General features: G+C 68.4%; 47 protein-coding genes and 2 tRNA genes. 30 read left to right on the top strand and 19 right to left on the bottom strand.

Translation table 11 applies throughout. The features are described from left to right. Positions 1 to 249 precede the first annotated feature (249 nt). Positions 250 to 323, bottom strand: a tRNA-Ile gene (locus AWB94_RS26250). Between the two features lie 281 nt (positions 324 to 604). On the opposite strand from AWB94_RS26250, the gene AWB94_RS26255 reads away from it, so the two are divergent. Continuing rightward, entirely contained in the window at positions 605 to 1297 is a 693-nt protein-coding gene (locus AWB94_RS26255) for a GntR family transcriptional regulator (protein ID WP_084395026.1), read from the top strand. Between the two features lie 27 nt (positions 1298 to 1324). Beyond that, positions 1325 to 1549, top strand: a complete 225-nt coding sequence (locus AWB94_RS26260; protein WP_131805215.1) for a sigma factor-like helix-turn-helix DNA-binding protein — start codon at positions 1325 to 1327, stop codon at positions 1547 to 1549. On the opposite strand, the gene AWB94_RS26265 is transcribed toward AWB94_RS26260, so the two are convergent. Then, entirely contained in the window at positions 1541 to 2041 is a 501-nt protein-coding gene (locus AWB94_RS26265) for a DinB family protein (RefSeq protein WP_062655315.1), read from the bottom strand. The genes AWB94_RS26260 and AWB94_RS26265 overlap by 9 nt on opposite strands. Positions 2042 to 2222: 181 nt before the next feature. Beyond that, the gene (locus AWB94_RS26270; protein WP_062655316.1) at positions 2223 to 3167 is read right to left on the bottom strand and encodes an alpha/beta hydrolase; all 945 of its coding nucleotides are present in this window, start codon (positions 3165 to 3167) and stop codon (positions 2223 to 2225) included. Positions 3168 to 3274: 107 nt separating this feature from the next. Between AWB94_RS26270 and AWB94_RS26275 the strand changes: the two genes are divergently transcribed. The 18 genes from AWB94_RS26275 to AWB94_RS26360 all read left to right on the top strand — a co-directional run bounded on the left by AWB94_RS26275 (position 3275) and on the right by AWB94_RS26360 (position 18159). Then, positions 3275 to 3691: a DUF732 domain-containing protein gene (locus AWB94_RS26275; protein ID WP_062655317.1), complete on the top strand. Its 417-nt coding sequence runs from the start codon at positions 3275 to 3277 to the stop codon at positions 3689 to 3691. Between the two features lie 130 nt (positions 3692 to 3821). Next, positions 3822 to 4655, top strand: coding sequence for an SDR family oxidoreductase (locus AWB94_RS26280; RefSeq protein ID WP_062655436.1), 834 nt, complete (start codon positions 3822 to 3824; stop codon positions 4653 to 4655). 81 nt (positions 4656 to 4736) lie between these two features. Then, positions 4737 to 5627: a helix-turn-helix transcriptional regulator gene (locus AWB94_RS26285; RefSeq protein WP_062655318.1), complete on the top strand. Its 891-nt coding sequence runs from the start codon at positions 4737 to 4739 to the stop codon at positions 5625 to 5627. Between the two features lie 146 nt (positions 5628 to 5773). Beyond that, positions 5774 to 6448 carry a cupin domain-containing protein gene (locus AWB94_RS26290; protein WP_062655437.1) on the top strand — a complete coding sequence of 225 codons (675 nt, stop codon included), beginning with the start codon at positions 5774 to 5776 and terminating at the stop codon, positions 6446 to 6448. 115 nt (positions 6449 to 6563) lie between these two features. Then, entirely contained in the window at positions 6564 to 7163 is a 600-nt protein-coding gene (locus tag AWB94_RS26295; RefSeq protein WP_131805216.1) for an Rv1733c family protein, read from the top strand. A 264-nt stretch (positions 7164 to 7427) separates the two neighbouring features. Next, on the top strand, positions 7428 to 8411 hold the full coding sequence (locus AWB94_RS26300) for a sugar-binding transcriptional regulator (protein WP_062655438.1): 984 nt from the start codon (positions 7428 to 7430) through the stop codon (positions 8409 to 8411). A 7-nt stretch (positions 8412 to 8418) separates the two neighbouring features. Next, positions 8419 to 8802: a transcriptional regulator GutM gene (locus AWB94_RS26305; RefSeq protein ID WP_062655320.1), complete on the top strand. Its 384-nt coding sequence runs from the start codon at positions 8419 to 8421 to the stop codon at positions 8800 to 8802. Positions 8803 to 8853: 51 nt separating this feature from the next. After that, the gene (srlA, locus tag AWB94_RS26310) at positions 8854 to 9489 is read left to right on the top strand and encodes a PTS glucitol/sorbitol transporter subunit IIC (RefSeq protein WP_084395027.1); all 636 of its coding nucleotides are present in this window, start codon (positions 8854 to 8856) and stop codon (positions 9487 to 9489) included. Between the two features lie 12 nt (positions 9490 to 9501). Next, positions 9502 to 10110, top strand: a complete 609-nt coding sequence (locus AWB94_RS26315; protein ID WP_084395028.1) for a PTS glucitol/sorbitol transporter subunit IIB — start codon at positions 9502 to 9504, stop codon at positions 10108 to 10110. A gap of 27 nt (positions 10111 to 10137) precedes the next feature. Then, positions 10138 to 10515: a PTS glucitol/sorbitol transporter subunit IIB gene (locus AWB94_RS26320; RefSeq protein WP_062655321.1), complete on the top strand. Its 378-nt coding sequence runs from the start codon at positions 10138 to 10140 to the stop codon at positions 10513 to 10515. Next, positions 10512 to 10907, top strand: coding sequence for a PTS glucitol/sorbitol transporter subunit IIA (locus AWB94_RS26325; protein WP_062655322.1), 396 nt, complete (start codon positions 10512 to 10514; stop codon positions 10905 to 10907). The genes AWB94_RS26320 and AWB94_RS26325 overlap by 4 nt, the downstream gene beginning before the upstream one ends. Positions 10908 to 10928: 21 nt before the next feature. After that, positions 10929 to 12251 carry an NAD(P)H-dependent oxidoreductase gene (locus AWB94_RS26330; protein WP_062655323.1) on the top strand — a complete coding sequence of 441 codons (1323 nt, stop codon included), beginning with the start codon at positions 10929 to 10931 and terminating at the stop codon, positions 12249 to 12251. 31 nt (positions 12252 to 12282) lie between these two features. Further along, entirely contained in the window at positions 12283 to 13293 is a 1011-nt protein-coding gene (locus AWB94_RS26335) for a thiamine pyrophosphate-dependent dehydrogenase E1 component subunit alpha (protein WP_062655440.1), read from the top strand. After that, complete coding sequence (locus tag AWB94_RS26340; protein WP_234811891.1) at positions 13290 to 14321, top strand: alpha-ketoacid dehydrogenase subunit beta; 1032 nt, start codon at positions 13290 to 13292, stop codon at positions 14319 to 14321. The genes AWB94_RS26335 and AWB94_RS26340 overlap by 4 nt, the downstream gene beginning before the upstream one ends. After that, positions 14321 to 15586: a 2-oxo acid dehydrogenase subunit E2 gene (locus AWB94_RS26345; protein ID WP_062655324.1), complete on the top strand. Its 1266-nt coding sequence runs from the start codon at positions 14321 to 14323 to the stop codon at positions 15584 to 15586. Before AWB94_RS26340 ends, AWB94_RS26345 begins: the two co-directional genes overlap by 1 nt. Positions 15587 to 15627: 41 nt before the next feature. After that, a complete protein-coding gene (lpdA, locus tag AWB94_RS26350; RefSeq protein ID WP_234811892.1) occupies positions 15628 to 17028 on the top strand; it encodes a dihydrolipoyl dehydrogenase in 1401 nt (466 codons plus the stop codon). A 23-nt stretch (positions 17029 to 17051) separates the two neighbouring features. Then, positions 17052 to 17309 carry an HPr family phosphocarrier protein gene (locus AWB94_RS26355; RefSeq protein ID WP_062655326.1) on the top strand — a complete coding sequence of 86 codons (258 nt, stop codon included), beginning with the start codon at positions 17052 to 17054 and terminating at the stop codon, positions 17307 to 17309. A gap of 64 nt (positions 17310 to 17373) precedes the next feature. Beyond that, on the top strand, positions 17374 to 18159 hold the full coding sequence (locus AWB94_RS26360; protein ID WP_062655327.1) for an IspD/TarI family cytidylyltransferase: 786 nt from the start codon (positions 17374 to 17376) through the stop codon (positions 18157 to 18159). A gap of 10 nt (positions 18160 to 18169) precedes the next feature. Here AWB94_RS26360 and AWB94_RS26365 read toward each other — a convergent pair whose 3' ends face one another. From AWB94_RS26365 to AWB94_RS26390, 6 genes are all read right to left on the bottom strand, one after another. Further along, entirely contained in the window at positions 18170 to 18436 is a 267-nt protein-coding gene (locus AWB94_RS26365; RefSeq protein WP_062655328.1) for a hypothetical protein, read from the bottom strand. Positions 18437 to 18499: 63 nt separating this feature from the next. Continuing rightward, positions 18500 to 19228 carry an IspD/TarI family cytidylyltransferase gene (locus AWB94_RS26370; protein ID WP_264022614.1) on the bottom strand — a complete coding sequence of 243 codons (729 nt, stop codon included), beginning with the start codon at positions 19226 to 19228 and terminating at the stop codon, positions 18500 to 18502. A 43-nt stretch (positions 19229 to 19271) separates the two neighbouring features. Next, a complete protein-coding gene (locus AWB94_RS26375; RefSeq protein ID WP_084395029.1) occupies positions 19272 to 20642 on the bottom strand; it encodes a metallopeptidase TldD-related protein in 1371 nt (456 codons plus the stop codon). Continuing rightward, on the bottom strand, positions 20639 to 22168 hold the full coding sequence (locus AWB94_RS26380; protein ID WP_062655329.1) for a TldD/PmbA family protein: 1530 nt from the start codon (positions 22166 to 22168) through the stop codon (positions 20639 to 20641). The genes AWB94_RS26375 and AWB94_RS26380 overlap by 4 nt, the downstream gene beginning before the upstream one ends. 26 nt (positions 22169 to 22194) lie before the next feature. After that, entirely contained in the window at positions 22195 to 22662 is a 468-nt protein-coding gene (locus tag AWB94_RS26385; protein WP_062655330.1) for a GreA/GreB family elongation factor, read from the bottom strand. A gap of 175 nt (positions 22663 to 22837) precedes the next feature. After that, positions 22838 to 24343: a PucR family transcriptional regulator gene (locus AWB94_RS26390; protein WP_062655331.1), complete on the bottom strand. Its 1506-nt coding sequence runs from the start codon at positions 24341 to 24343 to the stop codon at positions 22838 to 22840. Positions 24344 to 24365: 22 nt separating this feature from the next. Between AWB94_RS26390 and AWB94_RS26395 the strand changes: the two genes are divergently transcribed. The 3 genes from AWB94_RS26395 to AWB94_RS26405 are packed head-to-tail and all read left to right on the top strand — an operon-like array spanning position 24366 to position 27356. Then, the gene (locus AWB94_RS26395; protein ID WP_062655332.1) at positions 24366 to 25250 is read left to right on the top strand and encodes a carbohydrate ABC transporter permease; all 885 of its coding nucleotides are present in this window, start codon (positions 24366 to 24368) and stop codon (positions 25248 to 25250) included. Beyond that, positions 25237 to 26049, top strand: a complete 813-nt coding sequence (locus AWB94_RS26400; RefSeq protein ID WP_062655333.1) for a carbohydrate ABC transporter permease — start codon at positions 25237 to 25239, stop codon at positions 26047 to 26049. The genes AWB94_RS26395 and AWB94_RS26400 overlap by 14 nt, the downstream gene beginning before the upstream one ends. Continuing rightward, positions 26046 to 27356, top strand: coding sequence for an extracellular solute-binding protein (locus AWB94_RS26405; RefSeq protein ID WP_062655334.1), 1311 nt, complete (start codon positions 26046 to 26048; stop codon positions 27354 to 27356). Before AWB94_RS26400 ends, AWB94_RS26405 begins: the two co-directional genes overlap by 4 nt. Here AWB94_RS26405 and AWB94_RS26410 read toward each other — a convergent pair. Together AWB94_RS26410 and AWB94_RS26415 are read right to left on the bottom strand one after the other, a co-directional pair. Continuing rightward, on the bottom strand, positions 27353 to 28174 hold the full coding sequence (locus AWB94_RS26410; RefSeq protein ID WP_062655335.1) for a CbiQ family ECF transporter T component: 822 nt from the start codon (positions 28172 to 28174) through the stop codon (positions 27353 to 27355). The two genes, AWB94_RS26405 and AWB94_RS26410, sit on opposite strands and share 4 nt — an antisense overlap. Continuing rightward, positions 28171 to 30195: a DUF2232 domain-containing protein gene (locus AWB94_RS26415; RefSeq protein WP_062655336.1), complete on the bottom strand. Its 2025-nt coding sequence runs from the start codon at positions 30193 to 30195 to the stop codon at positions 28171 to 28173. Before AWB94_RS26415 ends, AWB94_RS26410 begins: the two co-directional genes overlap by 4 nt. Positions 30196 to 30300: 105 nt before the next feature. Here AWB94_RS26415 and AWB94_RS26420 point away from each other — a divergent pair, with 105 nt between their 5' ends. Then, complete coding sequence (locus tag AWB94_RS26420; RefSeq protein WP_062655337.1) at positions 30301 to 30750, top strand: MarR family winged helix-turn-helix transcriptional regulator; 450 nt, start codon at positions 30301 to 30303, stop codon at positions 30748 to 30750. A gap of 14 nt (positions 30751 to 30764) precedes the next feature. After that, positions 30765 to 32000 (top strand): MFS transporter, encoded by a 1236-nt coding sequence (locus tag AWB94_RS26425; RefSeq protein WP_062655338.1) that lies wholly within the window; start codon positions 30765 to 30767, stop codon positions 31998 to 32000. Positions 32001 to 32003: 3 nt separating this feature from the next. Here the strand turns inward: AWB94_RS26425 and AWB94_RS26430 are convergent, their stop codons facing one another. Both AWB94_RS26430 and AWB94_RS26435 read right to left on the bottom strand, forming a co-directional pair. Next, positions 32004 to 33095 (bottom strand): esterase-like activity of phytase family protein, encoded by a 1092-nt coding sequence (locus AWB94_RS26430; RefSeq protein WP_234811893.1) that lies wholly within the window; start codon positions 33093 to 33095, stop codon positions 32004 to 32006. Then, positions 33092 to 33802: a VIT1/CCC1 transporter family protein gene (locus tag AWB94_RS26435; RefSeq protein WP_062655339.1), complete on the bottom strand. Its 711-nt coding sequence runs from the start codon at positions 33800 to 33802 to the stop codon at positions 33092 to 33094. The genes AWB94_RS26430 and AWB94_RS26435 overlap by 4 nt, the downstream gene beginning before the upstream one ends. A 100-nt stretch (positions 33803 to 33902) precedes the next feature. Here AWB94_RS26435 and AWB94_RS26440 point away from each other — a divergent pair, with 100 nt between their 5' ends. Next, positions 33903 to 35873 carry an acyl-CoA dehydrogenase family protein gene (locus AWB94_RS26440; protein ID WP_062655340.1) on the top strand — a complete coding sequence of 657 codons (1971 nt, stop codon included), beginning with the start codon at positions 33903 to 33905 and terminating at the stop codon, positions 35871 to 35873. On the opposite strand, the gene AWB94_RS26445 is transcribed toward AWB94_RS26440, so the two are convergent. Next, complete coding sequence (locus tag AWB94_RS26445) at positions 35874 to 38924, bottom strand: MMPL family transporter (RefSeq protein ID WP_062655341.1); 3051 nt, start codon at positions 38922 to 38924, stop codon at positions 35874 to 35876. Positions 38925 to 39027: 103 nt separating this feature from the next. Here AWB94_RS26445 and AWB94_RS26450 point away from each other — a divergent pair, with 103 nt between their 5' ends. Next, complete coding sequence (locus AWB94_RS26450) at positions 39028 to 39600, top strand: TetR/AcrR family transcriptional regulator (RefSeq protein WP_062655342.1); 573 nt, start codon at positions 39028 to 39030, stop codon at positions 39598 to 39600. A 68-nt stretch (positions 39601 to 39668) separates the two neighbouring features. Here the strand turns inward: AWB94_RS26450 and AWB94_RS26455 are convergent, their stop codons facing one another. After that, entirely contained in the window at positions 39669 to 40148 is a 480-nt protein-coding gene (locus AWB94_RS26455; RefSeq protein WP_062655343.1) for an LppP/LprE family lipoprotein, read from the bottom strand. 79 nt (positions 40149 to 40227) lie between these two features. Between AWB94_RS26455 and AWB94_RS26460 the strand changes: the two genes are divergently transcribed. Continuing rightward, positions 40228 to 40899, top strand: coding sequence for a cutinase family protein (locus AWB94_RS26460; protein WP_062655344.1), 672 nt, complete (start codon positions 40228 to 40230; stop codon positions 40897 to 40899). A gap of 55 nt (positions 40900 to 40954) precedes the next feature. Here the strand turns inward: AWB94_RS26460 and AWB94_RS26465 are convergent. After that, a tRNA-Asn gene (locus AWB94_RS26465) sits at positions 40955 to 41030 on the bottom strand. Positions 41031 to 41176: 146 nt separating this feature from the next. On the opposite strand from AWB94_RS26465, the gene AWB94_RS26470 reads away from it, so the two are divergent. Further along, complete coding sequence (locus tag AWB94_RS26470) at positions 41177 to 41428, top strand: hypothetical protein (RefSeq protein WP_036396134.1); 252 nt, start codon at positions 41177 to 41179, stop codon at positions 41426 to 41428. Here AWB94_RS26470 and AWB94_RS26475 read toward each other — a convergent pair. Genes AWB94_RS26475 through AWB94_RS26485 form a run of 3 tightly spaced genes read right to left on the bottom strand, consistent with a single transcriptional unit; the run spans position 41425 to position 44968 of the window. Continuing rightward, positions 41425 to 41718 carry a DUF7155 family protein gene (locus AWB94_RS26475; protein WP_062655345.1) on the bottom strand — a complete coding sequence of 98 codons (294 nt, stop codon included), beginning with the start codon at positions 41716 to 41718 and terminating at the stop codon, positions 41425 to 41427. The genes AWB94_RS26470 and AWB94_RS26475 overlap by 4 nt on opposite strands. Positions 41719 to 41768: 50 nt before the next feature. Beyond that, positions 41769 to 43679: a DNA primase gene (gene dnaG, locus AWB94_RS26480; RefSeq protein WP_062655346.1), complete on the bottom strand. Its 1911-nt coding sequence runs from the start codon at positions 43677 to 43679 to the stop codon at positions 41769 to 41771. A gap of 20 nt (positions 43680 to 43699) precedes the next feature. Further along, positions 43700 to 44968, bottom strand: a complete 1269-nt coding sequence (locus AWB94_RS26485; protein WP_062655347.1) for a deoxyguanosinetriphosphate triphosphohydrolase — start codon at positions 44966 to 44968, stop codon at positions 43700 to 43702. 32 nt (positions 44969 to 45000) lie between these two features. On the opposite strand from AWB94_RS26485, the gene AWB94_RS26490 reads away from it, so the two are divergent. Continuing rightward, positions 45001 to 46934: TPM domain-containing protein (locus AWB94_RS26490; protein WP_085122531.1), on the top strand; the 1934-nt coding region annotated here is incomplete at its 3' end.

A 46934-nucleotide genomic window follows, 5' to 3' on the forward strand; every position in this document is an offset into this window, starting at 1 on the left:
CTACGCTCAACGACAGAGACCAGCCGCCGGCTGAGTTCTCACATCAGGAAGTCTCCGGACTCGCCGGGGCGACTCAGTCACCGACCACCGCCAACACAGCCTGATACCGCTGCTCAGCCACGCTCAACTCCCTCATCTAGGGAGTGTCAAGGATCAACCGAAGCAACTGACAAGCATCAGCCGAAACAACGTCAACCATCAGCCGGAATAGAAATGTCACCCATCAACCGGGGTAATACACAGATCAAGTGGGGCGGGCGGGGCTCGAACCCGCGACCAAGGGATTATGAGTCCCCGGCTCTAACCAACTGAGCTACCGCCCCTGTCGCGCATCGGCGCGACAGGCATCTTCGCACGTGCCAAGGCCACGAGCGATGGGCGGGTTACACACCCGGACGGTCGGTCAGTACATCGCGGCGCTTCCGCTCACGCCGTGCTACGACACCGCGCTGTTCCAGCGCTGAATCCCCTTGATTCTGGCGAATACAGCACATTCCCAACATAGCTGCTCAAGAGCATCAAACCGATGGAACAGCAATCAATGCGGCGTTCGGCGACAAGTTTGCTGTATACAATTTTTGTAGATCGTATCCAGGGAGCAGCTATGGGAAATGAGAACGCCGCAGGCCGCGTGGCGTCGGTGCTGCGGGCCGAAATTTTGCAGGGGGACGTTGCGCCGGGCGCGCGGCTGTCCCAGCAGGGCACGGCCGAGCGATTCGGGGTCAGCCGCATTCCGGTGCGTGATGCCCTCGCCATCCTCGCCGGGGAGGGACTCATACGTCCCAGTGCCAACGCCACCGCCGTCGTAACCGGAATGTCGGTCACGGAGCTACAAGAACTCTACGAACTGCGCCAGGCGATCGAGCCTCTGGCCACCCAGCTCGCGGTCCCGAATGTCGGCCGGGCAGACATTCTTTCGATGCAGCACCAGCTCGATGTCATGCGCATACAAACCGACGCCCGCCGGTGGCTGGCGGCTAATGCCGCCTTTCATGCGGCCGTCTATCGACGAGCCAACCGGCCCCGCATGATCGAACTCGTCGAACAACTGCGGCGCCTGACCGACCGGTACATGTACGTCCACCTGGAAGTCATCGGCCAGACCGAGCACCTCGATGCCGAGCACCTGAGCATCCTGGATGCCGTGGAACGGGGCGACGCCGTGGCAGCAGGGCAGCTCACACGCGACCACCTCGCGTCGTCACACGACTTCATCCTGACCTACATGCTCGAAATGCAGGGCGCCGCCAACGGTGACGGCGCCGAACCAGCGAGCGGCCGTGGCCGCCTGAGCTAGACGGTGATCACCATTCACGTCGTTGGCGTGCCCACTGACAACGCCGCGTCGCAACCGGACCGGGCAACGATTGTCGCCGCCTTGCGGTCACTGCCACCCTTGCATCGTGACCTGATCCGCCGAGCCCATTTCGGCGGCTACACCACCCACGACATCGCCGCCGACCTCGGCCTGCCGGAACCCGTGGTCAAGTGCGAGCTGCAATGTGCACTACGCATCATGAACCGATTCGTTCGATCGGCCTCACACTGAACCCAAAGTGGTTGCCGCATCCAACTGTTCGCGAAGGATGTCACCGTGACCGGCGTGCCGGGCGAACTCCTCGACCATCGCGAGCAACGTCCATCGCATGCTCACCGTGCCCTCGCGCGGATTGTCCCTGGTGTCGTCGAGCCCGAACCGTGAGGCGATCTCCCGCGATCGCCGGCTGGCACGTTCGAATTCTGCGATGACGTCGGACAGCGATTCGTGGTCGGCCACGGCGAAGGTGCCTTCGTCGCGTTCGGAGTAGCCGTCGCAGTCCTGGGCTTCCAGACCCGCCCAGAACCGCTGGAACCAGATCCGTTCCGCCGCCGCGGCATGCTTGATCAACGAAATCGGCGTCGTCAGCGACGGCACCAAGCGCCTGTGGGCGTCACGGTCGGATAAGCCCCGCACCGTCTCGATCAGGGCCCGCCGATTGCGGTCGAGCAGGCACTCGATCACAGCGCGCTCGGTACCACTGGTGATTCCGTGTTCGGACATGAGGAATTCCTTCTGTCAGTTGGTGTTTGACGAGCCGAGGATCCACAGAGTCGTCCACACGACTCGGCAGGATTTTCAGAGAACGGGTGAATGAGTTCCACCCATAGACCGGGGATGCGACGCATCTACCCGGCTCGTCAACTATGCCACGCTATCCCGCCGCGGCACCACCACTATGACGTCAGAGGCTGCTCAGCCTGTGCAAACGGTCGGCGATGACTCGCTGCGATACCGCCGCCTCCGCCGCGAACGCCTCGAAGGCGTGCGGGCAGCCAGGCAGTACGCGCAGTTCGGTGGGAACACCGGCATCGATCAGGCGGCGCGCGTACTCGATGTTCTCGTTGCGGAAGATGTCCAGATCGCCGACGTCGATATAGGTGTCGGGCAATCCCGCGAGATCGGCTGCGCGCGCCGGCGCGGCGTACGGCGACACGTCGAGACCGCCGGCCGCATCACCGAGCAGGGCGCCCCACCCGGTGCGGTTGTCGTCGTAGTTCCACACCAGATACTCCGGCGCCAGTTGCGGATCCGGCTCCACGGTCCGGTCATCGAGCATCGGATAGATGAGGATCTGCTGGGCCAGTGCCGGTCCGCCCCGATCGCGAGCCAGCAGGGCGACCCCGGCGGCCAGACCACCACCGGCACTGTCACCCATCACCGCGATCCGCGCCGGGTCGATGCCCAGTTCCGCGCTGTGCTCGGCCAGCCACACCAAACCGGTGTAGCAGTCCTCGACCGGTGTGGGGTGCGGATATTCCGGAGCGACCCGGTAATCGACCAGCAGCATCGACACACCGCTGCCCGCCGCATACGCCCGCATCGCCTGGTCGTAGACGGGCAGCATCGGCAGGATCATGCCGCCGCCGTGCAGGTACACCACGGCGGCTCCGGACGGCGACGCACCGGCGAACCAGGCCAGGCCGATCTCGGCGCCGTCATGCGCGGTCACGGTGTAGTCAGTGCGCTCGATCCCCGGCGTGGGTGTCTGGGTTTCGGCGAGCAGCGCGAACAGTTCGGCGCTGTTGGCTCTGCGGGTGGCGACGTCGCCCACCGGGGGCGTCACCGCATCTGCACTGGCGAATCGGCTGAGACCGTCGAGAACCTGCGGATCGATCTTCAACGCCATGTGGCCATCCTAGACGGTCGCCCGCACGATGCTTCGGCGGCCCGGCAACGGCAACTCGAAGCGAAGCATCAACGACACCAATCGATTTCCGAATACACTGCGGTCTCATGAGCGCGCCCCGCGGTGACAAGCCTGCCCGCAAACGAGTCATCGCAGTGGCCGTCGCCGTGAGCCTGGCGGTGATCGCCGCGGCGGTGGTGCTCGGCGTCCGTTGGATGCAGGATCGTCCCACCGTCGCGCCGGCGCCGCCCACCACGGCAGAAGTGACTCCGTCCGGCGAGCTCTCCCCCGCCCAACTCGCCGAGTACGACCAACGCCTGATCACCACGCTTCGATCCAAGGGCCTGGCGATCGAGAATCCGCGCATGACGGCCCGCGACGCGCACCTGCTCTGCGCACGTCTGCAGGGCGGGCAATCGGTCGAGCAGGCCAAGCGCGATTACGCCCAGGTGATCCAGGGCGACGTGACCGTCGCGGAGGTGTTCGTGTCGACGGTGATGGCGATCTACCCCAGCTGTCCTTGACGGTCCACGGTTCCACCAGGGCCATCAGCGGTCTCGCGGCATCGCGCCACAGGAATTCGAGGGTGGCTCTCGCAGTACCTGTACCGTCAGGGTCTGCCCGATGTCCAACACGCCTGTCAGCCTGGACACGATGAGAGACAACGAATCCACCGCCCATACCGACCTTTTCGGTCTGCGCGGGAAATACGCACTGGTCACGGGTGGCACCAGGGGCATCGGCCTGATGATTGCGCGTGGACTAACTCAGGCAGGTGCCCGCGTCGTGATCAGTTCACGCGACACGCACGCATGTACACAAGCACAGCAACACCTGTCAGCATTCGGCGAAGTTCGCGCGATCCCCGCTGACCTATCCCGTCATGACGAATGTCAGCGTCTTTCCGACCTCGTGACCTCCAAATCGAAGCGACTGGACATCCTTGTCAACAATGCAGGAGTGATGTGGCGCGAGCCGTTGGCGACATTCCCGGACGAGGCGTGGGACACGGTGATCGACCTCAACCTCAAGTCGCCGTTCTGGCTAATTCAAGCGCTGCTGCCCGCTCTTCGCGAGGCCGGCACCGCCGATGATCCCGCGCGGATCATCAACGTCGGCAGCATCGCCGCCATCCACGTCGCCCAAGCTCCCAACTACTCGTACGCCAGTAGCAAGGCGGCGCTCCATCAACTCACCAGGGTGCTTGCCAGAGAACTGGGACCGCAGCACATCACGGTGAACGCGGTCGCGCCCGGAGTGTTCCCATCGCAGATGATGTCATCCACCCTCGATGCCATCGGTGACACGATCGCGGCAGCCGCACCGCTGCGCCGGCTCGGCCGTGATGACGACATGGCAGGTACCGCCGTCTTTCTCGCCAGCCGAGCCGGGTCATATCTGACCGGCGCCATCATCCCGGTCGACGGCGGCGTAGCGACGACCGCAACGGGCACACCCGGGGTTCTGTCGGCGTCCGCTGGGCAGTGAACCCTGCGTGCCAGTTCTCGACAGGTGTCGGGGTACCCGCAGTGCCTCCCTCGAACAGCGGGACGGGCCTACGGTGAAGGCATGGCCACAATGGATCTGCGCACCGAGATCCGCAACTTTCTCAACTCACGTCGCGCCCGCATCACACCGGAGCAGGCGGGCTTGAACGCTTACGGAGGCCACCGTCGGGTGAAGGGCCTGCGGCGCGAAGAGGTGGCGCTGCTGGCAGGAATATCGGTCGACTACTACGTGCGCATGGAGCGTGGCAGCCTCGCCGGTGCCTCCGACAGTGTGCTCGACGCGTTGGCCTCTGCCCTACAACTCGACGAAGCCGAGCGCGAGCACCTCTTCCAGCTGGCACGCCGATCCCGAGGGCCGACCCGTCGACACCGGCACGAACCAGCCGTGACGGTGCGCCCTCCGTTACAACAGGTACTCGACGCCATCACCGATGCGCCGGCGTGGATTCGTAACAGCCGATACGACGTGCTCGCGATGAATCGTTTGGCCCGCGCGCTGTACGCACCGATGCTGGCCGACCCGCGACGGCCCGCAAACACAGCTCGGTTCGTCTATCTACGTCCTGAGACGGCCCAGAAATTCCTGGTCGACTACCACCAGATCGCCAGGGACGCGGCCGCCAAGCTCCGGATGGAAGCTGGCCGCAACCCGAACGACAAGGACCTGATTGCCCTGATCGGCGAATTATCGACGTGCAGTGAGCTATTCCGGCAGACATGGGCATCGCAGGACGTCCGGCTGCTTCGGTCCGGACGTAAGCGATTACACCATCCGGTCGTGGGTCAGCTCGATCTGGACGTCGAGTCCTTACAGCTGACCGACCCCAATCTGCACCTCAACGTGTACACCGCGGCCGCGGGCACGCCGACCGCGGACGGTCTCGCACTACTGGCGTCGTGGGCGGCTACCCAACAGATGTCGTCGACGGAATCTCACGCGCTCAGCGAGTAACTCCGACCGCTTCGTTAATCGTGCGAACGGCCACTCCCACGTCGACGGCGACGCTGTCCCTGACCCCCACAGGTTCCCGTTAGCCGGTAACCAAGTTGGCCGCTGGCCGGGACGCGGTGGGATTCGCCGGACTGTTTCATCGTGTCATGACATTCAACCGGCGACTCTTCCTCGGTGGCGCGGGTGCCGTCGGCGCCGCAGCCGCGGGCGGGTTCGGGCTGGACCGAGCGCTGTCTCCCGAGACGACCACGGAGGATCATTCGATGACCATGAGCGACAACCGTTTCGGCGATCCGCGTATCCCTGCTGAGACGATCACCAACCAGTCGCACCTGTTCCGTCTCGGCGCCATGGCGCCGCTGACCTTCGACGGCGGCAGCCTGCGCCAAGCCAGTGAGGACAACTTCCCGATCCTGGCCGGCCAGCAGGCCAGCGCCGCGCTGGTCACCTTGGTTCCGGGCGCCATCCGGGAACCACATTGGCATCCCAGCGCCTGGGAGATCAACGTCGTCACCGCCGGCACCGCGACGTGGACGGTGCTGGATCCACAAGGCAACACCCAGGACTTCGAGGCACACACCGGCGATCTGGTGTTCGCCCCGCAAGGATCGCTGCACTACTTCGAAAACCGGGGTTCCGAGGACCTGCAGGTGGTGATCGTGTTCAACGCCAGCACCGCCGAAGGCAAGGACGACATCGGCATCGGTGCCGCGCTGACCAAGCTGCCGGCTCGCGTTCTGGGCGCGGTGTTCGGCGTGGACGCCACGACCTTCGACGGCTTCAAGAAGATCGACAGTTCACTGACCATCCTGCGGCCGTGATGGCACCGGCACCGCGATGTGAGATTGCCCGCAGGGACCGATTTTGATGCCGCTGTCCAAGTTGGGCGGTGCCAGACTGTTTTACATGGCCGTTACATGGGAATGGTCCTGAGCAGTGACCACACGACACCGCCCGCTCTCGACATGGCTGCGATGCCTTGCCGGCCGCCACCCGCTGTCGCGGCGGACCGACCGCGTCCAGGCTCGCGTGTTGGCACTGGCCATCGTGGTCGCCGTCATCGCCATACCGATGTGCGTCGTCCCCGCCCGCGCCCATCAAGCTGCGGTGCTCAGCCGGGCCGAGGCGCAGCTTCGCACCCTGCGGCCCGTTGATGCCGTGGTGCTTCCGCCCGCGACGACGGCCTCGCCGTCCCGCATGCCGAGCGCCTCACGCACGGTGCGCGTGCAGTGGAAGGCCGCCTTCGCGGACCGAACGGCCGATGTGCAGACCCGCGCCATCGCACGGCCCGGTGATCACATCCGCATCTGGCTCGACGAAAAGGGCGACCCCACCGCCGCGCCGTTGTCGCACACCGATGCCGCGAGCCAGGCCGTCGCCTACGGCGTCGCGATCTGGGTTTCGATCACCGCCGTCTGCGCCGCGCTCTATCTGCTGGTGCGCCACCTCCTCGACCGTCGTCGTCTCGCCGCCTGGGAGCACGAATGGCGACGGGTCAGCACCAGCGACGGCGGTTGGGCTAACCGCGACCGCTGATGCGGGTTGCCGTTGGGCGATCAACGGCAGAGCCTGAGCAGCTCCTGGCGCCATGCCGCCACACACACCGCACCGGACTCGGCAAACGCCGCCGACGGCACGCCGAAGCAATGCGCGTTGTCAAACGTGAACCTTTGTGCACGCCTGTGCCTTGATTGATGCCACTCACGCAAAGATCCAGTTCACTTCGACCCTTGTTTATGGCGTGGGTCACATGATAGAACCATGTCTGTCAGATGTGACAGTGATGGAACGGATGTGACGATGGTTGCAGAGCGGGTCCGGGAGGACCTCGTGAAAGCGGCTCGGATGTACTTCCTCGACGGGGCCTCGCAGCAGGAGATCGCCTCGGTGCTGGGGACCAGCCGGTCCAACGTGTCACGGATGCTGGCCGCCGCCCGGGAACAGGGCATCGTCGAGATCCGCATCATCGACGGCACCGAGCGCCGCGACACCCTGGAGGCCGAACTCAAACAGCGATTCGGCCTGCACGACTGCCAGGTGGCCGCCCACACCCCCGGTTCCACACCCGCCCAAACGGTTTCGAAGCTGTCCTCGCAATGGCTGTTGGACAACATCCAGGACGGCCAGCGCCTGGCGCTGTCATGGGGCACCGCGCTGCAGGCGATGGTGTGGTCGGTGACCGCCAGTCGGCAGTACGACGTGGAGGTTGTCCAACTCGTCGGCGGCCTGTCCGCGGTCGACGCGGGAGTCACCGGTCAGGAACTGGTGCGGGAGTTGGCAACCCGGCTCGGCGCCCGGTATCGCTACCTGCACGCTCCGGCACTGGTAGCCAACCTCGGTGCGGTCGAGGCATTCCTCAGCGAACGCTCCGTGTCCAGCGCCCTGGATGCCGCGAAGTCCGCCGACATCGCCTTCGTCGGCGTCGGCACCTACGGCGACAGTTCCTCGGCGGCGATCATCGACGCGATGGCGCTCAGCCCGGCCGACCGCGCCGAACTGGACGCCATGTCCCCCGCCGGCGATATCTGCGCCCGCTACTACGACATCAACGGTGCGCCGGTGGCCTCACGCGCGGTGCACGACCACGTCATCGCCGTCGACCTCGACGACCTACGCCGCGTGCCGATGGTGGTGGGCGTGACGTCGGGCCGGGTGAAGGCCCCCGGCCTGGTCGGCGCATTACGCGGCGGCCACCTCGATGTCTTGATCTGCGACGAGGCCGCCGCCCGCGCGGCGCTGGCCCTCGACGCCGCCACCCCTCGACTCGGTACGGAAGGAATGTGAGACCTCGATGATGACTTTCACCCTGGTGTTCGCCGGCCTGTGGGCCACCCAGATGCTGATGAGCTGGTGGCAGTCCAAGCGATTCCTCACCGACATCGCCACCCTCCGCAACCGGGGTGTGGTGTTCATCGGTCGCGGCAAGCGGCGCGGGCTGCGCGCCTACGTCGCCCTGGCGCTGCGCGACGGCGTGGTGACCGATTCGCGAATCCTCAACGGCTATACCGTATTTTCCCGTGCCAAGGCATGCCCCGAGTTGATCGGGAGGACGGTCGGCGAGCTGACCGAAGGAGCCGTCGGCGGGCTCGATCACCGGACCGCCCAGGCCGTGACGCACGCGGCCACGCTCTATGTCCAGCACAACGCCCGAAAGCGGAACGTTGCGGCGGCCTGACGCTAGCCGGCCTTCGAATCCCCCTACCCATCACTCTCAGACAGGAACGACATGTCCATTGCCTTTGGGCTGACTCTGCTCGCAGAGGAGGCACCGGCGCCACCCAGTGGTTTCAACGGAGTGCTGGCGGGTTGGGCCGAAGCATTCATCGGCATCTTCAAAGCGGGAGCCGAAACGTTCGTCGGCCTGGTCACCGGCATCATCCCGCTGCTGATCGTCCTGCTCACCGCCGTCAACGCCCTCATCCGGTTGATCGGCACCGAACGGATCGAGAAGGTGGGTGTCATCGCCGGGCGGCCAGGGATCCAGTACCTCCCGTTGCGTTATCTGGTGCTGCCCGTGCTGTCGATGTTCTTCCTGACCAACCCGATGGCCTACACGATGGGCCGGTTCCTGCCGGAGCGCCGCAAAGCCGCCTTCTACGACGCGGCGGTGAGCTTCTGCCATCCGATCACCGCGATCTTCCCGCACGCCAACGCCGGTGAGTACTTCGTGTATGCCGGAATCGCCGCGGGCATCACCAAATTGAACCTGCCGGTGGCCGATCTCGCGGTCCGCTACTTCTACGTCGGCCTGATCGTCATCCTGCTGCGCGGCATCGTGACCGACCTCATGGTCGGCATCTTGACCCGACGTAAGGAACGCCAACAAGGCTCCCCCACCACCGCCGCCCCTTCCCCGGCATAAGGACCAACGACCATGAGCGAAATCACCGCTGACGCCACACATCAGGGCAAAGCCTCGCCCTCCGCGAAGACCCGGGGAGCCTTCGACAAGATCGCGGGCGGACTGACCGGGCTGGGCCGGGCGGTCGGCAACGTCGTCAACGTCTTCTACCAGTCCGGCCGCGAGACGATCGACACCGTCATCAAGAACGTGTTGCCGTTCATCGCCTTCATCGCCTTCTTGATCGGCTTCATCCAAGCCACCGGGATCGGTGACTTCATCGCCGAACACCTGGCACCGCTGGCGTCGGGCCTTCCTGGCCTGCTGCTGATCTCCGTCATCGTGTGTCTGCCCTTCCTGTCGCCGGTGCTCGGCCCCGGCGCGGTGATCGCCCAGGTGATCGGCACCCTGCTGGGTGTCCAAATCGGCCTCGGCAACATCCCGCCGCAGTACGCGCTGCCCGCGCTGTTCGCCATCGACGGCCAGGTGGGCTGCGACTTCATCCCGGTCGGCCTCTCGCTGGGCGAGGCTGAACCCGAAACCGTCGAGATCGGGGTGCCGGCCGTGCTGTTCTCCCGCATGATCACCGGCCCCGCCGCCGTCGTCATCGCGTACTTCGCCAGCTTCGGCCTGTACTCGTAACCCCCACCGCCAGAAAGGAAACGACCCATGACCGACTACAAAGCAGTAAAGGTCACCAAAGGCCGCAATGGATGGGGAGGCCCGCTGGTCATCAAACCCACCGACGACCGGCCACTGATCTACTCGGTGACCGGCGGCGGCATCCACCCCGTGGCGCAGCGCATCGCCGAGCTCACCGGCGGTGAGGCGTTCGACGGATTCCGCAGTTCAGCCCCCTTCGACAAGGTGGCTGTCGCCGTGATCGACTGCGGCGGGACCGCCCGCATCGGGGTCTACCCGATGAAGAACGTGCTGACCATCGACATCAATGCCGCCACCCCGTCGGGGCCGCTGGCCAACTTCATCAAGGAGACCAACTTCGTCTCGCATGTGGGTACCGGCGAGATCGAAGCGATCGATCAGTGACCGACGTGCAGGCGCAGATCGTGCGCTACTCCACCACCGTCACCCAGGTCGGTTCCCTGGTAGCCGATTTCGCCGAGAAGGGCATGCTCATCTTCTTCGGCGAGAACGCGCCGGTCGAACTGCACGATATGAGTGTCCTGCACCGGCCCGAGGTCGCGGACGGCGGACTCACCGTCGGGGACGTGCTCGTCCTCGACGACCAGGAGTTCCCCATCCTCGCCGTCGGCCATGTCGCCAACCAGAATCTGGTGAACCTCGGCCACATCGACCTGAAGTTCAACGGTGAAACATCGCCACCGTTGGGCGGCGACGTCTGCCTACCGAACATCACTCCACCGATGCTGTTACCCGGCAGCACATTCCGTGTGGTGACCCGAACACCCACCGCTTAGACCAGCCCTTAAGGAGTTCCCGTGAGTTACACCGAACGTCTCATCGCCCGCCAGAACGAACTGGGCCGTCCCATCCGCGTCGGCCTGGTCGGTGCCGGGCAGATGGGTCTGGGCTTCATCGCCCAGGTGGGCCGTATCGCCGGCATGCAGATCGCCGCCGTTGCCGATGTCGTTCCCGGGCGGGCCGCCGACGCGCTGCGCAAAGCCGGTGCCGAGCCGCAAACCGGTAGCGAGATAGCACAACTCGCACAGGCCATCGAAGCCGGCGGCACGGTCGCCGTCGAAGACGCCGCGCTGCTGACCGCGCTTCCGGTCGACATCCTGGTCGACGCGTCCGGGGTCCCCGAGGTCGGGGCGCAAGTGGCATTCAGCGGTCTGCTCGCCGGCAAGGACATCGCCCTGCTCAATGTCGAATGCGACGTCACCATCGGGTATCTGCTGTCCTCGATCGCCAAACAAACCGGGCGCATCTACAGCGTGTGCCGGGGCGACGAACCTGCCGAGGCCAAGCGGCTGGTCGACTTCGCCCGCGATCTGGCCTTCGAGGTGGTCTGTGCCGGCAAGGGAAAGAACAATCCGTTGAATCCCCATGCCACGCCGCAGGAACTGACCGCGGAGGCCAACAGCAAGCACATGAACCCGAAGATGCTGTGCAGCTTCGTCGACGGCTCCAAGGCGATGATCGAGATGGCCGCGCTGGCCAACGCCACCGGCCTGGAGGTCAGCACCCGCGGGATGTACGGACCGCCGTCCAGCATCGAGGAACTGTCCACCACCTTCCGCACCACCGACGACGGGGGCGTGCTGGACCGGGCCGGGGTCGTGGACTACTGCACCGGCGACGTCGCCCCCGGCGTGTTCGCGATCGTGCGGACCCCGGACGACATCGTCGCCGACGAGATGACCTACCTCAAGATGGGCCCGGGTCCGTACTTCACCCTGTACCGGCCCTACCATCTGGCCAGCATCGAGGCGCCGCTGACCATCGCCGAGGCCGTCCTCGACCGCAAGGCCAGCCTCGCGCCGTCCCATTGGAACGCCGAAGTGGTCGCCGGAGCCAAACGCGACCTGAAGGCCGGCGACAGGATCGACGGGATCGGCGGCACCACCGTGTACGGCGTCATCGAATCGGCCCAGGCGACAAAGGATCAGGACCTGGTGCCACTCGGCCTGCTCGAAGGCGCCACGCTGCTGCGGGATGTCCCCGCCGACGCCGTGATCACCGCCGACGACGTCGAGCTGCGCCCCGGCACCACCATTGCCGCGCTCCGCCAGCTGCAGGACAAACTCCTGGCCGGTGTTCCGCTGCCGATCGCGATCGCCGGCGGCGCCCATGTCGCCTGACACCTCGACCCTCGACGTGAAAGGCGAAACCATGACAACCGAATCAACCACTGCCCCAGCCAAACTGGTGGCCGATGCCGCGCTGTCCAGACGGGTGCTGACCACCATGTGGGAGATCCGCCGGTTCGAGGAGGCCGTCGACGACCTGTTCGCCCGCGGCCTGATGCACGGCACCATGCATCTGTCGATCGGCCAGGAAGCCGTCGCCACCGGCGCCTGCCTGGCGCTGACACGCCAGGATCTGATCACCTCCACCCACCGCGGGCACGGCCACTGCATCGCCAAGGGCGCCAAGCTCGACCGGATGATGGCCGAGCTGCTGGCCAAGGAAACCGGCTACTGCCGGGGCCGGGGCGGCTCCATGCACATCGCCGACGTCGACACCGGCAACCTGGGCGCCAACGGCATCGTCGGCGGCGGAATCCCCATCGCCGCCGGCGCAGCGCTCGCCCAGAAACTCCGCAACACCACCAACGTCGCGGTGAGCTTCTTCGGCGACGGCGCCACCAACGAAGGCGCCTTCCACGAGGGCCTCAACCTGGCCGCGGTGTGGGCACTGCCCGCGGTGTTCATCTGCGAGAACAACGGTTACGGCATGTCCATGTCGAGTGCGCTGTCGATGGCCGTACCGCGGGTCAGTGACCGGGCGGCGGCCTACGGGATGCCGGGCGTCACCGTCGACGGTAACGACGTCCAAGAGGTCTTCGACGCCGTCAGCGAGGCCGTCGCGCGGGCCCGGGCCGGACACGGGCCGACCCTGGTCGAGGCCGTCACCTACCGGTACAAGGGACATTCCAAGAGCGACCAGAACCTCTACCGCACCCGCGAGGAGATCGACGCGTGGCGGGCCAAGGACCCCATCGGCCGGTTCGAGGCCGCCGTGCTCGAGCACGGCACCTTGTCCCAGGACGATATCGAGACGGTGCGCGCCCAAGCCCGCGATGCGATCCGCGCGGCGATCAAAGCCGGTAACGAGGCCGCCCCATCCCGCGCCGACGAGCTGCTCTCCGGCGTGTACGCACCAGTACAGGAGTCAGCGTGAGCACGTCCACCACCGTCGAACTCGACGCCACCGGCTCCGAGGGCATCACCGAGATGTCCTATTCCGACGCGGTCCGCGAAGCGCTGAGCGTCGCCATGACCGAGGACGAACGGGTTTTCGTCCTGGGTGAGGACATCGGTGTCTACGGCGGGGCGTTCGGCGTCACCAAGGGACTGCTGGAGAAGTTCGGGGCCGACCGCATCCGCGACACGCCGATCTCCGAGCTCGGCATCGTGGGTGCGGCGGTGGGCGCAGCGATGTGCGGCATGCGTCCGGTGGTCGAGATCCAGTTCTCCGACTTCACCAACCAGGCGATGGACCAGATCGTCAACCAGGCCGCCAAGATTCACTTCATGCTCGGCGGCGCGGCCAGCGTCCCGATGGTGCTGCGCGCCCCGTCCGGATCCGGAACCGGTGCGGCGGCTCAACATTCACAGTCACTGGAAGCCTGGTTCGCCCATGTTCCCGGCCTGAAGGTGGTCCTGCCGGCCACCGCGGCCGACGCCAAGGGCCTGCTGCTGTCCGCGATCGACGATCCCAACCCGGTCATCGTGCTCGAACACAAGCTGCTCTATCGCACCAGCGGGCCGGTGCCCGCCGGAAACACGCGGGTTCCGTTGGGTAAGGCCGCCATTCGGCACGAGGGCGACGACCTGACGATCGTGGCCACCGGGGTGATGGTCGGCAAGTCGGTGGAGGCCGCCAAGACGCTGGCGGCCGAAGGAATCGGGGTGACCGTGGTGGACCCGCGCACCCTGGTGCCGTTCGACGAGGACACCGTGCTGGACGCGGTCCGGGCCACCGGCCGGGTACTGCTGGTCCAGGAGGCACCGATGACGGGCGGATTCGTCGGCGAGATCGCGGCCCGGATCGCCGGCTCCGATGCCATCTACAGCCTGCTGGCCCCGATCAAACGGCTGTGCGGCCTGGACGCACCGATCCCGTATGCGCCGGAACTGGAGAAGGCCAGCGTGCCGCAGCTCGACGATATCGTCACCGCGGCACGAGATCTCGTGAGGACAAGCTGATGCGGGAAGTTCCCCTGGTGATGCCCAAGATGTCGATGACGATGACGGAGGGCACCTTTCTGGTGTGGCGCCGGGAACCGGGCGAGGCCGTCAAAGCCGGTGACGTCGTGTGCGAGGTGGCCAGCGACAAGGTCGACATGGAGGTCGAGTCACCGGTGGAGGGCACGCTGTCACGGCTGCTCGCCCAGCCCGATCAGGTGTTGGGTGTCGGTGAGCCGTTGGCCTATATCACCAGCGACGCCGACGATCTGCTCGACGGGCTGTTCGACACCGGCCCGGCACCCGCAGCCGAACCAGACCTGGTGACAGTGGGCGCCGCAGTGTCACCGCCGCCGGCGGCCACTCCCCCGTCACGGCGCGGGCCCCGGCCGGCCGTACCGTTCGCCCGGCGCAGGGCAAGTGAATTGCACGTGGACATCGAGTCCGTGGCCGGCTCGGGTCCCGACGGTCTGATCACCGTCGGCGACGTCGAGAAGGCGGCGCTCACCCCCACCGCCAACGGCAGCACGACCGCACCCGCACCCGCCGTACCGGCGGCGGCTCCCGCGATCGGCGACCGGGATGTGTACGGCGAGACAACGGTGCAGAGTCTCAGCCGGATCAACAAGGTCTCGGCGGCCGCGCTCACCCGATCCTGGACGACCATTCCGCACGTCACCCAGCACGACTCCGCCGACATCACCGACCTCGACGCCTTCCGGCGCGAACTCGACGCGGCGGCCAAGCTGGACGGCGGCCGGGTCACCCTGCTGGCGTTCCTGCTCAAGGCGGTGGTGTCCGCGCTCAAGGCCCACCCACGGGTGAACAGTTCGCTGACCGCAACGCAGGATGCGTTGGTGCTCAAGCACTATTACCACCTCGGCGTGGCGGTCGACACCGCGCACGGGCTGGTGGTCCCGGTGCTCCGGGACGTCGACCGCAAGGGCATCACCGAGCTGAGCCGGGATCTGGCCGACGTGTCGGCGCGGGCCCGCGACGGCAAGCTCTCCGGTGACGATGTCCGCGGTGCCACGTTCACGGTGTCCAGCCTCGGTGGAATCGGCGGCACCGCGTTCACGCCGATCGTGAACAGTCCCGAAGCCGCGATTCTCGGTGTCTCCAAGAGCCGGACCGAACCGGTATGGGACGGCGAGCAATTCGTGCCGCGGCTGATGCTGCCGTTGAGCCTCTCCTACGACCACCGCATCGTCGACGGTGCCCTGGCGGCGCGGTTCACCAGCCATCTGAGCCATCTGCTCGGTGACGTGCGCCGACTGCTGCTCTGACCGTTCGCCGGCCCGGCACACCCCCCACAAGGAGAACCACCATGTCCGGCATGGACGACACGTTCGACTTCGATCTGATCGTGCTCGGCGGCGGCAGCGGCGGCTACGCCGCGGCGTTGCGGGCCGCCGAGCTCGGCATGCGCGTGGCGATCATCGAGAAGGACAAGCTCGGCGGTACCTGCCTGCACCGCGGCTGCATACCCACCAAGGCCCTGCTGCAGTCCGCCGAGGTCGCCGAGACCGTGCGGGAGTCAGCCCATTTCGGCATCCAGGCCAGCCTGGACCACATCGACACCGACGGGGTCCGCAGGTACCGGGACGGTGTCGTCGACGCATTGTTTCGCGGCCTGTCCGGGCTGGTGGCCGGCCGCGGCATCGCACTGATCGCCGGCACCGGCCGGCTGACGTCACCGACCACGGTGACGGTCACGCTGCCCGACGGTGGCGAGCGCACTCTGGCCGGTGCCCATATCGTCGTCGCCACCGGGTCGGTGCCCCGCCACATCCCCGGCGTCACCGCCGACGGTCGGCGGATCATCACCAGCGACGATGCGCTGAACCTCGACGCGGTCCCGCGCAGCGCCATCGTGCTCGGTGGCGGCGCCATCGGTTGCGAGTTCGCCACGGTGTGGCACGCGTTCGGTGCGGACGTGACGATCGTCGAGGCCTTCCCGCATCTGGTACCGCTGGAAGACGAGGCGGCCGGCAGGTCGCTGGAGAAAGCGTTCACCCGCCAAGGCATTTCGCTGCGGCTGGGAGCCAAGGTCACCGATGCGACGCCCTCGGCCGAGGGGGTTACCGTGACCCTCGACGACGGATCGGCCCTGTCGGCCGACCTGGTGCTGGTGGCGATCGGTCGGGCACCCGTCACCGAGGGCATCGGCCTGGAAAACGTCGGTCTCGAAACCGACCGTGGGTATCTCAAGGTCGACGAGCACTGCCGCACATCGGTACCGTCCATCTTCGCCGTCGGTGATGTGATTCCCACCTTGGCGCTGGCCCACGTGGGGTTCGCCGAGGGGATCATGGTGGCCGAAACCCTCGCCGGCCTGAACCCGGCTGCCATCGACTATCTGGGCATCCCGCGAGTCACCTACTCACATCCCGAAGTGGCGTCGGTGGGGTTGACCACCAAGGTGGCCACCGAGCGCGGCTATGAGGTCGACGAAGCCGTGTACGACCTGGCCGGCAACGGCAAGGCCCGCATCCTGGGGGCGTCGGGCATCGTGAAAGTCGTGGCCGCCAGGGGCGGTCCCGTGCTCGGCGTGCACATGGTCGGCAAGCGCGTCGGTGAACTGATCTCCGAAGCCCAGCTGATCGTCAACTGGGATGCCCGGCCCGACGAAGTGGCCCAACACATCCACGCCCACCCCACGCTGTCGGAGGCCGTCGGGGAAGCGCACCTCGCGTTGGCGGGCAAACCGCTGCACACCCATAGCTGATCACCACACCGGAAAGGGATCCCATGCCGAACAAGACCGTCACCGTCGGCTCATCGGTCGGGCTGCACGCCAGGCCCGCCGCCATCATCGCCGAGGCGGCCGTCAACGCCGGCGTGCCGGTGACCCTGGCCCGCGACGGGGGTGACCCGGTCGACGCGGGCTCAGCCCTGATGATCATGACGTTGGGCGCCGGTCCCGGCGCCCAGGTCACGGTGACCGCCGATGACGACGACACGGTCAACTTGATCGCCGACCTGGTGGCTCGCGACCTCGACGCCTGACCGGGCACCTCCCGCACGTTCCGCTAGCATGCTGTGACCGGAGCGAGCGGGAGGAGGTGGACCGGTGGCGAATCAGAAGTTCGGCAACGTCGGGCTGCCTCATGCGCGGCTTCCCCGGTGGCACAGCACCACCGCCACCCGGAGTCACGGCCGCCAGCGACCGGACTGGGCGCTCATCGTGCCGATCCCGGCCTCGCTGACCACCAACCGGGAGCTGCTGTTCACCCGCTTCGGCGATACCGTGCCGCTGGTGCAGTGCCTGCAGAGCCGGATCGTGGCCGGACGTCCCGACGCCGACGCCGTCATCGCGGTCGCCGAGGCGCTGCATGCCGACGTCAAGGCCGTGCTGGCCGCCCATGACGTCCAGGTCACGGTGACCTCGGTACCGGGTGCGGCGACCCGGGAGGATTGCCTGTCGGCAGCGTTGGCGCAGGTCGCCGACGCGGTGGAATACGTGCTGGTGCACGATATTCGGCGGCCGTTGGCATCCACCGATCTCGCCGACCGGGTATTGGACGGGCTGCGCGCCGGCAACGATGTCGTCGTTCCCGCGCTGGCGATGGTCGACAGCGTCAAAACGGTCGACGCGGCCGGCGCCGTGACCGAAACGGTGGACCGGTCGCGGCTACGTTCGGCCCAGTACCCACGCGGATTTCACCGCGAGCATCTGACCGCGATGCTCGCCGCCGTCGAGCCGACCGACGATTTCGACGAGCTCACGCTGGCGCGCCGCGCCGGAGTGACACCCGCCGTCATCGACGGGGATCCCGATGCGTTCATCCTCGACATCCCCCGCGATATCGAGCTGGCCGACGCGATCCTCGGCTGCCGCCTGGCCCAGCAACGCTGAGCCATTCGACTCAGCCCCGCAAAACGGTGACGATCTCGCGCAGGATCTTCACCGGCTGGCTCAGTACGGCCCCGGGCAGCGCCACCAATGTCTGCACCGGGTGCCGGCGCAGCCGATTCACCCACCGGCCCGGTTTCGACAACACGCGCTGTTCCAGATCGTGGATGTAGGCGTGCCGCAGGTCATGTTCGGGATGGTGCCGCTGCACGCCGCAGTTGCCGCATTCGGTGGACACCAGCAGTCGGCCGGCGTATCGCAGGGTGTGCTCGGTCTCCAAACCGCACTCGCTGCACCGTAATTGCGCTAACTCACGTCCCTCCATCAGTGGCCTTTCAACTCGTCACGTGAGCCGGTGATGGGCGCCGGCGAGCAGCCGCTCGGCCAGGAACAGATCCTGGGAGAAGGTCACCTTCATGTTCCTCGGGTCGCCCTGGAAGGAACGCACTTCGATATCGGCGAACTTCTCCACGCTCGAGGAGGTGTCGGTGCCTTCGAACTGTTCGGCGTCGGCGGCGTGATAGGCGTGCAACAGCGGCAGCGCCTGGAACGCCTGCGGTGTCTGCACACGGATATGGCGGTCCTCGGGGCGAAGGTCACCGAGGTTCCCGGCCTCGTCCATGGTGACCAGATCGCGGACCTCCACCCCGGGCACCGCGCCGCCGAACTGACGGGCCACGGTGATCGCCGAACGCATCATGCCAGGACCGGCCAGCGGGCGGGCGGCGTCGTGGATGAGGACGATGTCGAGGACTCCCGCTTCGATATCGGCGGCCAAGTATTGCAAAGCGCGGTACTCGGATTGGTGCCGTGACGATCCGCCGTCGATGATCTCCACCGGCAGATCCGGCACCTCACGGTCGAGGGTGCTGGTGGCCCGCCCGCGATCGTCGGCCCGGATCACCAGGATGGTGCGCACCAGTTCGGGAACCTCGGCGATCGAACTCAGCGACCACGACAGCATCCGCCGGCCCGCCAAGGGCAGATAGGCCTTGTTGCGGTCGGCGCCCATCCGGGTGCCGCTGCCGGCGGCGAGCACGACGGCCGCCGCGCCCGGTCGCGACTTTCTCACCACCGATCCACCCTAGACCACCGCCAGATCCGGGTGTGGGCCATCATTGCGCTTGACTCACCGAGGACATGTGGAAATCTGGGATCCGCAACGACGGCATGGTGGCCCGGGTGGCCCAGTCACCCCACTCGCGTGGCAGGGTCGACTCGCTGACCCCGGCCTCGGTGGCCCGGCGCAGCAGGTCCAGCGGGCTTTCGTTGAACCGGAAGTTGTTGACCGCGGCGGTCACCTCGCCGTCCTCGATGAGGTAGACGCCGTCGCGGGTCAGGCCGGTGAGCAGCAGCACCGCCGGGTCGACGGTGCGGATGTACCACAACGTGGTCAGCAGCAGGCCGCGCTCGGTGCCCGCGATCATGTCCACCAGCGTCGCCGTGCCGCCGGTCATCAGCAGGTTCTCCGCCGGAACCGTCACCGGCGCACCGAATTCGGCCGCGGCCGAGCGGGGGTAGGCCAACGCGTTGATCACACCGTCACGCAGCCAGTCCACCCGGCCGATGTCCAGCCCGTTGTCGAAGACGGACACCCGCTCCGAGGAACTCGGCACCGCCACGAACGGCTGGCATTCCTGGCCGGGAGCCTGCGGATCGGAGTACAGCGTCAACGGCAGGTCGGTGAGCTTCTCCCCCACCCTGGTACCACCGGGGGCCGACAAAGCGGTACGGCCCTCCTGCGCGCCTCGCCCGTCCATGCTCCAGCCCAGATAGATCATCATGTCGGCCACCGTCGACGGCGGCATCAGCGTCTCGTACCGCCCGGCGGGCAGCTCCACCGTCTTGGCCGCCCAGCCCAGCCGCAGCGAAAGCTCTTCCAGCAGAGCGTCGGTGGGCACATCCACATAGTCGGCGGTGCCCACCCCGGCCCACGAGCTGGCTCCACCTCGTTTGGCGTTGATCTCCACCGAACCGGTCGGCTGGGTGTAGCGGCGCCGCACACCGGCCGAGGTCGCGACGAACGTCGTCTCCAGCACGTGCCGCGCATACCCGTACAACGTGTCCGGCCCACGGAAGCCACGCCCCAAACTCGTTGCCACATCGGCGAACACATCGGCCCCGGTAACCGGGACGGGAGCATCCCAATCGGCGGGAGCAGCATCGGCGGGCAGTGCGGGCGCGGCGTCGCTGGCCGCCGGCGCCGCCTGGGCCGCGTCCTGGGAGGCCGCCACCAAGCCGGCGATCGCCGACGGATCGACCTCCGCGGAGGTCACCGACCCGACGTGGGCGTCCTCACCGCGGCGCACCACGGAGATCACCGTGGTGGTGCGTCCGCGCGATTCACCGTTGGTGGTCATGGAATTGCCGGCCCACCGCAACGACGCGTCGGACCGGTCGGTGACGATGACGGTGGTCTCGTCGGCCTTGCCGCGCCGGGCCGCCTCGGCGAGCACGGCGTCGACAACGTGCTGGGTGCTATTCACGCCCGCCCCGATTCCGCTTGTGTATTCAGCACATTCACTCCTCGGAACAGGGCCGACGGGCAACCGTGGCTGACCGCGGCCACCTGCCCCGGTTGGGCCTTACCGCAGTTGAACGCCCCGCCCAGCCGCCAGGTCGACGGCCCACCCACCGCCTCCATCGAACCCCAGAACTCGGTGGTGGTGGCCTGGTAGGCGACGTCGCGCAGCTGGCCGTCCAGCCGGCCGTCGGTGATCTTGAAGAACCGCTGGCCGGTGAACTGGAAGTTGTAGCGCTGCATGTCGATCGACCAAGATTTATCGCCGACGATGTAGATGCCGTCGTGCACCCGGGCGATCAGGTCGGCGGTGCTCAGGTCCTCGGCGCCGGGTTGCAGGGACACGTTGGCCATCCGCTGGATGGGTACGTGGTGCGGCGAATCCGCGTACGAACACCCATTGGAACGCGGTACACCCAGCCGCGGCGCGAATACCCGGTCCAGCTGATAGCCGACGAAGATCCCGTCGCGCACCAGGTCCCAGCTCTGCGCGCGCACCCCCTCGTCGTCGAAACCGATGGTGGCCAAGCCGTGTTCGACCGTCCGGTCCGCCGTCACGTTCATCACCGGTGAGCCGTAGGCCATGCTGCCCAGCTTGTCCGGGGTGGCGAACGACGTGCCCGCGTAGGCGGCCTCATAGCCGATCGCCCGGTCGTATTCGGTGGCGTGCCCGATCGATTCGTGGATGGTGAGCCACAGGTTGGACGGGTCGATCACCAGATCGGTGGGGCCGGCGGTGACGCTGGGCGCCTTGACCTTCTCGGCCAGCAGCGCCGGCAGTTCGGCCAACTCGGTGGTCCAGTCCCACACGCCGTCGTCGACCACCGCCTCCCAGCCGCGCGCCATCGGCGGCGCCAGCGTCCGCATGGTCTCGAAGGTGCCGGCCGCGGTGTCCACGGTGACGGCCTCCAGTTGCGGCTGCACCCGGACGCGTTGCTGGGTGGTCGAGGTGCCGAAGGTGTCGGCGTAGAAGCTCTGCTCCTTGACCGCCTCCAGGTGTGCCGACGCGTGGTCCACCCCGACCCCATCAGACCGGCCGGCAAGCAGCCGCTGCGAGTAGTCCGCCAACCGGGCGATTTTCTCCGACGCCGGCACCGCGAAAGGATCGATCACGTAGTCCGACACCCAGTGCAGATCGTGGTAGACCGGCTCGGCGGCCAGCTCGATCCGCTCGGCGTTCAGCGGTGCCAGCGTGGTGGCCACCGCGACCGCCCGGCGCGCGGTGTCGGCCGCGGTGCCCGCGTCGAGCGCGGCATGCGAAGCGAAACCCCAGGTGCCGTCCACGATCACCCGCACCGCCAGCCCGACGTCGCGGTGCACCACCGAGGATTCCAGCTCCCCGTCGCGTAGCGCGATCACCTCGGTGGTGATGCGGTGGATGCGCAGGTCGGCATAACTGGCACCGGCCGCGCGGGCCGCCGTCAGGGCGGCGTCGGCGAGCGCCTGCCGAGGCAACGCCAGGAAGTCGGGATCGACACTTCGAGCTGTCACGGTTTCCTACCGTAGCGGCAGGTTTGTCACCTCATGTGCAACCCGTACGGCACCGCCGCCAGCAAGGTCACGACCTGGGTGTGTCCGGTGGGCAGCCGATACTCCCGCCGTTCCCCGGGCCGGGCACCGCTGATCGCCTCGCCCAGAGGTGATTTCGCGGAGTAAACCTCGATGTCGCCGTAGTACGCACCCCGGACACCGAGCAGGAAGGTCTCGGTCTCGCCGTTGTCCTCGAAGCGCACGGTGAGCACCATGCCCAATTCGGCGACGCCGTCATCGGGCGGGTCCACCCCGACGACGGCGTTGGAGAGCATGTCGTGGATCTGCTGGATGCGTCCCTGCTGGGCACGCCGCACCGCGACGGCGTTGCTGTCGGGGGCATCGCTGTCGTCGTCGACGGCGTCGACGGAGCTCCAGCCCCGCAGCACCGCCAACTCGTGCAGCAGCCGTTCGTGGGCTTCCGGGGTGAGCCATACCGGTGTGGCGGCGGTCATCGGACATCTCCTCCTGCGTCGGTGATTGTCGTCAGGGGCGGGTCACTGCTCTCCGCCCCTGACGACGGGGATAAGTGGGCCCCCGGGGTCGATAGGCCCATCATGGAGCGCCGCCTCAGGCCCGGCGCTGCGATATCCGACAAAACAGGGAGGCCAGATTGTCGGCTCCGAACAATCAGTAGTCGGCGGCGGCGAGTTCGATCGCCATCGCCAGCCGCTTGCCGGGATCATCGAGGTCGACGGTGGTTACCTCGGCCATCTTGCGCAGCCGGTAGCGGATCGTGTTCTCGTGCACACCCAGCTCGGCGCCGGCCCGCGCCGGGTCGCCCTGGGCCGCCAGCCAGGCCCGCAAGGTGGCGACATACGGGGTGCCGTGCACGTGGTCGTGATCGATCAGTTCGGCAACCGGACCGCGCCGCGGGCCGCGCCCGGCGGCGGCCGCCGCGCGTAACCGCCGCAGCACCAGGGCGTCCCACGATTCGTCGTAGGCGGGCGGCGGTCCGCCGGCCGCACCGGCCTCGTGCAGGGCCAGGCACTCGTCGGCCTCCGACCGGGCCGCGGCCAAGTCCGTGGCGTCCGCGGGCCCGCTGATCCCGGCCAGCACCGTGCTGCGCTCGGGTAACGCGGCCCGCAGGGCGGCCAGCCACTGCCGTGCCCCGTCCACCGTCTCGCCCGGCAGCACGGTGTACACCGTGTTGTCCGCCAGCGCGCTGCGGCCGGGCCGCGACCAGCCGAAGCCGGCGGTCGCCTGCTCGAAGGCGACCAGCAGGGCGGTGTGCCGGTCCGGTTCCAGCCGGGCGCGCAGCGCGATGACACGCAACGGGCCGGGCGGCAGGCCGACCCGGCTGGCGACCGTCGTCGCCTCGGTGCTGCCGTCGAGCAGCCGCAACACCGAGTCGGACTCGACCTGGCGTTCCAGGTCGGCGCTGGCTCGCGACCGCAGCAGGTGCAGCGCGACCACCCGGGCACCGTCGACCAGGGCCGCGCGCGCCGCCCCCTCCAATTCCGCGGGGCAGCTCACCCACACCGACCCCAGCAACTCGCGCCCTACCCGGGCCGCCGCCATCATGCGCCCCGTCATGCCGTGCTCGGGATCGGACGCGATGAACAGCGGCTCGTCGGAGTCGGCGAGGTGTGCGAATACTCCCCGGCGGGTCAGGGCGGCGTGCAGCTCGGCGGGCTGCTGCCTGCGCAGGATGGTCTGCACCCGGGCCTCGTCGGCATCCTGTTGCATGCGCGAGTACGCCAGGCACTGCGCGTGCCGGTCCTCGATCACCACGGCCCCGCCGATCGCCGCTGCCAGGCTGTCCGCGAGGGCGAACAGATCCGTTGGGCCGCGACCTGATTCGGTTTCGCGGCCTTCCAGCACCAGCCCGTACACCACGCCGGCCAGCTCACTCCACGGCAGCGTCGGGTCCACCAGCAGCACCGCGACTCCGTCGGGCGGCTCGGCCTGGGTATCCGGTTGGTCGGACCGCACCAGGACCACCGCCGCCTTCGCCACGGCGGCCCAGTCCAGCGCCTCGGACACCGAGGTGGCGCCCAGGGCCAGCAGCACGTCACCGGTGACCGCTTCTGGCACCACGACGCTACGCAGCTCGGTTGACCGCGGCACGCCGCACAGCCGGGCCGCGACACCGTACCCGCCCACCACGTTCACCAGGCGATCCAAACTGATCACGACCGCAGCTTAGGCTGACGACATGAGCACAACGGGAGCGCGGCGGCCGCGACGCTCCACCGTACTGGGGTACGCGCTGGTAGCGCCGAGCCTGTTCGGGGTACTGACCTTCCTGTTGTTGCCGATGCTGGTGGTCGCCTGGCTGAGCCTGTACCGCTGGGACCTACTGGGCCCGATTCGCTTTGTCGGCCTGGACAATTGGCAGTCGGTGCTGACCGATCCGTCGTTCGCCACGTCGTTGTTGGTGACGGTGGCGTTCATCGCGATGGTGGTGCCCACCCAGACCGTGTTGGGTCTGGCCGCCGGCGCCATGCTCGCCCGCGGGCTGCCCGGCACCGGATTCCTGCGGACGCTCTATGTGCTGCCCTGGATCTGTGCGCCGCTGGCCATCGCGGTGCTGTGGCGCTGGATCCTGTCCCCCACCGACGGCGCGCTCAGCACCGTCACCGGACGCCACATCGAGTGGCTCACCGATCCGGGCCTGGCGTTGCCGGTGGTCTCGGCGGTGACGGTGTGGACCAATGTCGGTTACGTGTCGCTGTTCTTCCTCGCCGGCATCCTGGCCATCCCGCGGGATGTGCACGCCGCCGCCCGCACCGACGGCGCCACCGACTGGCAGCGGTTCCGGTACATCACGCTGCCGATGCTGCGGCCCACCCTGTATTTCGTGTCGGTGACCGGGGTGGTGAGTGCGGCGCAGGTGTTCGACACCGTGTATGCCCTGACCGGAGGGGGTCCGCAGGGCCGCACCGACCTTGTCGCACACCGCATCTACGCCGAGGCCTTCGGCGCGGCCAGCATGGGGCGGGCCGCGGTGATGGCGGCCGTCCTGTTCGTGCTGCTGGTCGGTGTGACGCTGGCGCAGCATTTCTACTTCCGCAGCCGGGTGAGCTATGACCTTACGTAACACCCTGATCCACGCGGGGCTGGCGGTGGGGGCGCTGATCACCTTGGTGCCGTTCCTGCTGGGGCTGATGACGTCGTTCACCTCGGCCCGGCAGTTCAATACCGGCTCACCGCTGTCGTTCCCGGCTCCGCCGACACTGACCAACTACGCCGCACTCGGGGATGCCGGGTTCGGGCGCGCTCTGGTGGTCACCGCGCTGGTGACCGCCACCGTGCTGCTGGGCCAGTTGACGTTCTCGGTGCTGGCCGCCTACGCCTTCGCGCGGCTGAGCTTCCCGGGCCGGGACGCGTTGTTCTGGGTGTACCTGGCGACGCTGATGGTGCCGGCCACCGTGACGGTGGTGCCGCTGTACCTGATGATGGCCGAGACCGGCCTGCGAAACACGTTCTGGGCGTTGGTGTTGCCGTTCCTGTTCGGCTCCCCGTACGCGATCTTCCTGTTGCGGGAACACTTCCGCGGCATCCCCACCGACCTGATCCACGCCGCGCGGCTGGACGGCGCCACCACCCTCGACGTGCTGGTGCATGTCGTGATCCCGGCCAGCCGGCCGATCCTGGCGACGCTGGCGATGATCACGGTGGTGTCGCAGTGGAACAACTTCATGTGGCCGCTGGTGATCACCAGTGGCCCGCGGTGGCAGGTGCTGACGGTCGCGACGGCGGGCCTGCAGTCCCGCTACGACGCCCAGTGGACGGTGGTGATGGCGGCAACGACGGTGGCGGTCGTGCCGCTGCTGGCGCTGTTCGTGGTGCTGGGCCGGCAGCTGGTCCGCTCGATCGTGGTGACGGGGCTGAAATGAGGCTGCGGTTCTCCACCTGGGTGGCCGCCGGCGTCACCGTGGCCGGGGCGCTGCTGCTGGTCGCCGGACTGCTGTTGGGCCGGACCTCCGACTCCGGGAAGACGGTGATCACCGTGCGGCTGTGGGACGAGCAGGTGGCGGCGGCCTACCGGCAGTCCTTCGCCGAATTCTCCCGCCGCCACCCCGATATCGCGGTGCGGGTCAACGTGGTCGCCTACGCGAACTACTTCACCACCCTGCGCACCGATGTCGCGGGCGGCGGAGCCGACGACATCTTCTGGTTGTCCAACGCCTACTTCGCCGGCTACGCGGACAACGGAAAGCTGACGCCGATCGTCCCTTCGCCCGACTGGGATGCGGCCACCATCGCGCAGTTCACCCGCAACGGAACGCTCTGGGGGGTACCGCAACTCACCGACGCCGGGATCGCGGTGTATTACAACGCCGACCTGCTGCAGGCCGCCGGGGTCGATCCGGCCACGTTGGACGGCCTGCGCTGGTCCCCCGGCGCGGACGACACGTTGCGGCAATTGTTGGTCCGGCTCACCGTGGACCAGTCCGGGAACCGGCCCGACAGCCCGGCGTTCGACCCGCGCCGGATCCGGCAATGGGGGTACAACGCCGCCAACGACATGCAGGGCATCTACCTCAACTTCATCGGGTCGGCCGGCGGCAGCTTCGCCGACGGGGACCGGTTCACCTTCGCCAACGACGCAGCCGCCCGGGCGTTCGCGTACCTGGTACGGCTGATCAACACCGACCATGTCGCACCGTCGGCCGCCGACACCAACGGCAACGGCGACTTCTCCCGCAACCAGTTCCTGGCCGGGCGGATGGCGCTGTTCCAGTCAGGCACCTACAACCTGGCGACCGTCGCGACGCAGGCGCCGTTCCGGTGGGGTGTGGCGATGCTGCCCATCGGACCGGCCGGGCGGGTCAGCGTGACCAACGGGATTGCGGCGGCAGCGAACTCGGCCACCCGGCATCCCGCGGCGGTACGCGAGGTGCTGGCCTGGATGGGCAGCCGCGAGGGTAACGCCTTCCTGGGGGTCGACGGCGCCGCGGTCCCGGCCGTACTGAGTGCGCAGCCGGTGTACTTCGAGCACTGGCGGCGCCGCGGGGTCGACGTGGGGCCGTTCTTCTCGGTGCTGAACGGACCGCGGATCGAAGCCCCCGGTGGTGCCGGATTCGCCGCGGGTTATCAAGCGCTGCAGCCCTATTTCGACGAGATGTTCCTGGGCCGGCTCGCCGTGCCCGACGCGCTGACGCAGGCCGAGCGGGCGGCGAACACCGCCGCCGCGCGCTAACTGGTGGCCAGGAACGTGAACGCTTCCAGGTAACCGGCCAGCCCGCATACCACGGCGATGGCCGCCAGCGCGACATAGTCGGCGGCGTGCGGGCGCGACGGATAGGCCGAGATCTGGCCCGCGCCACCACGCGCGGTGATCGCATCGCCCATCTCGTCGGCGCGGCGCAGTGACACCGTGACCGCGGCGGCCAGCAAGTCGACCAGTTCGGCGGCCCACTGCTTGCGGCGGGCACGCCGGGACTCGGGCCGCTCGCGGGGCCGCAGCCGGCGGGCGGCGTAGAGCACGCTGAACTCGTCGATCAACATCGGAAACGCCCGCAGCGCCAACGCCAGGGTGACCGCCCAGTCGTCCACGGGTAGCCGGAACAGTCGCAGCGGCCGGCCCAGCGTCGAGACCGCGGGGGCGACCTCGGCGACGTTGGTGGTCCACGACACCAGCGCGCCGAGCCCGAGCAACACCAACGCCACCGCCGTGATGCGCAGGAAGTTCAGCAGCCCGCCCAGGCCGAATTCCGTTCCGGCGACGGTGAGATACGGCTCGCCCGCCGCGAAGGCGGCGGTCACCCCGCCGAGCGCGACGATCAGCCACAGCGCGGCGGGAACCGAGGGCACCGCGCCCCGCGGGATGCGGGCCAACACGGCGGTCACCAGGACCACCACGGCGACGAAGGCGATGGGCACCCAGCCGGGATAAAAGGTCAGCAGCACACCGAGCGCGGCCACCGCGATGAGTTTCGTTCCGGCCCACAGCCGGTGGATCACCGAATCGCCGGGCACCGGCCGCAGCAGCACCACCGGCCGGCGGGGCCCGCTCACGCCGCACCTCCCGAGGCGCTCGACGCGGCGGGGACCAGTTGTCCGTCGCGCAGGTGCAGCGTCCGCGGGCACAGCTCCTCCAGGCCGTCGAAATCATGCGAGATGACCACGACGGTCAGGCCGTCGCGGCGCAGCTGCTCGAGCAGACGCAGCAGGCCGCGGGCGCTGGCGGCGTCCAGGCCGGCCAGCGGTTCGTCGAGAATGATCGCCCGCGGTGACCGCGCCAGCAGCCCGGCCAGCACCACCCGGCGCATCTGTCCGCCCGAGAGCTGGTCGATACGCCGCGACGCCAGGCTCGCTTCCAGGCCGACTGCGGCCAGGGCCGCTTCCACCCTGGCCCGCTCACGTGCGGAAAATCCGGCGGCCGAGGCGATCTCGCGGTCGACGCGGCCGCGCATGAGTTGCAGCCGGGCGGCCTGGAAGGACAGCGCCACCGCGCCGACCTGCTCGGACACCGGGCGACCGTCGAGCAGGCAACTGCCGGTGGTCGGTACCGTGAGCCCGGCCATGATCCAGGCCAGCGTCGATTTGCCGGATCCGTTGAGACCGTGGATCAGCACGCCGTCGCCCTCGTTGACCACCAGGTCGATATCGCGCAATGCGCTGTTCTCCCACGGGGTGCCGGCGGCATACCGGTGGCCCACCCCACGCAGTTCCAGTACCGGGGTGTCGCCGTGAGGGGCCGCGGCACCCCTGGGCACCGTCGCCGCCTGCACCATCTCCGAACCGCCGGCCAGGTTGACGGCGCGGTCGGCGGCCTCGGCTTCCTCGTTGTAGTGGGTGATGTGCACCAGCGACATCTGGTGGTTGCGGGTCAGCCCGGTCAGCACGGCCATCAGGCCGTCGCGCCCATGCTGATCCACCATGCTGGTGATCTCGTCGGCGATCATCAGCGCGGGTTCGCGGGCCAGCGCGGCGGCCACGGCCAGGCGTTGCAGTTCGCCGCCGGACAGGCCGCCGGTGTCCCGTTCGGCCAGCCCGTCCAGGCCGACCTCGGCGAGCAGCCGCGGCACGTCGGTCTCGGTGCCGGCGGGCAAACCCCACACCACGTCGTCGGCGACCCGGGTACCCAACACCTGACTCTCCGGGTGCTGCATGATCACCGCGGTGCCGCCCGGCGCGCCGAGACCGACCGCACCCGGCCGCTCGACGGTGCCGGCGGTCGGCTCCCGGCCGGCCAGCACCAACATCAACGTGGTCTTGCCCGAGCCGTTGGCACCGGTGATCGCCACGTGTTCGCCCAGCTGCACCGTCAGCGATACCGGGCCCAGCGCATTGCGGTCGGTTCCCGGATAGCGGAACACCACGTCGTTCAGCCGCAGCGGCACCGGCGCGACGGATCCGGTTTCGGCGGGCACGTCCAGCTTGTGCACATCGGGCACGCCCGCCAGCCGGGTCAGCACCCGCGACAGCGCCCACCAGCCGATCAGGCTGACGAACATGATGGCGACGACGCCGTAGCCGCCGATCAGCAACGGCCAGTACCGCAGCGCGGTGGCGAACAGATCGGTCAGCCGGGGCGCGATGTCCTCCATGCCGGGGATGCGGCCCAGAATCCGGGCCGTGCCCTCGACGTTGGCCGTCATCGCGTCGAACACCAACTGGCGCAGCCGCGACGCGACGGCCAGCGCACCCACCACGAGCACGGCGAAAACGGCACCGGCGACCACCGACACCAGCATGGCGGTGGTCAGGCCACGGCCGCGACGTTTCACCGCGCCGGTCAGTCCGCCGATGTAGGCGCAGTTCAGCACCGTCATCAGGCCGCCCATCCCGGCGATGAGGAAGGCAATGGTGGCCCCGGCGATCGCGGCGGCGATGAGCACCTTGAAGCGGTAGCGGTAGGCGAGCAAGCCCATCGGCACGGTGCCCAGCACCGACAGGCCCGCGGCGAATGGGACGACCACCGCGATGATCGCGATGGCCGCACACAGGGCCGCCATCACCGCGGCCTGCGCCAGCTCGTTCGGTTTCAACGATCCGGCCCGCCGAGGGGTGCGGGTCGGGCCGGTAGCGGGCATTTCACGATTCTGCCAGGCGACCCGGGTGCTTCCCGTCGCCGCACTGTGACGGTCCCCACCACCGGCCTCATCATCTACATAGTGAATCTATGTAATCATGGTGGGGTGACTCGCCAGGAAACGACCACCGCGTTGGGTGCTGACCTGCTGTCGGTGGTGGCGCGGCTGAACCGGCTGGCCAACCAGCGGGTCCGGATGCCGCTGCCGTTCGCACAGGCCCGGTTGCTGTCGACGATCGAGGACCAGGGCGCCGCCCGGATCTCCGATCTGGCCGCCATCGACCACTGCTCCCAGCCCACGATGACCACCCAGGTGCGCCGCCTGGAGGACGCCGGCATGGTGTCGCGGGTCGGCGACCCCGGTGATGCCCGGGCCGTGCTGATCAGCATCACCGACAAGGGCAGGGCCACCCTGGCCCGGGTACGCGCCGACCGCGGCGCGGTCATCGACCCGTATCTGAACCACCTCGATGATGCCCAACGGCAGACGTTGACCGACGCGGTCGTCGTGCTGCGCGAACTGCTGGCGGTCGCGCGTCAGTCCCCCGACGAATAGGAGTTCTCCCCGCCATGTGGCGTCAACCGAAAGCAGTGTGGGCCGTCGCCTTCGCGTCCGTCGTGGCGTTCATGGGTATCGGCCTGGTGGACCCCATCCTCAAGCCGATCGCCGACAACCTGAACGCCTCGCCGTCGCAGGTGTCGTTGTTGTTCACCAGCTACATGGCGGTGATGGGCGTGGCCATGCTGATCACCGGCGTGGTGTCCAGCCGGATCGGGCCGAAACGCACGCTGCTGGTGGGGTTGGTGATCATCATCGCCGGCGCCGGACTGGCCGGGATGAGTGACACCGTGATGGGCATCGTCGGCTGGCGCGCGCTGTGGGGCCTGGGTAACGCGCTGTTCATCGCGACGGCGCTGGCCACCATCGTCAGCTCCGCGAAAGGCTCGGTGGCACAAGCGATCATCCTCTACGAAGCGGCCCTCGGTCTGGGTATCGCGGTGGGCCCGCTGGTCGGTGGCGTGCTCGGCGGCATCTCCTGGCGCGGTCCGTTCTTCGGGGTGTCGGTGTTGATGGCGATCGCCTTGGTGGTCACGGCGTTGCTGTTGCCCGCCACCCCGCCGCCGGCCCGCTCGACCTCGCTGGCCGACCCGTTCCGCGCTCTGCGCCACCGCGGCCTACTCGGTGTGGCCGTCACCGCGCTGCTGTACAACTTCGGCTTCTTCACCCTGCTGGCCTTCACACCGTTCCCGCTGGATATGGGCGCCCGTGAGATCGGCCTGATCTTCTTCGGCTGGGGTCTGGCGCTGGCGTTCACGTCGGTGGTGGTGGCCCCGCGGTTGCAACACCGCTTCGGCACGGTGCGGGTGCTGGTGCTCAATCTGCTGGCGTTCAGCGTGGTGCTGGCGGCGATGGCGGTCTGGACCGATCACAAGGCGGTGCTGGCCGCGGGCGTGGTGGTGGCCGGTCTGTTCATCGGCATCAACAACACCTTGATCACCGAAACCGTCATGAAAGCCGCACCGGCGGGCAGGAGCGCAGCGACCCGGGGAATCGAACCGGTGGAGAGAGGCGTGGCGTCGGCGGCCTACAGCTTCCTGCGGTTCGGCGGTGCCGCGGTGGCGCCCTGGCTGGCCGGGGTGCTGGGTGAACAGGTCAGCGCGCATCTGCCGTTCTGGGTGGGCGCGGGGGCCGTCGTGGCCGCGGCCGTGGTTTTGTTCGGCACGCGCGGTCACCTCGCCGGGGTCGACGCACCGGAGAGCGACCTCGATCAGGCCGAGGCGATCACCGTCGGCTCGGACAGCTGAGGCTCACAGCGCGAACGCCAGCAGCTGGGTCACCTGATCGGGCGAGAAATTGTCGTCGGTCACCATGACCACCGACTGACGGCCGTCGGGCAGCTTGGGCCCCAGGGTGATTCCCTCGACATTGTCGACCGAGTGCACCGTCGCCGAGAGGTCGTCGACCAGGCTCTTGCGCATCGGCACCGCACCGGCCGACGACGGCCGGCCCAGGATGTCGTCGGCGCCCGCGACACTGGCCCGGAAGATCCGCACCGACGTCCGGGTGCCGTGGCCGCGCTCGATGACCAGAAAGTCCTCGGCGTCCAGCGCCACCAGGTCGGACAGCCCGTTGTCGCCGCCCTCGCCGGAACTGACCGCGTCCAGGGGATAGGCGTACTGCGCCGTCGGCTGCCGGGTCACCGGATCGAGCCGGGTGATCCGGGTCAGCGCGCCGTGTTCGGCGGTGGGCACCGGTCCGTCGTCGAAGCCGGGGGCCTCCATCCCGGCCCACAGCGCGGTGCCGTCGGGAGCCAGCGTGAGCCCTTCCAGGGCCTGGTTCTTCCGCGGGCCGGCGTCGGCGGGCGACATGTGCAGTTCCGGCGGCAGGGTGAACTGGCCGTGGAAGGCACCGTCCAGGCCGGCGATGCGCACCCACGGATCGAGGAGCACCGGCGGAGTGTCCGGCTTGACGATCCGCTCCCCCTCGCTGGACCAGTACAGCTGCTTACGACGGGCGTCGAAGGCGATACCTTCGGGATCCGGTGGCACGCTGGTGGCCGACCGTCGCGGGAACGGCTTGCCGTCGGTGTTGAGCAGCGAGGTGGACCCGAGCAGGTCCACCCGCGCCAGGTTGCCCTCCGACAGCGCGATGCTCATGGTGTAGAACCGGGCCGGGTTCTTCTCCGACCGGTCATCGCTGATCACGTAGTACCGGTCGCGTCCGGCGTCGTAGGTGATGCCCGAGAGCCCGCCGACCGTCGTGTCGGCGAACAGCAGACCGTGCGCCAGTTCGATCTTGCCCAGGAACTCCAATTGTGAGGCCGGGGCCGGCGCGCCGGCACAACCCGCCAGCACCAGCACCGCGGTCAGGAGTAGCGCCAAGGGTTTCAGATCGGTCACCCGATGACGGTACCGATTACCGACCCGACCACATAGGTGGCGCCGATCGCAATAGCCCCAAACAGCAACTGGCGCAAGGACCCGAACCACACCCGTTGTTTGGTGATGAACGCGGCCAATCCGCCGGCGATCAGCAGGCCGATGCCGCCGCAGGTGAGGCCGGCCGGCAACGACTCGAAACCCAGCAGGTACGGGATCAGCGGAATGATCGCGCCGATCGCGAACATCAGGAACGACGAGACGGCCGCCACCCGCGGGGAGGGCTTCTCCGACGGGTCGACGCCCAACTCCTGGATCAGGTGGAAATTGATGGCCTTGCTCTCGTCGCCGTGCAGTTCCTCGGTGGCACGCTCGGCCGTGTCCCTGGACAGTCCGATGTTCTCGAACATGCCGATCAGCTCGGCTCGCTCCGCCCGCGGATTCACCGCGAAGGATCGGCGTTCGACGTTGACCTCGGAGTCGATCTGCTCGTTGGCCGTGGTCACCGACGTGTACTCGCCCAACGCCATCGAGAACGCACCGGCCAGCAGCCCGGCCACCCCGGACAGCACCACGGCATGCGCGCTGGCGCCGGCCGCCACGCCGGCGATCAGCGCGGTGTTGGAGACCAAGCCGTCCATCGCACCGAACGTTGCCGCACGCAACCAGCCGCCGCTCACGTCGGCGTGTGTGTGATCGCCGTCGTGCGGCAGCTCGACCTCGGCCATGGCTGATATTGAACGCGTCCGATGTGACACGTCGGAACTCAGGTGAGCCTGCGTTGCCAGAGTCACGTTTGTGGGACGCGTCGACGGGCTAAGTTCGGGTATGACCACCACCGCGGAACATCTGCGCAACACCCTCGACGGACGCTGGCGCGACGTCAAGGATGCGGTGCGCACCGAACTGTCCAACGAGATCTTCCGGCCGCACTACACCCCGAACACCGTGATCGCCCGCACCAAAGTGGGCGAACAGCTGAAGATCATGGCCGCCGCGGGCGCCGCCGAGGACGGCTTCCGCAAGGAGCATGGTGGCACCGGCGACGTCGGCGCGGCGGTCACCCGCATCGAGATGCTCGCCATGAGTGACCTGTCGCTGATGGTCAAGGCCGGTGTGCAGTGGGGCCTGTTCGGTGGGGCGATCGAGAACCTGGGCACCGAGCGCCACCACAAGGCGTATGTCCGCAAGATCATCGACCTGGAGCTGGTCGGCTGTTTCGCGATGACCGAGACCGGTCACGGCAGCGATGTGCAGGCGCTGGAGACCACCGCCACCTATGACCCGGCCACCCAGGAATTCGTCATCGACTCCCCCACCCCCACCGCCCGCAAGGACTACATCGGCGGTGCGGCCGAAACCGCCCGGGTGGCAGCGGTTTTCGCTCAGCTGATCACCCGTGGCGAGGGCCACGGCGTGCACTGTTTCGTGGTGCCGATCCGCGACGAGCAGGGCAACGACCTGCCCGGCGTCACCACCTCGGACTGCCATTACAAGGGCGGCCTGCCCGGCGTGGACAACGGCCGTATCCAGTTCGACCAGGTCCGGATCCCGCGGGAGAACCTGCTCAACAAGTACGCCGACGTCGCCGAGGACGGCACCTACTCCTCGCCCATCGAGAACCCGGGCCGGCGGTTCTTCACCATGCTGGGCACCCTGATCCGCGGCCGGGTCACCGTCGGCGGCAGCGCGGCCGCCGCGGCGCGGGTGGCGCTGGACATCGCGACGCGGTACGCGTTGCAGCGCAAGCAGTTCAGCGCCCCCGGCGACGAGGGCGAGGTGATCATCATGGATTACCTGGTGCACCAGCGCCGGTTGTTCCCGCTGATCGCCAAGTCCTATGCGCTGCAGTTCGCGCAGAACGAACTGGTGGCCAAGCTGCACGAGCTGCAGTCGTCGGATTTCCCCGACGCCGAGGAGCAGCGCGAACTGGAGGCGCGGGCGGCCGGGCTGAAAGCGGCCAACACCTGGCATGCCAGCCGGGCCATCTCCGAGGCCCGCGAGGCCTGCGGCGGCGCCGGTTATCTGGCCGAGAACCGGCTGATCGCGCTGCGCGGGGACATCGACGTGTTCACCACCTTCGAGGGTGACAACCACGTGCTGACCCAGTTGGTGGCCAAAGAACTGCTGACCGCCTACGCCGACGACATCAAGGGCATGAGCCCGGTGGAATGGGTCCGGTTCGCGGCGAACTTCGCCGGCGAGCGGGTGATGAAGCGCACCGCCGCCGAGACGATCATGCAGACCATCCTCGACACCCGCCAGGACAACGAGGAGGAAGGCAGCCTGTTCAACCGCGGCACCCAGGTCCAGATGTTCGAGGACCGCGAGGAGTACCTGCTGTCCACGGTGGCCCGCCGGTTGCAGGGCAAGGCCAAGGAGATGAGCGCCTTCGACGCGTTCAACGCCGTGCAGGACCACGTGCTGCACGCCGCCACCGCGCATATCGACCGGATCGTGCTGGAGGCCTTCGTCGCCGGCATCGACACCTGCGAGGACCCGACCGCCCGCGAGATCCTCGACCTGGTCTGCGACCTGTACGCGCTGACCATCATCGAGCAGGACAAGGCGTGGTTCGTCGAGCACCGCTTCCTGTCCACCGAACGCGCCAAAGCCGTCACCCGGGCCATCAACGACCGGTGCCGCAAGCTACGCCCACATGCCGAGCTGCTGGTGGACGGGTTCGGGATTCCCGAGAAGCTGCGCTACGCCGAGATGCTGCACCCCGAGCACATCCCCGACGCCGACGAGCACAAGGAGAAGGACGCCGTCAGCTCCGGCACCGTCGAACCAAAGTAGCTATCCCCGCCCGGGCCGGCTCGGCCACCAGATCCGGTCGCCGATCAACGCCATGGCGGCCGGCACCAGGATGGTGCGCACCAGCGTGATGTCGATCAGCAGCCCGACGCCGACGGTGAACCCGATCTGCAACAGGTTGATCACCCGGCCGCTCATCAACGCGAACATGGTGAGCGCGAAGACGACTCCGGCCGTGGTGATGACGCTGCCGGTGCTGCCGAAGCTGCGGATGACGCCCCGCACCATGCCGTCGGCGGACTCTTCGCGGATCCGGGCGGCGAACAGCATGCTGTAGTCGGCGCCGACGGCGATCAGCGCCATGAACGACACCGGGAACACCGACCAGTCGACGTCCACGCCGATCAGGTGCTGCCACACCAGCACGCTGATGCCCGAGGCGGCGCCGAAGGACAGCACGACGACGGCGACCATGAAGGCCGGTGCGGCGATGCTGCGCAGCAACACCATGAGCACCAGCAGCACGCCCAGGATGGCGACCGCACCGTAGACGGCGAAGTCCCGCCACACCTGGTCGCGCATGTCCGCCGACAGCGAGGCCAAACCGGTCGTGCCGAAATGCGCATCCTGCAGCGACGTTCCGTGGGCGGTCTCGGCGGCGGCCGGAGCGAGCTCGCGGGTGGCGTTCAGCGCCGCGTCGCTGTAGGGGTTGATCCGCCACACCACCAGCATCCGCGCGGTCTTGCCGTCGGACGCGAACAGCAGCTTCTGCCCTTCCTGAAAAGTCTTGTCGGAGAAGCCTTGTGCGGGCAGGTAGAACCCGGCGCCGGCGCCCGTCGTGGTGTGGGCGCTCAAGGTGGCCAGGTAGTCCGAGGCCTGGGTGAGCCCGTCGGTGAGCTGGCCGGTCAGCCCGACCACCTGGTCGACTCCGCTCTTGACCTGGGCCAGGCCGGCGGCCAGCCGGCTCATGCCCTCGTCCAGGCGATCCGCACCGCGCACCAGTTCGGCGAGCTGGGCATTGCCCTGTGCCGGCGAGCCGCCGGGCACCATGGCGGCCAACGTCTGCAACCGGGCGACGGCGTTGCGGATGGCGGGCTGAGCCGCCCGCACCTTGTCGATGGTCACCTGCGGCACCGCCGTCAGCCCCTGCACCTGGCGCAGGGTGCGGCTGACCGCACCGTCGGACAGCGCGTCCAGATCGGCCAGGTCGGTGCGGGCCTTCATGCACACCGGGTTGACGACGCAGTCCGGTCCGGGCACCGCGGTGAGCGCGGAGCCGAGCGCCGAACTGACCAACCGGCCGCCGTCGGCGATCTGCGCGTTGTCCGACATGGCCTGCAGGGCCACGTCGAGCAGACCGACCGAGGCGTCGAGATCGGCCAGGACTGCGGGCACGTCCAGCTCGCCGTCGGTGACCGTGCGCAGCGCGCTGCTGGCTTCCTGGTAACCACCGAGCACCTGGTGGGCCAGGGCCGTCACCGTCCTGATACCCGAGACCAGTTGCGGCAGTTGGGCATCGGCGGCGGCGGCACCGTCACGCAGGGAGGCGGTCCCCGACGCCAGCCGCTGCAGGTCGGGTGTCGCGGTGCCGATCCGGTCCCTGGCCTCGCCGAGCCGGCCGGCGACGACACCGGCCTGGTAGCCGACGGTGGTCTGTTCCAGCTGACTGCCCGTCGGCCGCGTCAGCGCGCGCACGTAGGCGACATCCGGCCGCCCGGCGATGCGCGCCGCGATGCGGTCCAGCACGGCGAGGTCGTTGGTGTTGCGCATGTCGTGGTCGGCCGACACGATCAGGTATTCCGGCGCCACCTCGTTGAAACCCCAATGGGCGTATGCCTTCTCGTATCCGGCCGCACTCTCGGTACGGTCCAGCTGCATGGCGTTCTCGTCGAAGTTGACCCGGAAGGTCAGCAATACCGAGGCCGCCGCGAGCAGCAACACCAGCGATGCGGCCGCCAGGGCGCCCGATCGCCGGATCATCGTGGCGCCGATGCGGCGCCAGCGTCGTTCGTCGAGCGGGCGCGGTTCGGCATGGCCGCGAGCACCCAGGATCGACAACAATGCGTACGGCAGGGTCATCGAGACGGCCAGGGCGATGACGATCGCGACGGCGATCGGCGGGCCGGCGGCACGGAACATGCCGAGCTGGGTGAAGCCCATCGCCGTGGCCGCGGCGGCGATGGTGAGCATCGAGGCGATCAGGATGCCGGACACCTTCTGCCCGGCCCGGGCCAGCGCATCCGGCACGGGCAGACCGCTGCGCCGGCCCTCGTGATAGCCGGCCAGGATGAAGATCGCGTAGTCGGTTGCTGCGCCGAGCAACATTGCCGTCATCAGCGCGATGGTCATATTGGACACGGTCATCACAGCGTGCTCACCCAACAGAGACACCACGGGCCGGGCCACCCCGAGCCCGACGCCGATGGTGAGCAGCGGGATGAGCGCGGTGACCACCGACCGGTAGACCACCAGCAGCACGGCGGTGATCAGCAGCACCGAGACACCGGTGATGATCAGCAGTGAGAAGTCCATGGCGCTGAACAGATCGGCCAGGGTGGGCGACGGCCCGGTGTAGTACATCTGCAGGCCGTCGGGTTTGGCCAGCGAGTGGATGACCTCACGGATGTTGACGGTGTTCTGGTGCGCCTTGGTGGAGCCGACGTCGCCGGTGGCGGCGACCAACAGGTTGATCGCCTTGCCGTCGGGGCTGAGCGCGACGCTGCGCAGCGCGTCGTTGCTGTAGGTGTCCAGGACATAGGCGACGTCGTCGGTGTCGGCCTGCAACTGGGCGACCAGTTGGTGGTAGGTCTGCACGTCGGCGGCGCCGATACCGTTCTCGTTCACCAGCAGCACGCTGCCGATGGCCGAGGAGGACGGCACGCCGAACTGCTGCGACATGTGCCGAAGTGTTTGCGCCGCTTCGATATTGCCCGGGATGAACGGGGCCGAATGCTCGGCGACGGTGCGCTCCAGTTGCGGGATGGCCAGGTTGAGCGCGCCGACGAGCACCACCCAGAATCCGATGACCCACCATGCGTGCCGTGCACAGAACCGGCTGAACCGGCCGAACGCCCTGCTTTCCCCGTGCGCCATCCGTCCCCCTCACACCCCTTGTAGACCAAATGGTCTACGCGTGGCGTGAGACGTTAGTAGACTGATCGGTACACCGCAATCATCCCCAGGTAGGAAATCTCGCATGCAGGCCCGTGACCGGCTGATCACCAGCGCCGTCGACCTCATCCGGCGCAACGGCGTCGCTGGTACCGGGCTCGCGTTGCTGCTGGAGGTGAGCGGAACCGCGCGGCGGTCGCTCTACCTGAATTTCCCCGGCGGCAAGGCCGAGCTGATCGCCGATGCCACCGCCACGGCCGGCAAGCTCACCGCTGCGGCGATCGACCGGCTGGCGGTCGACGGTGACCCGGCGACCGTGATCCGCCGGTTCGTCGCCGGCTGGACCGAGGCGCTGCGGGCCACCGACTTCACCGCGGGCTGCCCCATCGTGGCCGCGGCCCTGGGTCGCTCGGAGGCGGGCGCCGCCGCCGACACCGCGGGCGCGGTGTTCACCGACTGGGAACGCCGGTTGACGGGCCACCTGCAGGCAGCGCAACTGTCCCCGCGGGATGCCGCCGAGCTGGCCACCATGACCGTCGCCGCCGTCGAGGGCGCCATCGTGATGTGCCAGGCCACCAAGTCCGACGAACCGCTGCGCCGCGTCGAGGCGGGACTGGTGGAACTGTTCCGGCTGAAGACGCGCACCGCCCGCACCTGACCGCGACATTGCGGTTGTTGCGGCAAAAGTCGAGTGCAGCTCGCGATAACCGCAATCTCGCGACAGCGTCAGGCGTTCGGGATCGGATCCAGTGCCTTGAGCTTGCCGTCGTCGCCGATCTGGAAACGCACCTGGGCGATTCCGGTTGGGCAGCACGGCTTGTCGGCGCCCTGGCGCCATTGGTATTGCACCGTCGCGATCTTGTCGCCCAGCGGCACGACGGTGGTGTAGGGCCGCGGCCGCGGGGTCGGCGGGCCCAGCGGGGAGTTGCGGTCGAAGAACAACACCTGCACGGGGGCGTCCAACGCGGTGTCACCGGTGCCGACCACCACCCAGTGCAGCCGGCAGTCACCGGTATGGCCACTGGCGGTCTCATGCCAGCCGCTGCCCAGCCCCTGCACCGCCGTGGCGACCGTGTCCGCGCTCGGGCTGTCCTCGGTCTTACATCCGTTCGACGTGGACGGCCCGGCATTGGGCGGGCTCCAGCCGCACGACGCGGCGACCAGAGTGACCGAGGCGAGAAGCGGAAGGGTCCGCGAGAACCGCATGGCTGTGAGCTTACGGACGCGGCGGGCCGAAAACCGCGGGGCGCTACGCGCAGCGAACGCTGCCGGTAGCATCGCGCGCATGGGTACTCGCCATTTGCGCCGGTTGGCCGGTCGGTTCGTCGTCGCCGGCGCACTGACCGCGTCGACGCTGGCAACCGTCGCCACGCCGACCGCCGGCGCGCAGCCGTGCCCCGACGCCGAGGTCGTGTTCGCCCGCGGCAGCGACGAGCCACCCGGCGTCGGTGTCACCGGCCAGGCATTCATCGATGCCCTGCGCACCCAGGCCGCGGGCAAGTCCATCGGCGTGTACGCCGTGAACTATCCGGCCACCGGCGACTTCGACAACAAGGCCGTGTTCCCGGGCACCATGTTCGACGGTGTTCACGACGCCAGCGCACACATCCAGGCGACGGCCGCCAACTGCCCCAACACCAAGATGATCGTCGGCGGGTTCTCCCAGGGCGCAGCGGTGGCCGCCTACGCTACCGGCGACCTGCCGGCCGGGGTGTCCGACCGCGTCGCCGGGCTGGTGCTGTTCGGTAAACCGAGTGCGCCGCTGCTGGCCCACTACGGTGCGCCGGCGGCCAATATCGGGTCGCAGTACGCGGGCAAGTCGCTGGATCTCTGCGCCCCCGGCGATGCCATCTGCGACGGTTCGCAAGCCTCGGCGCTCTCGCCGCTGGCTCACGTGCTCTACCCGTTCAACGGGCTGACCACCGCGGCCGCATCGGCGGCGGCGGCCCGGCTGTAGCCGGGCGGAAACTGCCCTCAAAAGCACTGCGGCCAGCGCGCTCGCGCTGGCCTGCTGGCTCCCCCGGATGGACTCGAACCATCAACCGTCCGATTAACAGTCGGAAGCTCTGCCAATTGAGCTACAGGGGATTGAACCGAAAACAGACTCTAGCCTATGCGGGCGGCACGACTCGAATCGGCACGTCAGCGCCACTTTCGGAAGCCAGGATCACGTGCCCACAGCTACGTGAGGCAGGATGGACAACATTCTGCAGTGATCCGGGGAGGGAGTACACGTGTTCCGGTTCGTCTTCGTGCTGGGGGTCGGCTACGTGCTCGGCGCCAAGGCCGGCCGCCGGCGGTACGAACAGATCGCCGGCACGTATCGCGCCGTCACCGAAAACCCGGCGACCAAGGCCGTGCTGGATGCCGGCCGCCGCAAGCTCGCCGATCGGGTGTCCCCCGATCCGGCCATGGTCCGATTGACGGCGATCGACGCCGAGACGACGGTGCTCGAACCGCTGGACGAGACCGCCGAGAAGCGTTAACCGATGGGGACGTTCCAGGTCTGACCGGGAAGCAGCGGGCCGGAGTTGACGCCGTTGCTGCCCACCGAGATGCCCGGGCTGCCGAAACCGACGCCGCCACCGCCACCGGAGTTCGAGTAGGACAGGCACTTGCCGTCCTCTTTGTTACCGAACCACGCCAAGCACGCCGGCTGCGCCTGCACCGAGCTCTGGGAGCCGGCGGCCGACAAGGCCGCCAGCGGTGCCGCGGCGGCCGCGACCGCGAACGCGCCCACCACGACCAGACGCCGAGCTGAAATGTTCACCGGGATGCCTTTCTGATGGCTTCGTCGGACGCCTCACCATAGCGCGCGAGGACAGATCACGCAGTCATGTCGTCACCGCTGGCCTGCTCCAGCAGACTGCGGCGATAGGTTTCCATGGCCACCAGATCGCCGAACAGCGCGTGGTACTCGTCGCTGTTGTCCACCGGCGACATCCGCTGCAGCTTGGACTTCACCTCGGCGATCTGCCGGCCCACCGACACCTCCTGCAGCCGGGCCAACACCCCCGAGACGTAACGGACCAACTTCTCGTCGTCCTCGATGCGGATGGCCTCCACACCGAGTTCGTTGACCAGGTTCGCCCCCTCCGGGGTCTCCTGCAGGTCGCGCACCGCCTCGATCCACTGGACACCGGACAGCCCGGCCGATGTCCCACCCGCGGTGGCGATTGCCGTCCGCACGGCGGCATAGCCGGGATGGGTGAAGCTCTCGACGGTCAGCGAATCGAAGACGGGTCCGGCCAGCCCCGGATACTGCAGCGCCGCCTTGAGGGCTTCGCGCTGCGGCCGCAGCGTCGGATCGCGCGGATCGGGCCGGGTGACCGTCGGCCGCGGCGGGCGGACCGGGGTCTCGGACCGCCCGTCACGCCGGGCGCCGCCCTTGGGGCCCTTGCGCGCGGCCTCCTCCCGCACCCGGGAGAGCACCTGGGCCACGTTGTCCCAACCCACCCAGCCGGCCAACTGGCGGGCGTACTCGTCGCGCAGTGTCGGATCCTTGATCCCGGCGACCATCGGCACACACCGGCGCAACGCGGCCACCCGGCCCTCGGCGCTGTCCAGGTTGTGATCGGTCAGCGCGGTGCGGATGGCGAACTCGAACAGCGGGGACCGGCGGGCCACCAGGTCGCGCAGCGCGCCGTCGCCGTCGCGCAGACGCAGATCGCAGGGGTCCATGCCGTCGGCGGCCACCGCCACGAACGACTGCCCCGCCAGGTTCTGCTCCCCCTCGAACGCTTTCACCGCGGCCGCCCGCCCGGCCGCGTCACCGTCGAAGACGTAGATGAGCTCACCGCGAAAGAAGTTGTCGTCCATCATGAGTCGGCGCAGCATGGAGAGGTGCTCGTCGCCGAAGGCGGTGCCGCATGCGGCGACGGCGGTGGTCACCCCGGCCATGTGCATGGCCATCACGTCGGTGTAGCCCTCGACGACGACGGCCTGATGCCCCTTGGCGATATCGCGTTTGGCCAGGTCCAACCCGAACAGCACCTGGGACTTCTTGTACAGCACCGTCTCCGAGGTGTTGACGTACTTCGCCTCGATGTGGTCGTCGTCGAACAACCGGCGCGCGCCGAAACCGATGGTCTCCCCCGACGACACCCGGATGGGCCACAGCAACCGCCGGTGGAACCGATCCATCGGCCCGCGCCGCCCCTCCCGGGACAGGCCGGCGGCCTCCAGCTCCTTGAACTCGAATCCCTTGCGCAGCAGGTGCTTTGTCAGGGTGTCCCACCCGGACGGGGCGTATCCGCAGCCGAACCGCGCGGCGGCGTCGGCATCGAAGTTGCGGTCGATCAGGTACTGGCGCGCCGGTGCGGCCTCGGCCGACTGCAGCGCCTCGGCGTAGAACTCCTGGGCCGCGGCGTTGGCCGCGATCAGTCGGCTGCGGCTGCCCCGGTCGCGCTGCACGTTGGCGGTGGTGCCGCCGGTGTAGGTGACGGTGTAGCCGACCTTGTCGGCCAGCAGCTCGACCGCCTCGACGAAGCTGACGTGTTCGATCTTCTGCAGGAAGGCGTAGACGTCGCCGCCTTCACCGCAACCGAAGCAGTGGAAGTGGCCGTGATTGGGGCGGACGTGGAAGGACGGCGACTTCTCGTCGTGGAACGGACACAGCCCCTTGAGCGAGTCCACCCCGGCGCGGCGCAACTGGACGTAATCGCCGACGACTTCCTCGATGCGGACGCGTTCACGGATGGCAGCGATATCGCGATCCGCAATACGCCCCGAAGCCATCGGATCAGTCTAGAGGCCGCTCACAACGGCTTGCGCGAACGCGCCTCATAGACCCGTTCCAACCGGCTCTCGGTGTAGGACGCGATCTGGTCGACCACCACGCGCAGCCGCGACCCGTCGTCGGCGGCGGCCTCGAACTCGGCGGCGAACTGCGGGTCCAGGCTGCCCGGCGCCTGCGCCCACAGCACCAAGGCGACCTCCTCGACGAGCGTGCGCTGGTCGGCCTGGATCTGCAGGTGACGATGATCGGACATGATGAACTGCAGCGCCAACATCTTCAGCACCGCCACCTCGGCCCGCACCAAAGCCGGGACGGCCAGGTCGGTGTCATAGCGGCGCAGCGGCCCGTCCCCGGCGACCGCCCGGGTCTCGGTGATCGCGGCGTTGGCGAACCGGCCCACCAGTTCACTGGTCATGTTCTTGAGCCCGACCGACGCCGCCAAGGTGCCGTCGAACTTGCCGACCGCGGCCACCACCGGCACCTCCGACAGTCGCTGCGCGGCGGCCAGCAGATCGTCGTGGCTGACCGTCGGGAACGCTTCGGCGCCGAGCCGGGCCAGCGCGTCGGCGGCGTCGGCATCGGCGAGCACCCGCAGGTCGATACGCCCGGAGATCACCCCGTCCTCGACGTCGTGCACCGAGTAGGCGACGTCGTCGGCCCAGTCCATCACCTGCGCTTCCAGGCAGGTCCGCTCGGCGGGCGCACCGGCCCGCATCCATGCGGCCGCCTCGGCGTCGTCGTCGTAGAAGCCGAACTTCTTGCGCACCCCCTCCCGGAACCAGGGGTACTTCGTCACCGCGTCCAGGGCCGCGCGCGTGAGGTTCAGCCCCGCGGAACGACCATCGGGGTCAAGTATTTTCGGCTCCAGCCGGGTCAAGATGCGGAAGTTCTGGGCATTGCCCTCGAACCCGCCGAACGGTTTGGCGATCTCGTTGAGGGCGCGTTCACCGTTGTGCCCGTACGGCGGGTGGCCGATGTCGTGGGCCAGCCCGGCCAGGTCCACCAGGTCCGGATCGCAGCCCAACCCGACGGCCATCCCGCGGCCGATCTGGGCCACCTCCAGCGAGTGGGTGAGCCGGGTGCGCGGGGTGTCGCCCTGCCGGGGACCGACCACCTGGGTCTTGTCCGCCAGCCGGCGCAGCGCCGCGCAATGCAGTACCCGGGCCCGGTCCCTGGCGAAATCGGTGCGGTGCTCGGTCCCGGTTCCCGGCAGCGCGGCACCTTTGGGCGCCTCGATCACCAGGCGCTGCCTGTCGAGGTCGGTATAGAGATCGGTCACGGTGCCCACTGGCGGACAGTCTGCCAGCTAGATTTGCGGTCATGCGCCTCGCCCGCCTGCTCAGCATGATCCTCGCGATGCTGTCCGTCGGCCTGCTGCTGGCACCCGCGGGGCAAGCCAAGCCGCCGTTCCGGTTGCCCAGTCAAGTGGTCGACGGTGCGAACGCGCTCAGCGGCCAGGACCTCACCCGTGTCACCCAGGCCATCGACAAGCTCTACGCCGACCGGCATGTCCGGTTGTGGGTGGTGTACGTGGACACCTTCTCCGGCCAGGACGCCGAACCGTGGGCCCGGGCCACCCTGGAGGCCAGCGACCTGGGCAGCTACGACGCATTGCTGGCCGTGGCCACCACCGACCGGGCGTACGCGTTCCTGGCCGGCGGGGTGGCCGCCAGCAACGCCGAGGCAAACACCCTGCGGCGCAATGACATCGAGCCGGCACTGCACGACGGGAACTGGGCGCAGGCCGCCATCGCCGCCGCCGAAGGCCTCAACGCCAACGCCTCCGCGACAGAGCCTGCGTCGTCGTCCGGAACCGAGATGAACTGGGTCGGCTTGCTGGCCATCCTCGCGGTGATCGTGCTGGCCGTGGTGATCCTGGTGTTGTGGCAGCGTCGGCGTCGACGCAAGCGCCGCGCCGCGGACTTCGCGGCCGCCCAGCACGCCGACCCGACCGATCCCAACGCCTTGGCCGCGATGCCGCTCGAGACCCTGGACGACCTGTCCCGCTCGATCGTCGTGGACGTCGACAACGCGGTGCGCACCAGCGACAACGAGTTGACGCTGGCCGTCGAGGAGTTCGGCGAGAAGGACACCGCCCCGTTCGTGGCCGCGGTGGAGGCCGCCAAAACGACGCTGGGGCAGGCGTTCAACGTGCGCCAGATCCTCGACGACACCGTGCCCGAGACACCCGCGCAGCGCCGCGACTTGCTGACCCGGGTGGTGGTCGCCGCCGCCAAGGCCGACCGTGAACTCGAGGCCCAGCGCGGCGCGTTCGCCGCGCTGCGCGACCTGGTGATCAACGCGCCCACCCGGCTGGACACCTTGACCCAACAGATGGTCGATCTCAGCGCGCGGATCGGACCGTCGGAGCAGACCCTGGCCGGGCTGCACCAGCAGTTCGCCGATGCCGCGCTGACCTCCGTCGCGGGCAATGTCGAAACCGCCAAGCAACGTTTGGCTTTCGCCGACCAGAACATCACCAACGCCCGCAGTCTGGTGGCCCGCCCGGCCGGCAGCCAAGCGGGTCTGGTCGATTCGGTGCGTGCGGCCGAGTCCGCACTGGGCCAAGCCCGCACGCTGCTGGACGCCGTCGACAGCGCCGCCACCGACATCAACCGTGCGATCGCGGCGCTGCCCGCAGCGATCGCCGATATCCAGAACGGCATCGATGCCGCGGGAGCCCAACTGGCACAGGGCAATATCACCCAGGCCACCGCCCTGACGGCCGCGCGCGACGCCGCGGTGCAGGCCGTATCGGCCGCTCAGGGTACCGGCGGCACCGACCCACTGGGCGCCTTCACGAGTCTGAGCGCCGCCGACGCCGATCTGGACCGGCTGCTGGCCGCCGTCTCCGAGGAGCGCGAGACCACCGAACGGTTGCGCCGCGCGTACGGTCAGGCGTTGTTCAGCGCGCAGTCCCGGGTGCGTGGCGTCTCGGATTTCATCGACACCCGCAGGGGCAGTGTGGGCCCGGAGGCGCGCACCAAACTGGCCGAGGCGGTGCGCCAGTTGCAGGCCGCCCAGGACCGGCAGGCCAGCAACCTCGGTGAGGCGATCCAGTACGCCAACGGGGCGGCGACGCTGGCCGCCCAGGCGCAGTCATTGGCCAATGACGACGTGGCCGCCGCGCAGCGCCACTATGGCGGGTACGGCGGCGGGTACGGCAGTGGCGGATCGAATGCGGGCGCCGTGCTGGGCGGCATCATCATCGGCAACATCCTGTCCGGGGCCCTGCGGGGCGGGCTGGGCGGGAG

This window comes from Mycolicibacterium canariasense (genome assembly GCF_002101555.1).
Lineage (GTDB): Bacteria > Actinomycetota > Actinomycetes > Mycobacteriales > Mycobacteriaceae > Mycobacterium > Mycobacterium canariasense.

Bases quoted from the DNA above. Each gene is read 5' to 3' on its own strand.
- AWB94_RS26355 (WP_062655326.1), top strand. From the start codon at position 17,052: ATGCCGAACAAGACCGTCACCGTCGGCTCATCGGTCGGGCTGCACGCC.
- AWB94_RS26460 (WP_062655344.1), top strand. From the start codon at position 40,228: ATGGGTACTCGCCATTTGCGCCGGTTGGCCGGTCGGTTCGTCGTCGCC.
- dnaG (WP_062655346.1), bottom strand. From the start codon at position 43,679: ATGGCTTCGGGGCGTATTGCGGATCGCGATATCGCTGCCATCCGTGAA.
- AWB94_RS26270 (WP_062655316.1), bottom strand. From the start codon at position 3,167: ATGGCGTTGAAGATCGATCCGCAGGTTCTCGACGGTCTCAGCCGATTC.
- srlA (WP_084395027.1), top strand. From the start codon at position 8,854: ATGTCCATTGCCTTTGGGCTGACTCTGCTCGCAGAGGAGGCACCGGCG.
- AWB94_RS26305 (WP_062655320.1), top strand. From the start codon at position 8,419: ATGATGACTTTCACCCTGGTGTTCGCCGGCCTGTGGGCCACCCAGATG.
- AWB94_RS26395 (WP_062655332.1), top strand. From the start codon at position 24,366: ATGAGCACAACGGGAGCGCGGCGGCCGCGACGCTCCACCGTACTGGGG.
- AWB94_RS26320 (WP_062655321.1), top strand. From the start codon at position 10,138: ATGACCGACTACAAAGCAGTAAAGGTCACCAAAGGCCGCAATGGATGG.
- AWB94_RS26265 (WP_062655315.1), bottom strand. From the start codon at position 2,041: ATGTCCGAACACGGAATCACCAGTGGTACCGAGCGCGCTGTGATCGAG.
- AWB94_RS26400 (WP_062655333.1), top strand. From the start codon at position 25,237: ATGACCTTACGTAACACCCTGATCCACGCGGGGCTGGCGGTGGGGGCG.
- AWB94_RS26280 (WP_062655436.1), top strand. From the start codon at position 3,822: ATGAGAGACAACGAATCCACCGCCCATACCGACCTTTTCGGTCTGCGC.
- AWB94_RS26415 (WP_062655336.1), bottom strand. From the start codon at position 30,195: ATGCCCGCTACCGGCCCGACCCGCACCCCTCGGCGGGCCGGATCGTTG.
- AWB94_RS26275 (WP_062655317.1), top strand. From the start codon at position 3,275: ATGAGCGCGCCCCGCGGTGACAAGCCTGCCCGCAAACGAGTCATCGCA.
- AWB94_RS26300 (WP_062655438.1), top strand. From the start codon at position 7,428: ATGGTTGCAGAGCGGGTCCGGGAGGACCTCGTGAAAGCGGCTCGGATG.
- AWB94_RS26450 (WP_062655342.1), top strand. From the start codon at position 39,028: ATGCAGGCCCGTGACCGGCTGATCACCAGCGCCGTCGACCTCATCCGG.
- AWB94_RS26335 (WP_062655440.1), top strand. From the start codon at position 12,283: ATGACAACCGAATCAACCACTGCCCCAGCCAAACTGGTGGCCGATGCC.
- AWB94_RS26405 (WP_062655334.1), top strand. From the start codon at position 26,046: ATGAGGCTGCGGTTCTCCACCTGGGTGGCCGCCGGCGTCACCGTGGCC.
- AWB94_RS26255 (WP_084395026.1), top strand. From the start codon at position 605: ATGGGAAATGAGAACGCCGCAGGCCGCGTGGCGTCGGTGCTGCGGGCC.
- AWB94_RS26425 (WP_062655338.1), top strand. From the start codon at position 30,765: ATGTGGCGTCAACCGAAAGCAGTGTGGGCCGTCGCCTTCGCGTCCGTC.
- AWB94_RS26385 (WP_062655330.1), bottom strand. From the start codon at position 22,662: ATGACCGCCGCCACACCGGTATGGCTCACCCCGGAAGCCCACGAACGG.
- lpdA (WP_234811892.1), top strand. From the start codon at position 15,628: ATGTCCGGCATGGACGACACGTTCGACTTCGATCTGATCGTGCTCGGC.
- AWB94_RS26345 (WP_062655324.1), top strand. From the start codon at position 14,321: ATGCGGGAAGTTCCCCTGGTGATGCCCAAGATGTCGATGACGATGACG.
- AWB94_RS26435 (WP_062655339.1), bottom strand. From the start codon at position 33,802: ATGGCCGAGGTCGAGCTGCCGCACGACGGCGATCACACACACGCCGAC.
- AWB94_RS26455 (WP_062655343.1), bottom strand. From the start codon at position 40,148: ATGCGGTTCTCGCGGACCCTTCCGCTTCTCGCCTCGGTCACTCTGGTC.
- AWB94_RS26315 (WP_084395028.1), top strand. From the start codon at position 9,502: ATGAGCGAAATCACCGCTGACGCCACACATCAGGGCAAAGCCTCGCCC.
- AWB94_RS26285 (WP_062655318.1), top strand. From the start codon at position 4,737: ATGGCCACAATGGATCTGCGCACCGAGATCCGCAACTTTCTCAACTCA.
- AWB94_RS26290 (WP_062655437.1), top strand. From the start codon at position 5,774: ATGACATTCAACCGGCGACTCTTCCTCGGTGGCGCGGGTGCCGTCGGC.
- AWB94_RS26440 (WP_062655340.1), top strand. From the start codon at position 33,903: ATGACCACCACCGCGGAACATCTGCGCAACACCCTCGACGGACGCTGG.
- AWB94_RS26445 (WP_062655341.1), bottom strand. From the start codon at position 38,924: ATGGCGCACGGGGAAAGCAGGGCGTTCGGCCGGTTCAGCCGGTTCTGT.